The 50,736-nt window shown below is 64.6% G+C and carries 46 protein-coding genes, 3 tRNA genes and 1 other RNA gene; 29 read left to right on the forward strand and 21 right to left on the reverse strand.

All coding sequences use genetic code 11. The annotated features are described in order from the left end of the window. Positions 1 to 1,115, forward strand: a 1,115-nt coding sequence (locus AB1451_13615) for an IS1380 family transposase (GenBank protein ID MEW6683934.1), incomplete at its 5' end; no start/stop codon positions are given. 366 nt (positions 1,116 to 1,481) lie between these two features. Here AB1451_13615 and ltrA read toward each other — a convergent pair. Further along, positions 1,482 to 2,792 carry a group II intron reverse transcriptase/maturase gene (ltrA, locus tag AB1451_13620; GenBank protein ID MEW6683935.1) on the reverse strand — a complete coding sequence of 437 codons (1,311 nt, stop codon included), beginning with the start codon at positions 2,790 to 2,792 and terminating at the stop codon, positions 1,482 to 1,484. A gap of 744 nt (positions 2,793 to 3,536) precedes the next feature. Between ltrA and trmFO the strand changes: the two genes are divergently transcribed. From trmFO to AB1451_13650, 6 genes are all read left to right on the forward strand, one after another. After that, on the forward strand, positions 3,537 to 4,862 hold the full coding sequence (gene trmFO, locus AB1451_13625) for a methylenetetrahydrofolate--tRNA-(uracil(54)-C(5))-methyltransferase (FADH(2)-oxidizing) TrmFO (protein MEW6683936.1): 1,326 nt from the start codon (positions 3,537 to 3,539) through the stop codon (positions 4,860 to 4,862). Further along, the gene (locus tag AB1451_13630; GenBank protein ID MEW6683937.1) at positions 4,835 to 5,767 is read left to right on the forward strand and encodes a tyrosine-type recombinase/integrase; all 933 of its coding nucleotides are present in this window, start codon (positions 4,835 to 4,837) and stop codon (positions 5,765 to 5,767) included. The genes trmFO and AB1451_13630 overlap by 28 nt, the downstream gene beginning before the upstream one ends. After that, positions 5,764 to 6,306 carry an ATP-dependent protease subunit HslV gene (gene hslV / locus AB1451_13635; GenBank protein MEW6683938.1) on the forward strand — a complete coding sequence of 181 codons (543 nt, stop codon included), beginning with the start codon at positions 5,764 to 5,766 and terminating at the stop codon, positions 6,304 to 6,306. The genes AB1451_13630 and hslV overlap by 4 nt, the downstream gene beginning before the upstream one ends. A 63-nt stretch (positions 6,307 to 6,369) precedes the next feature. After that, complete coding sequence (gene hslU / locus AB1451_13640; protein MEW6683939.1) at positions 6,370 to 7,731, forward strand: ATP-dependent protease ATPase subunit HslU; 1,362 nt, start codon at positions 6,370 to 6,372, stop codon at positions 7,729 to 7,731. A 119-nt stretch (positions 7,732 to 7,850) separates the two neighbouring features. Next, on the forward strand, positions 7,851 to 8,711 hold the full coding sequence (gene argB, locus AB1451_13645; GenBank protein ID MEW6683940.1) for an acetylglutamate kinase: 861 nt from the start codon (positions 7,851 to 7,853) through the stop codon (positions 8,709 to 8,711). Between the two features lie 234 nt (positions 8,712 to 8,945). Beyond that, positions 8,946 to 9,031, forward strand: a tRNA-Leu gene (locus tag AB1451_13650). Between the two features lie 214 nt (positions 9,032 to 9,245). Here the strand turns inward: AB1451_13650 and AB1451_13655 are convergent. Both AB1451_13655 and AB1451_13660 read right to left on the reverse strand, forming a co-directional pair. Then, positions 9,246 to 9,749: a helix-turn-helix domain-containing protein gene (locus AB1451_13655; protein ID MEW6683941.1), complete on the reverse strand. Its 504-nt coding sequence runs from the start codon at positions 9,747 to 9,749 to the stop codon at positions 9,246 to 9,248. Between the two features lie 18 nt (positions 9,750 to 9,767). Further along, positions 9,768 to 10,088, reverse strand: coding sequence for a DUF4258 domain-containing protein (locus AB1451_13660; protein ID MEW6683942.1), 321 nt, complete (start codon positions 10,086 to 10,088; stop codon positions 9,768 to 9,770). Positions 10,089 to 10,476: 388 nt separating this feature from the next. Between AB1451_13660 and AB1451_13665 the strand changes: the two genes are divergently transcribed. Then, positions 10,477 to 11,166 (forward strand): SH3 domain-containing protein, encoded by a 690-nt coding sequence (locus tag AB1451_13665; protein ID MEW6683943.1) that lies wholly within the window; start codon positions 10,477 to 10,479, stop codon positions 11,164 to 11,166. Positions 11,167 to 11,176: 10 nt separating this feature from the next. Here AB1451_13665 and AB1451_13670 read toward each other — a convergent pair whose 3' ends face one another. Beyond that, complete coding sequence (locus AB1451_13670) at positions 11,177 to 12,544, reverse strand: diguanylate cyclase (GenBank protein MEW6683944.1); 1,368 nt, start codon at positions 12,542 to 12,544, stop codon at positions 11,177 to 11,179. A 4-nt stretch (positions 12,545 to 12,548) separates the two neighbouring features. After that, positions 12,549 to 12,905 carry a hypothetical protein gene (locus tag AB1451_13675; GenBank protein MEW6683945.1) on the reverse strand — a complete coding sequence of 119 codons (357 nt, stop codon included), beginning with the start codon at positions 12,903 to 12,905 and terminating at the stop codon, positions 12,549 to 12,551. Between the two features lie 184 nt (positions 12,906 to 13,089). Here AB1451_13675 and AB1451_13680 point away from each other — a divergent pair, with 184 nt between their 5' ends. After that, positions 13,090 to 13,437: a PilZ domain-containing protein gene (locus AB1451_13680; GenBank protein MEW6683946.1), complete on the forward strand. Its 348-nt coding sequence runs from the start codon at positions 13,090 to 13,092 to the stop codon at positions 13,435 to 13,437. A gap of 69 nt (positions 13,438 to 13,506) precedes the next feature. After that, a complete protein-coding gene (locus tag AB1451_13685) occupies positions 13,507 to 14,064 on the forward strand; it encodes a thioredoxin family protein (protein ID MEW6683947.1) in 558 nt (185 codons plus the stop codon). Between the two features lie 166 nt (positions 14,065 to 14,230). Here the strand turns inward: AB1451_13685 and AB1451_13690 are convergent, their stop codons facing one another. Genes AB1451_13690 through AB1451_13705 form a run of 4 tightly spaced genes read right to left on the reverse strand, consistent with a single transcriptional unit; the run spans position 14,231 to position 16,928 of the window. Then, the gene (locus AB1451_13690; protein ID MEW6683948.1) at positions 14,231 to 15,862 is read right to left on the reverse strand and encodes an acetolactate synthase large subunit; all 1,632 of its coding nucleotides are present in this window, start codon (positions 15,860 to 15,862) and stop codon (positions 14,231 to 14,233) included. Further along, on the reverse strand, positions 15,859 to 16,281 hold the full coding sequence (locus tag AB1451_13695; GenBank protein MEW6683949.1) for a nuclear transport factor 2 family protein: 423 nt from the start codon (positions 16,279 to 16,281) through the stop codon (positions 15,859 to 15,861). The genes AB1451_13690 and AB1451_13695 overlap by 4 nt, the downstream gene beginning before the upstream one ends. Further along, positions 16,278 to 16,514, reverse strand: coding sequence for a hypothetical protein (locus AB1451_13700; GenBank protein ID MEW6683950.1), 237 nt, complete (start codon positions 16,512 to 16,514; stop codon positions 16,278 to 16,280). The genes AB1451_13695 and AB1451_13700 overlap by 4 nt, the downstream gene beginning before the upstream one ends. Next, positions 16,515 to 16,928: a secondary thiamine-phosphate synthase enzyme YjbQ gene (locus AB1451_13705; protein ID MEW6683951.1), complete on the reverse strand. Its 414-nt coding sequence runs from the start codon at positions 16,926 to 16,928 to the stop codon at positions 16,515 to 16,517. A gap of 65 nt (positions 16,929 to 16,993) precedes the next feature. Between AB1451_13705 and aroC the strand changes: the two genes are divergently transcribed. The 4 genes from aroC to AB1451_13725 all read left to right on the forward strand — a co-directional run bounded on the left by aroC (position 16,994) and on the right by AB1451_13725 (position 19,048). After that, positions 16,994 to 18,058 carry a chorismate synthase gene (aroC, locus tag AB1451_13710; protein ID MEW6683952.1) on the forward strand — a complete coding sequence of 355 codons (1,065 nt, stop codon included), beginning with the start codon at positions 16,994 to 16,996 and terminating at the stop codon, positions 18,056 to 18,058. After that, positions 18,055 to 18,249, forward strand: a complete 195-nt coding sequence (locus tag AB1451_13715; GenBank protein ID MEW6683953.1) for a hypothetical protein — start codon at positions 18,055 to 18,057, stop codon at positions 18,247 to 18,249. The genes aroC and AB1451_13715 overlap by 4 nt, the downstream gene beginning before the upstream one ends. Before the next feature lie 77 nt (positions 18,250 to 18,326). Further along, the gene (locus tag AB1451_13720) at positions 18,327 to 18,827 is read left to right on the forward strand and encodes a nucleotidyl transferase AbiEii/AbiGii toxin family protein (protein MEW6683954.1); all 501 of its coding nucleotides are present in this window, start codon (positions 18,327 to 18,329) and stop codon (positions 18,825 to 18,827) included. A gap of 14 nt (positions 18,828 to 18,841) precedes the next feature. After that, positions 18,842 to 19,048 (forward strand): DUF2892 domain-containing protein, encoded by a 207-nt coding sequence (locus tag AB1451_13725; GenBank protein MEW6683955.1) that lies wholly within the window; start codon positions 18,842 to 18,844, stop codon positions 19,046 to 19,048. A 221-nt stretch (positions 19,049 to 19,269) separates the two neighbouring features. Here AB1451_13725 and AB1451_13730 read toward each other — a convergent pair whose 3' ends face one another. The 7 genes from AB1451_13730 to AB1451_13760 all read right to left on the reverse strand — a co-directional run bounded on the left by AB1451_13730 (position 19,270) and on the right by AB1451_13760 (position 26,525). Next, complete coding sequence (locus tag AB1451_13730; GenBank protein ID MEW6683956.1) at positions 19,270 to 21,039, reverse strand: TIGR03545 family protein; 1,770 nt, start codon at positions 21,037 to 21,039, stop codon at positions 19,270 to 19,272. Then, positions 21,036 to 21,557, reverse strand: coding sequence for a TIGR03546 family protein (locus tag AB1451_13735; protein MEW6683957.1), 522 nt, complete (start codon positions 21,555 to 21,557; stop codon positions 21,036 to 21,038). The genes AB1451_13730 and AB1451_13735 overlap by 4 nt, the downstream gene beginning before the upstream one ends. Positions 21,558 to 21,595: 38 nt before the next feature. Further along, positions 21,596 to 21,682, reverse strand: a tRNA-Leu gene (locus AB1451_13740). Positions 21,683 to 21,713: 31 nt separating this feature from the next. Further along, the gene (locus AB1451_13745) at positions 21,714 to 22,331 is read right to left on the reverse strand and encodes a tetratricopeptide repeat protein (GenBank protein MEW6683958.1); all 618 of its coding nucleotides are present in this window, start codon (positions 22,329 to 22,331) and stop codon (positions 21,714 to 21,716) included. A gap of 80 nt (positions 22,332 to 22,411) precedes the next feature. Beyond that, on the reverse strand, positions 22,412 to 24,214 hold the full coding sequence (locus AB1451_13750) for a diguanylate cyclase (protein ID MEW6683959.1): 1,803 nt from the start codon (positions 24,212 to 24,214) through the stop codon (positions 22,412 to 22,414). A gap of 90 nt (positions 24,215 to 24,304) precedes the next feature. Next, positions 24,305 to 24,991 carry a tetratricopeptide repeat protein gene (locus tag AB1451_13755; GenBank protein MEW6683960.1) on the reverse strand — a complete coding sequence of 229 codons (687 nt, stop codon included), beginning with the start codon at positions 24,989 to 24,991 and terminating at the stop codon, positions 24,305 to 24,307. Positions 24,992 to 25,094: 103 nt separating this feature from the next. Beyond that, positions 25,095 to 26,525, reverse strand: coding sequence for a class II fumarate hydratase (locus tag AB1451_13760; protein MEW6683961.1), 1,431 nt, complete (start codon positions 26,523 to 26,525; stop codon positions 25,095 to 25,097). Between the two features lie 182 nt (positions 26,526 to 26,707). On the opposite strand from AB1451_13760, the gene AB1451_13765 reads away from it, so the two are divergent. From AB1451_13765 to hemF, 8 genes are all read left to right on the forward strand, one after another. Then, on the forward strand, positions 26,708 to 27,841 hold the full coding sequence (locus AB1451_13765; GenBank protein MEW6683962.1) for an HRDC domain-containing protein: 1,134 nt from the start codon (positions 26,708 to 26,710) through the stop codon (positions 27,839 to 27,841). A 183-nt stretch (positions 27,842 to 28,024) separates the two neighbouring features. Further along, positions 28,025 to 29,089: a mechanosensitive ion channel family protein gene (locus tag AB1451_13770; GenBank protein ID MEW6683963.1), complete on the forward strand. Its 1,065-nt coding sequence runs from the start codon at positions 28,025 to 28,027 to the stop codon at positions 29,087 to 29,089. Continuing rightward, a complete protein-coding gene (locus tag AB1451_13775; GenBank protein ID MEW6683964.1) occupies positions 29,086 to 31,323 on the forward strand; it encodes a trehalose-6-phosphate synthase in 2,238 nt (745 codons plus the stop codon). The genes AB1451_13770 and AB1451_13775 overlap by 4 nt, the downstream gene beginning before the upstream one ends. 139 nt (positions 31,324 to 31,462) lie before the next feature. Beyond that, positions 31,463 to 31,909 carry an NUDIX hydrolase gene (locus tag AB1451_13780; protein MEW6683965.1) on the forward strand — a complete coding sequence of 149 codons (447 nt, stop codon included), beginning with the start codon at positions 31,463 to 31,465 and terminating at the stop codon, positions 31,907 to 31,909. After that, positions 31,906 to 32,664 carry a SprT family zinc-dependent metalloprotease gene (locus tag AB1451_13785; GenBank protein MEW6683966.1) on the forward strand — a complete coding sequence of 253 codons (759 nt, stop codon included), beginning with the start codon at positions 31,906 to 31,908 and terminating at the stop codon, positions 32,662 to 32,664. Before AB1451_13780 ends, AB1451_13785 begins: the two co-directional genes overlap by 4 nt. Positions 32,665 to 32,822: 158 nt before the next feature. Continuing rightward, a complete protein-coding gene (locus tag AB1451_13790) occupies positions 32,823 to 35,195 on the forward strand; it encodes a Smr/MutS family protein (GenBank protein ID MEW6683967.1) in 2,373 nt (790 codons plus the stop codon). A gap of 116 nt (positions 35,196 to 35,311) precedes the next feature. After that, positions 35,312 to 38,161, forward strand: a complete 2,850-nt coding sequence (uvrA, locus tag AB1451_13795; protein MEW6683968.1) for an excinuclease ABC subunit UvrA — start codon at positions 35,312 to 35,314, stop codon at positions 38,159 to 38,161. Between the two features lie 169 nt (positions 38,162 to 38,330). Continuing rightward, positions 38,331 to 39,131, forward strand: a complete 801-nt coding sequence (hemF, locus tag AB1451_13800; protein ID MEW6683969.1) for an oxygen-dependent coproporphyrinogen oxidase — start codon at positions 38,331 to 38,333, stop codon at positions 39,129 to 39,131. Positions 39,132 to 39,355: 224 nt separating this feature from the next. On the opposite strand, the gene AB1451_13805 is transcribed toward hemF, so the two are convergent. From AB1451_13805 to rnpB, 3 genes are all read right to left on the reverse strand, one after another. Then, the gene (locus tag AB1451_13805) at positions 39,356 to 40,102 is read right to left on the reverse strand and encodes a pseudouridine synthase (protein MEW6683970.1); all 747 of its coding nucleotides are present in this window, start codon (positions 40,100 to 40,102) and stop codon (positions 39,356 to 39,358) included. A 175-nt stretch (positions 40,103 to 40,277) separates the two neighbouring features. Beyond that, the gene (locus AB1451_13810) at positions 40,278 to 41,708 is read right to left on the reverse strand and encodes an HD domain-containing protein (protein MEW6683971.1); all 1,431 of its coding nucleotides are present in this window, start codon (positions 41,706 to 41,708) and stop codon (positions 40,278 to 40,280) included. A 178-nt stretch (positions 41,709 to 41,886) separates the two neighbouring features. Further along, an RNA gene (gene rnpB / locus AB1451_13815) (RNase P RNA component class A) lies at positions 41,887 to 42,270 on the reverse strand. Between the two features lie 419 nt (positions 42,271 to 42,689). Here rnpB and AB1451_13820 point away from each other — a divergent pair. The 6 genes from AB1451_13820 to rplT all read left to right on the forward strand — a co-directional run bounded on the left by AB1451_13820 (position 42,690) and on the right by rplT (position 46,560). After that, positions 42,690 to 42,962, forward strand: coding sequence for an HU family DNA-binding protein (locus tag AB1451_13820; protein MEW6683972.1), 273 nt, complete (start codon positions 42,690 to 42,692; stop codon positions 42,960 to 42,962). 140 nt (positions 42,963 to 43,102) lie between these two features. Next, a tRNA-Val gene (locus AB1451_13825) sits at positions 43,103 to 43,177 on the forward strand. Positions 43,178 to 43,389: 212 nt separating this feature from the next. Continuing rightward, positions 43,390 to 45,363, forward strand: a complete 1,974-nt coding sequence (gene thrS, locus AB1451_13830; GenBank protein MEW6683973.1) for a threonine--tRNA ligase — start codon at positions 43,390 to 43,392, stop codon at positions 45,361 to 45,363. Positions 45,364 to 45,425: 62 nt separating this feature from the next. After that, positions 45,426 to 45,929, forward strand: coding sequence for a translation initiation factor IF-3 (infC, locus tag AB1451_13835; protein MEW6683974.1), 504 nt, complete (start codon positions 45,426 to 45,428; stop codon positions 45,927 to 45,929). Between the two features lie 11 nt (positions 45,930 to 45,940). Next, complete coding sequence (rpmI, locus tag AB1451_13840) at positions 45,941 to 46,159, forward strand: 50S ribosomal protein L35 (protein MEW6683975.1); 219 nt, start codon at positions 45,941 to 45,943, stop codon at positions 46,157 to 46,159. Positions 46,160 to 46,194: 35 nt separating this feature from the next. Next, positions 46,195 to 46,560, forward strand: a complete 366-nt coding sequence (gene rplT, locus AB1451_13845; GenBank protein MEW6683976.1) for a 50S ribosomal protein L20 — start codon at positions 46,195 to 46,197, stop codon at positions 46,558 to 46,560. A gap of 52 nt (positions 46,561 to 46,612) precedes the next feature. On the opposite strand, the gene pheT is transcribed toward rplT, so the two are convergent. Both pheT and AB1451_13855 read right to left on the reverse strand, forming a co-directional pair. Further along, on the reverse strand, positions 46,613 to 48,301 hold the full coding sequence (gene pheT / locus AB1451_13850; GenBank protein ID MEW6683977.1) for a phenylalanine--tRNA ligase subunit beta: 1,689 nt from the start codon (positions 48,299 to 48,301) through the stop codon (positions 46,613 to 46,615). A gap of 6 nt (positions 48,302 to 48,307) precedes the next feature. Then, entirely contained in the window at positions 48,308 to 49,879 is a 1,572-nt protein-coding gene (locus tag AB1451_13855; GenBank protein ID MEW6683978.1) for a phenylalanine--tRNA ligase subunit alpha, read from the reverse strand. An 82-nt stretch (positions 49,880 to 49,961) separates the two neighbouring features. Here AB1451_13855 and AB1451_13860 point away from each other — a divergent pair, with 82 nt between their 5' ends. After that, the gene (locus AB1451_13860; protein ID MEW6683979.1) at positions 49,962 to 50,144 is read left to right on the forward strand and encodes a hypothetical protein; all 183 of its coding nucleotides are present in this window, start codon (positions 49,962 to 49,964) and stop codon (positions 50,142 to 50,144) included. The last annotated feature ends 592 nt before the right edge of the window (positions 50,145 to 50,736 follow it).

Consider the following 50,736-nt stretch of genomic DNA (forward strand, 5'->3'; position numbering starts at 1 on the left):
ACGATGCGGCCCGCCTGGCCGATGATCCGGTGCACAAACTCCTGCTCGATCGCGATCCGGTCGCCGGGGACGCGTTGGCCTCGCAGCCCACGCTCTCGCGCTTTGAGAACGCGGTCGGGCCGAAAGACCTGCTGCGGCTGGGGAGGGACCTGGCCGAGACGGTGATCGCGCATCACGCGGCGCGGCGGAAGGGCCGGGCCTGGCAGATCACCATCGATCTGGACCCCACCGACGATCCCACGCACGGCGCCCAGCAACTCGCGCTGTTCAACGGGCACTATGGGACGTGGTGTTACCTGACGCTGCTGGGGTTTCTGCGCTTTGACGACGAACCCGAGCAGCACCTGTTCGCGGCCCTGCTGCGGCCCGGCACGGCCTCCCGCCAGGGCGTCAGCGGCCTGCTGGTGCGCGTGATCGCGCGGCTGCGGAGCGCGTTCCCGAAGGCGCGGCTGCTGGTGCGGCTCGATGGCGGCCTGGGGATCCCGGAGTTGCTGGATCGGCTGGAAGCCGTCGGGGTGGACTATGTCATCGGGCTGCCGACGAACGCCGTGCTGCGGCGGCGGGCGGAGAAGGCCCTGCGCAAAGCCCGTCGGCGGGCCCGCGAGACCGGCCAAACCGCCACCGCCTATACCGAGTGCGGGTACGCGGCCAAGACCTGGTCCCGGCGGCGCCGGGTGGTGATCAAGGCGGAGGTCGTCGCCCATCCCGGCCGGGCGCTCAAGGATAACCCCCGTTTCGTCGTCACTAATCGTCCCGAGCGGGCCCAGGCGGTCTACGAGCAGCTCTATTGCTATCGGGGCGAGATCGAGAACCGGATCAAGGAACTGCTGCACGGGCTGGAGGTGGATCGCACCAGTTGCTCGCGCTTCTGGGCCAACCAGTTCCGGGTGCTGCTGACCGCCGCGGCCTACGTGCTGCTGCAAGAGTTGCGGCGGCACGCGGCGCACACGGTCTGCGCCCGCGCGCAGGTCACGACGCTGCGCGAGCGGCTGCTCAAGCTGGGGGCGCGGGTGGTGGTCTCGGTGCGCCGCATCGTGCTGCACCTGCCCGCGTCGGCGCCCTTTCGCGAGGCGTGGCGGCAGGTGGCCTTGGCCGTCGGAGCGCGAGCGGGGTAGGCTGCACAGCTGCCGACCAGGGGGGGAACCGACACCGGGGGCGTGGTGCGTCTTTGGCAGGCCGGAACCCGGCGCCCGCGAGGCGGCAGCCGCTGTCTGAGGCCGTGGGAGACCCGAAAGGCCTGAGGCGCGTGCCTCGGCGGCGTCATCACGATGGGGAATATCCCGATATGAGCTTTATCCATGCGCTTCGGTAGAGTCGAGAATGGGCGCGGTAGCCGCAGGTCCGGGGAGTTGCTGTTTCCGCCCGCTTTCGCGTGTTGGCGGTGCCTCAATCCGTCCATGACCCCGTTTCCCATCCCCGCTCATCGAACCGGACGTGCGGATTTCCCGCATCCGGCTCTCCGACTGGTTTCACGAAAAGGCTCACGGACGAGCCCCCACATGCACCGTGCGAAGCCGCAGGACCCCCAAAGCACCGAAGATCATGTCGTCGTCGAAACGGCGGGTGCCTCGCGTGGGCACCTTGTGGCGACGCCGAAGGAAGTGCCGGACGCGTTCGTAGACGTGATTGTCCACCGCCCGATACGCGAAGAGACGTGTCCCATAGCTGAAGTAGTTGGACCAGCCTCTGAGCAGCCGGTTGAGCTCCTTGCCCACCGTGGGCCAGGGGCTCTGGTTGCTGGGTCGCAGGATGGTCCGGACCTTCCCCTTCAGTTGCTGGACCGACTTCTTCGACGGTTTCGCGGCCAGATACCAGTGACCATCCTTGCGGTACCGCTCCGGCCCGAAGGTGTACCCGAGAAAGTCGAAGTGTTCCTCGCGCGCGTTTCGGATGCACGTCTTGGTGTCGTTGAGGGTCAGACCGATCGCCGCCAGCACGCATCGCGTCCACGCCAGAGCGGGTTCCGCCTTCCCCCGACTGAGGATGACGAAGTCGTCCGCGTAGGCCACGAGCCGGGCGGCGAACTCCCGGTCCTTGCCTCGCTCCTGAAAGACCCGGAGGAATCGGTTCAGATAGATGTTCGCGAGCAGCGGGCTGATGACGCCGCCTTGCGGCGTTCCCCTCCGGCTGCCCTTCCCACCTGTCATGCGCCGATGGCCTCGTTCGTCCGTTTCCTCCACGGGCGTCTGGAGCCACGCCTTGATCAACCGCAGCATCTTCCCGTCCGACACGCGTCGGGCGATGGACGGCATCAGTTGATCATGGGGAATGGTGTCGAGGTACTGGCTCAGGTCTGCGTCCACCACCTCCGTGTATCCGTCGCACAACGCTCGGTGCACTCGCTCCACGGCGCCCCCCGCGCTGCGGCCCTCTCGGTAGCCAAACGCGCTGTCGCTCAAGTCCGCCTCGAAGATCGGTTCCAACACCAGCTTGGCGGCGGTCTGCGCCACGCGATCCCGAATCGTCGGGATCCCGAGCGGCCGCTGCCCGCCTCCCGGCTTCGGGATCAGCACCCGTCGCACCGGACTGGGCTGGTACGTCTCCGTTCGCAGTGCCTCCCTCAGACTCGCGAGCCACTCCTCGAGCCCCGCCGCCTCGATGTCGCCGAACGTCATCCCGTCCACGCCCGGCGCGCCCCCGTTGCTGCGGGCCAGCCGATAGGCGTGGTCCAAGATGTCCTCCCGGTACACCTTGTCGTAGAGCAGGTAGAAGCGGAACGCTGGTGCTGCCTTCGCCTTCTCATACAGTCCCTTCCGCAGGTTCCGGATCTTTTCCGGGGTTTTCAGACTCACGTCAATCCCCTCATCCTCTGCCCGCCTCCGGGCCACCCAGAAGTGAGGCCCCCGTCCCTCCACCCTCGTTACGGGCTTCATCGGTACCATGGGCCTCTCCGACTCCCGCCCGGGCCGCCAGCTCTCCCGGCGTCGGCCGTCGCGACCGGCCATCCCAAACGGGTCTCCCACGTTGCCCAGTCGACCTTCACCGCGTGCGGTCCCCATTACCCCGGCGAGCCGGAGCGCAGCGTGTCTCGGTTGCTCTGCACTCCGCAGCGGCCTTCTCCGTTATTCAGGCGGATCGGCACTCGCATCGTCACTTTCGAGGCCTGCTCAGGGTTCACTCGCGTTACGGCCCGCGGCTTCGCTCACCCACCCGCGGTGGGCTTCACCCAGGGCTTCACGTGCGACGTGCCTGGGTCGCTTCCGGGGTGCACCGAGAACTCCCCAGATGAGACTTTCACTCATGCGTCGACTGGACCTTCTTCGTGGCGCACTGAATAATGCGGGCTAACAGGTTGCTCAAAAAGTTCCAGCCGCAAGGCCGCAGCGAGGAGGGAACCGGAAAGCGCTTCGCGCCGCTTTGTGGCGCTGTCAATGCCACGTTCCGCTCGCTTGGCGAAGCAGCGTACTGGGTCGTACGTGAGGATTCCCGACGAGCGAGAACGCAGCGGATGGACTTTTTCAGCAACCTGCGGTTCGTTTGCTTGACAGGCTTTCCGCACCGCCCGTAAAATCGGTCCTCTTACGCGACAGGTAGACATGGCTCAGACTGCACCGGAATTGACCGTCCTCGGGGGCGGGTTGGCGGGCTGCGAGGCCGCGTGGCAGGCGGCCGAGCGCGGCGTGACCGTCGCGCTCTACGAGATGCGGCCGATGCGGCCGACCGCCGCGCACAAGACCGACCAGCTCGCGGAACTGGTCTGTTCCAACTCGCTGGGGTCGGCGGAGATTACCAACGCAGCGGGCATCTTGAAGGAAGAGATGCGGCGGATGGGCTCGCTGGTGGTCCGCGTGGCGGACACCTGCCGCGTGCCGGCCGGCGCGGCCCTGGCCGTGGATCGCACCGAATTCGCGGCGCGGATCACCAAAGAGATCAGCACGCACCCCAACATCACGGTGCTCCGCGAAGAGATATCGGAGATCCCCGCGAGCGGCCCGGTGATCGTGGCCACCGGTCCGCTGACCTCCGACGCGCTGGCCGAGTCGCTCAAGAAGCTGACGCGTGCGGAACGCCTGTATTTCTTCGACGCGATCTCGCCGATCGTGGACGGCGAGACGGTCGATCGCTCGATCGCGTTTCCGGCATCGCGGTACAACAAGGGCGGGGACGATTACCTCAATTGCCCCATGACCGAAGACGAATACAGCGCCTTCTACGCCGCGCTGCTCGCCGCGGAGAAGGTCCCCACTCGCGAGTTCGAAAAGACGCCGTACTTCGAGGGCTGCATGCCCATCGAGGTGCAGGCGGAGCGCGGACGCCAAACCCTCCTGTTCGGTCCCATGAAACCGGTCGGGTTGGTCGATCCGCGCACGGGCCAACGCCCGTTCGCCGTGGTCCAGTTGCGGCCGGAAGACATGCACGGCCAAGCCTACAACCTGGTCGGGTTCCAGACCAAACTCAAGTGGCCGGAGCAAAAACGGGTGTTCCGTATGATTCCGGGGCTCGCGCAAGCGGAGTTCTTGCGCTTCGGCAGCCTGCACCGCAATACCTTCATCAATGCGCCGTTGTTGCTCCGCGAAACGTTGCAGCTTCGGTACGACCCGCGGATCTTCTTCGCGGGCCAGATCGTTGGAGTGGAGGGTTACACCGAATCCGCGGGCATGGGCCTGCTGGCGGGGATCAACGCGGCGCACGTGATTCAACACAAACCCCTGTTGATCCCGCCACCGACCACGACGTTGGGCACGCTGATCACCTACCTCACCACCAGCGACCCGCGGCACTTTCAGCCCATGAACGTCAACTTGGGGCTGTTTCCCCCGCTGCCCACCCGCATCGTGCAGCGGGACGTGCGCAGGCAGAAAATCGTTGACCGCGCGTTGACCGACCTCGACCGGTGGAAGACCCAATCACTCGCGTCTTAACGATCCTCGAAACCGAGCGCGCGGCCTCGGCCGAGACCCTTCGGGCCTACCGGTCCGATCTGCGGCAGTACTCGGCCTTTCTCCGCGACCCGGATCAGGCAATGGACCTGTCGAGCCCGTTGGGCCAAGGCCCCCTCGCAGATCCCGTACGTTTGCTGGCGGCCACTCGCGTGGACATTCGCGCGTATCTCGCGTGTCTCAAGCGGCGCGGGGTGAAGAAATCGTCCGTCATGCGCAAGCTCGCCGCGATCCGCACGCTGTACCGCTATTTGTGGCGCGACGGCACCATTCCCGCCAGTCCCGCCGCCGGAGTAGCCACCCCCAAGCAAGAGAAGCCGCTGCCGCGGGCGCTCTCGGTTGATGCGGCCAAGGCGGTGGTTGAAGCCCCTCGCGGCACCGCGACGCGGGCGTTGCGCGATCGAGCGGTCCTCGAGACCTTCTACTCCACCGGCGCGCGATTGTCCGAATTGGCGGGCCTGAACGCGGGCGACCTCGACCCGGAAGCCGGCGTGGTTCGGCTGTTTGGAAAGGGGAGGAAAGAACGGATCGTCCCGATCGGCTCCAAGGCGTTGGCCGCGATTCAAGCCTTCCGGGAAGCGATCGGGGTCCGGCACACCGGCGCTCTGTTCGTAGGAGAATCCGGGCGGCGGTTGTCGAGTCGCACCATCGCGCGGATCGTCACCGCAGCGGGTCGAAGGGCCGGCGAACCGGACACGAGCCCCCACTCGCTGCGGCACAGCTTTGCCACGCACCTGCTGGAGGGCGGGGCCGATCTGCGCGCCATCCAGGAAATGCTCGGCCACGCCTCGCTCGCCACCACGCAACGGTATACGCACCTGACGGTCGATCACCTGATGAAGGTGTACGACGACGCCCACCCCCGCGCGCGGCGCAAAGCGTCATGACTCTGCCTATTCGATCAACCACCGTGCTGTGCGTACGCCTCGAACGCGAGGTGGCCATGGCAAGCGACGGTCAGGTCACGATGGGAACCACGGTGATGAAGTCCAACGCGCGGAAGATCCGGCGAATGGCCAACGACCGCGTGCTCGCGGGTTTTGCCGGCTCGACCGCCGACGCGTTGGCATTGTTCGACAAGTTCGAAGCCAAGCTCTCCGAGTACCACGGCAACCTGAGTCGCGCGGCCGTGGAGCTGGCCAAAGACTGGCGCACCGATCGCGTGCTGCGGCGGCTCGAAGCGTTGCTCGCGGTGGCGGACCTGACCAGCTCGCTGCTGATCTCCGGCACCGGAGACGTGGTGGAACCGGAGGACGGCATCCTGGCGATCGGGTCCGGGGGACCGTACGCGCTGGCCGCGGCACGCGCGCTCATGGGCCAGCCCGGCCTGACCGCGGAGGCGATCGTGACCCGCGCCATGACGATCGCCGCGGGCATCGACATTTACACGAACGAGTCGATCGTCGTCGAAACGCTGAAGGGGTAGCGCCTGTCCATGAATGGTCCTACGAACCCCGAAGGCACCGAATCAATCCCAGTCTTGGACGACATGACGCCTCGGCAGATCGTCGAGGCCCTGGATCGCTACGTGGTGGGCCAGAAATCCGCCAAACGTATGGTGGCGATCGCGCTGCGCAACCGGTGGCGCCGGCGCCGCCTCGCGCCCGATCTGCGCGACGAGGTGCTGCCGAAGAACATCATCATGATGGGGCCGACCGGCGTGGGAAAGACCGAAATCTCCCGTCGATTGGCGAAACTCGCGCGCGCGCCGTTCCTGAAAGTGGAGGCCTCTAAGTTTACCGAAGTGGGATACGTGGGGCGGGACGTGGAGTCCATGGTGCGCGACCTGCTGGAGCTCGCCATCACCATGGTCAAAAGCGAGTCCACCGAACGCGTCAAAGACAAAGCCGCCAAACAGGCGGATGAACGCCTACTCGACCTGCTGCTCCCTCCGCCCGCGCTGCGCACCCCGAGCGGGGTGTATGACCCGACGCGCGAGACCGCGCCGCCTGGTTACTCGGATTCGTACGATCAGACCCGCGAGAAACTTCGGCAACAACTGCGCGACGGGAAGCTGGAAGAACGCACCGTGGAAGTGGAGGTCAAAGAGAAGGGGCCCGCCCTGCCCGTGGGCGTGATCTCCAACGTCGGGATGGAGGAGATGGAGAGCAGCCTGCGCGACATGTTGGGCAACCTCTTCCCCGGGAAGAAAAAGCCGCGGAAGATGACCGTGGCCGAGGCGCGCCAAGTCTTGGAGCAGGAAGAAGCCGCCAAGCTGATCGACATGGACGAGGTGGCGCGCGAGGCGATTCGCCGCGCGGAACAGGACGGCATCATCTTTCTCGACGAAATCGACAAGGTCGCGCGACGCGAGCACGGGATAGGCCCGGATGTCTCGAGGGAAGGCGTGCAGCGCGACCTGCTGCCCATCGTGGAGGGGTCCACGGTCACCACCAAACACGGGCCGGTCAAGACCGACCACATCCTGTTCATCGCAGCCGGGGCGTTCCACATCAGCAAACCGTCGGACTTGATTCCCGAGTTGCAGGGGCGGTTTCCCTTGCGAGTCGAACTCGACCCGCTCACCCAAGAAGACTTTGTCCGCATACTAACCGAGCCGCGGAACGCGCTGATCAGGCAATACGTGGCTTTACTCGCCACCGAAAACGTGGACCTCTCGTTCACGCCCGACGCCATCGAGGAAATCGCCTCGATCGCGGTGCTGGCCAACGACCGGATGGAGAACATCGGCGCGCGGCGGCTCTTCACGGTGATGGAGCGGCTCCTGGACACGGTGTCGTTCGACGCGCCCGAACTGACCGACAAGAAGCTCGTGATCGACGCCGCATACGTCAAGAAATCGTTGGCCGACGTCGTGAAAGACGTGGATTTGAGCCGGTATATTCTGTGAAGTGAAAGGCGGTGCGCCGGTTCGCCGGTCGGCCGGTGTGCCGGTTCAAGACCAGGGGAAGAACAAGGCAAGGGAAAACCGGCGCACCGGCTAACCGGTCAACCGGCTAACCAAACCCCATGAAGCGACTGATTGAAAAAGCCAATACGCTGGTCGAAGCGCTGCCCTACTTGCGGGCATTCGCGGGCAAGACCGTGGTGATCAAGTACGGCGGCAACGCGCAGGTGGACGAGGCGCTCAAAGACGGGTTTGCCGAAGACGTGGTGCTGATGAAGTACATCGGCGTCGATCCGATCGTCGTGCACGGCGGCGGGCCGCAGATTTCCGACATGATGAAACGCCTGGGCAAAGAGCCCAAGTTTGTGGACGGCGTGCGCGTGACCGACCGCGAAACCATGGACATCGTGGAGATGGTCCTGGGCGGCGTGATCAACAAAGAGATCGTCGAATTGATCTCCCGCCACGGCGGCCGGGCCGTGGGTCTATCCGGCAAGGACGGCCGGTTGATCACCGCCAAACCCCTCAAACCCGCGGGCGCCAAGCGCGTGGATCTGGGCCAGGTGGGCGACGTCGACTCCATCGATCCGCAACTCCTCAGCGACCTGACGTCGAACCGCTACATCCCGGTCATCGCGCCCATCGGCGTGGACCGCGACGGACGGACGTACAACATCAACGCGGACCTGGTGGCCGGCGCCGTCGCGCGCGCCCTCAAGGCCGAGAAGCTCTTGGTTCTGACTGACGTCACCGGCATAAAAGACGCCAAAGGAGGGCTCATCCCCACCCTCTCGCGTAAAGAGATCCAACGCTTGATCAAGGCCGGCACCATCACCTCGGGCATGCTGCCCAAGGTCCAAGCCTGCCTCACCGCGGTGGAAGGCGGCGTGGCCAAAGCCCACATCATTGACGGCCGCGTTCCCCATGCCTTATTGTTGGAAATCTTCACCAAGGAGGGCATCGGCACAGAAATTATTGCTTGATGCTTTGGTTTCTTCGTTGTCTCAAACCTCGATGGCCGCCTGGCCGTCGAGGAAGGGTCAGATGCAAGGCGGAGCAAGCCGTCGCGCCCGGAGCGTACCGGGTTGTACGTGAGGCGAGTGGCGCCACGAAGAAGTGGCGCCAAGCTACGAGCGCCGCCGAGACGGTGAGGCGGCCGTGGCACCTTGAGAAGCGGCAACGCCGCAGATGGCCCTGCATCGACGGATCAGGCAGGAGCCGAAGTGGTGGAATGGCAGACACGGCGGACTCAAAATCCGCTGCGGGCAACCGCGTGGGGGTTCAACTCCCCCCTTCGGCACCACCTGTTTTTCCGGTAGTAGTACTCTGACCCCAATTCTTGACCCGGTAATAGTACTCTGACCCCAATTCTTGACCTTTCGCCGCATCCGTCACCGAGATCCCCAGCGGCACGATCACCATCTCATTTCATTCAGGACCTCACCGGGGTGTGGCGGGTTGTGCATTGGACCGACACGCTCAATCAATGGCTTCGACATTGTGATTTCGGGAGTCGGCTACTCGACCGACAACCACCGGTTGCGCTCCAATCGGAACACCGGCGGCGGAACCTTCTTCGTTTTGGTCTTGAGCTTGCGGGCGATCTCCAACAGCGTCTCGCGCGCCTTGTCTCCGTCACCCACCATTGCCAGCGCTCGGACCAGACGATCGGTGGGTGCACCCAAGGCCTTGATCGCGCCGGTCTCCACCCTCGACAAATACTCGGGCGTCACCCCCAGGAGCGCGGCAAATTCTTTGGCGGGGAAACCCACGTGCTTGCGTAGAAAGCGCACCTCCGGGCCGCTCAGGAGCGTCGGCTGCCGGATCAACGTGTCGGCAATGAGCCGATGCAGCTCCGCAATTCGGGGAATGACCGGCGACTCGCCCTTGCACTTAGGGCACCACCGCACCACGATCCCCACCAAGTAGACGTTCTCCAACCCGCTCAACACGTAGTGGTAGGGAGCGTCGTCCGTTGTCTTCCGCTCGACCATCTCCACGTCACACGTGTAGCATTTCATGATCCACTCCTCCCCGCGTTATCGTCTCCGCACGCTCAGCGAGAACACCGTAACCACGATCAGGTTCCCGTTGATCTCCACCACGCAGGCCGCCCGTCCGCCGTCCACGATCGTGCCATCGATACGGTATCGCCAGCCGCCCCGCTGTGCCTGACTGTGTTCGGTCACCCGCCCGGAGCGCAGGACGTGCCGGACATCATGGATGTCCAGCCCCCACTTCCGCAGTCGCTCTTGCGCGTGGGGCGTGACCTCGACAGTCCCTTTCTCCCACAGCTCGCGAATCCGCCGAAGGACCCATTTCGGGTTGTGAGGGTCCTGAAGCGGCACCACCTCGCCCATCGTCCCTGGACTCGTCTGTGATAAACGGATGAAACCGATTATTAGGATGGCTTGACAATATGTCAAGTTAGAGAGGTAAGTCAAGGGGTGGAGCAATCTGCTCGGGCAACCGCGTGGGGCCCTCCACTCCGGCTGAGCGCCTCTTCCAATTCCCCGAAGTCGGCGCCTTGCAGGACACCGATGCTGCCGCCATCCTACAGGACAGGAGCAGGTTGCGATGCACCGTGGTGTTTCCAGTGCCCCCCGATCCCATCGTTCAGATCACTGGCTGAAATTCTTTCGGGTGCTATGATTTCGCCTGGAGTTGCAGGACGTGGTTACCCAGTTACAAAAATGTCGAGGACCTTGGCCCTATCCCTTGGGTCTGTTGATTGTTGCGGGTGGTCTGATGGCAGGCTGCGCTTCTCTGACCAGCCAGCAGGCTGAGCAGAAGGTTGCTGGTCAAAAGCTCCAAGAGGCGTTGACCAAACAGACGACCGCCAATCAAGAACTGGAAGGCAAGCTCGCGAGACTCCAATTGCTGTTGCTCGAAAAGGAGGCCAAGAACAAAGACCTCGACCAGCGACTCGACGAAGCGATTCTGGAGGTCGTGCGAGCCAAAGCCAAATTGCGAAGCCTGGAAAGCAAGGCGGAAGCCGTCTCGACCCTGGCCGAGGGAGAGATCGCGTTGAAAGCCCTGAAAGCCAATGTTCCCGGAGCGGAGAAAGACGCGGACTTCCTCCAGGCCGAACAACTCCTGAAGGCGAGCGGGCTGGAGCTCAAGAAAGAAAACTACGGGGGGGCCCTCTACCTCGCCGCCCAGGCCAAAGGCATCATCTACGAACGCCAGGAGCGATCGACCGGTCGAGAGAACACGCCGATGATGGCTGGCGAGGTGCCGTTCGCCAGCCCGCTCCCGCTTCGGTTGGTCAGTTCGAGCAAGATCAGGGAAGGTCCCGGCCTGGATTCGAAGGTCCTGTTTACGCTGCCGGAAAAGAGCACGCTGGTCGGTTACTCATACAAGGGCCTTTGGGTTCGCGTGCGAACCCAGGACACCCGTAGCGGCTGGGTTTACTACAACCTGATTGCCGGGCGGTAAGTCGAAGGAATCAGCTCGCGAGGCCAAGGTCGGGCTGTCGATCGGCACCCGCGATCACCACCCGGTTGCGCCCGTTCCGTTTCGCGTGGTACAAGGCGCCGTCGGCTCCGGCAATAATCGCCTCCGGGGTCTTCCCGTGCTCCGGAAAGGTCGCCACGCCGATGCTGACCGTGACGGCCGCCAAGTCCGTCTCCCCACCGAGCCTCGCCGTGCTCGCTCTTTTCCGAATACGCTCTGCGACCTCGACTGCCTCGTCGCTGCTCGCTTCGGGTAACAGCACGATGAACTCGTCGCCGCCGTAGCGCGACGCATAGTCCATACTCCGCAACGATTCCCTCAAGATTGCCCCGATGCCCTTCAACAGGGCATCTCCCGCCTGGTGACCCAACGTGTCGTTGTACTCTTTGAAATGATCGGCATCGATCATCGCGACGGAGAATTGGTGACGGCATCGCGTGGCCCGGGCCACCTCGCTCGCCAGCACGTCCATAAAATGTTTGCGATTGTACAGCCCGGTCAAACTATCGGTAATGGAGACCGTCTGAAGTTCTTGGTTCCTGTCGCTCAGCATCCGGTTGATGGTTGCCAGTTGGTCCTGACTCTGGCGCAAGCGCTCCACCATCTCGTTGAACGCTTCAGTCAAATACCCGACCTCGCCGCGACCGATCACCGGGAGTTTCACCCCCAGATCCCCTTCCGCGACCTTGGCTGCGCCGTCGGCCAGACGGTTGAGGGGGCGGACGATCGTCAGGCCCAACACGTACGCGGCGAGGCCGATGGCCAAGAGAAGGCCCAAGCCGATCGCTGCGGTCAGACTCCGGATTTGAACGGTCTGAGCGTAGACTTCCTCTTTCCCGATCTGAGCCACGACTCCCCAATCCAACTGTGCGAGCGTCCTTAACACCCCGATCACCGGTTTCCCCTGCCCATCAGGGTACTCGAGCAACGCCGAATCCGTTTCAGGCCGGCGGGCGGTGTCGAAGAGTCGGCTGAGGTGTTTGAGGGTAATGCCTTCCGACGAGGTACGGTTCGACTTCGCGATCACAGCCCCGTCGGGTGCGATCAGGTAGGACGCGCCGGTGGCAGCGAGTGTGGACCGGTCGAGGATCTTCTCCACCGTGTGAAAGTTGAGTTTGACGGCCAGGAGGCCCAAGAACCGGCCGTCCTGGGCCCTGATCGGCACCGCGATCAGCATCACCATCTTGCGAAGGGTCGGATCCTGGTAGGCCTGACCCATGATCGGCGTATCGGCTTTGGCGCGCGTCTGCCAGTCGGGCGGAAAGCTCAGGGCGCTGACCTGGCTGGCGCTGGTGGCGATCGTCTGGGTCTTGGTGTTGACCACCACCAACTCTTCGTAATCGCCGAACTTGCTGCGCACCGACTTAAGGTAGTCGTTGAGACGGTGGAGGGCAAGCGTTTTGACGCCCGGAGGAGGCCCCGCACGCGGTAATCGTGTCCAGATTCTCCGAGACTTCATAGGAGCTGGAAAAGACCCGGACTTCGTACAAACGCTCCTTGAGCCATAGATCGAGTTCTCGGACGTTCTGTCCGGTGATGTCCCTCAGTTGATCGGCCACCTTGTCCGTGAGAAACCGATTCGCGTACACGTAGAAGAGCCACCCGATCGTCACCGACGGGATCAAGGTGGCCAGGAGGGAGAAGACCAGGATCTTTCGCCTGACGCTGTCGAGGCGAACGCGATGAAGAGCTTTGGCCAGAATGTGTTCCCAGGAAAGCACGTAGTCCCCGCTGATTTCGGACGGCGCCTGCAATCGGAGCGACCAGGCCTAGTGTAGTGCCCGACAAGGCGGTGTCAACCGGCCCGGTGCTCCGTCCCGCAGCGCCGAGCGCGGGGGCGTCGCGTAACAAAATCCCTGGCCGAATTTCTCGCGGGTGCTATCATAACGCCTGGAGTTTCGAGACATGGTCAACGGATCGCACAACGGTCGCGACACGCGCTGGGGAGAGCGCGTCACGGTACGCACCCCGGTGACAATTCGGTGGGAGGATCGCGATCGGTCCGGGGTGATCCATCATCTGAGCGTCTCGGGGTGTTTTATCGAAACCGCGTTCCCCTATCCCTCCGGGACCACGCTCCGACTGTCCTTCGTGCTCGAGCCCGACGTCTCCAGGATCGAAGTCGACGCCAGGGTGGTGATGCGAAATCTCGGCGGGATCGGCCTTCGGTTCTTGTTCCAGGAAGAAGACACGCCGCTACGACTCAAGCGCTGGGTCGACGCCCACATCCCGTACCGCGGCGTCCTCCGCTGATCCGCACCACCCCTTGACACGGGAAGGCGTCGTCCGTACGCTCGTCCCGTCGTGTTGACCGCATCGACCATGCTGGCCCTCGGAACCGCGGCTCCCGACTTTCGCCTCCGCGACACGACCGGGCGGGTGGTCAATCGGGACGACTTCAAGCACGCCCCGGCCCTACTGGTCGCGTTCATCTGCAACCACTGCCCGTACGTGAAACATATCCGAAGCGGGTGGGCGGCGTTTGCGCGGGAGTATCAGAGCAAAGGGCTCGCCATCGTGGGCATCAACAGCAACGACGCGGCCGAGTACCCTGAGGACGGTCCGAAGAAAATGATCGACGAGGTGACGGCCGCCGGCTACGTCTTCCCGTACCTCTATGACGAAACGCAGGCCGTCGCGCAGGCGTACCACGCGGCCTGCACGCCGGATTTTTTCCTGTTCGATTCAGGCCGGCGGTTGGTGTACCGCGGCCAGTTCGACGACAGCCGACCCGGCAACAACGTGCCGGTCACGGGCAAAGATCTGCGCGACGCCTGCGACGCCGCGCTCGCCGGCCAACCCGTTCCCGCCACGCAGAAACCCAGCATCGGTTGCAATATCAAGTGGAAGCGGGGTAACGAACCCGCATACCTTCGGTAAGCCTGTTCAGGAGGGGCCATCTGCGGCGTTGCCGCTGCGCTTCCGGTGCTCACGTACGCACACAGTACGCTCCGCTCCGGTTCTCGCGGCGCCTTGCATCTGGCCCCTCCTGAACAGGCTTAGGGGGTAAGTCCTCAGCAACCTGGTTCGCGTTTTTAGGGAACGTCTACGTGGGGCAGATAATTTTGCCCTGATCCGGATTGACAATCCCGTCGCGGTAGTCGATCGGCACGTCGATCACGGTCGGCACGCGCTGATCCAGGGCCTCTTTGAGCAGCGGGCCGAAGTCGTCAGCTCGCTCCACCCGGTAGCCTTTGGCCCCGAACGCCTCGGCAAGGAGGACCAGGTCGGGGTTGCCGAAGTCGATGCCGAACGCGGCGCCAAACTGGCGCTCCTGTTTCCAGCGAATCAGGCCGTATCCCTCGTCGCGGAATACGACCACCACGAACGCGACGCCGAGCCGCACCGCGGTTTCGAGTTCCTGCACGTTCATGAGGAACCCGCCGTCGCCGCAGACCGCGACCACCCGCCGATCAGGCTCGATGAGCGCGGCCGAGACCGCCCCGGGCAACGCGATGCCCATCGACGCAAACCCGTTGGAGATCAGCACCGTGTTCGGCTCGTAGGCCGCGAACAACCTGGCCACCAGGAGCTTGTGGGCGCCCACGTCGCTGATCACCACGTCGTTCCGGCCCAGCGCGCGGCGCAGCTCGCGCAGCACCCTGGCGGGTTTCATCGGCATGACCGGCGATTCCGCGTCGCGATCGAGATCGCTGAGGATCGCTTCCCGCAGACGACGGGGGTATCCGCGGTCGTGCGCCTGCGTCACCTCTCCCCGCAGCAGCTCGAGCGCCTCCCGCACGTCGCTGACCACCTCCACCTCCGGTTGGTACATCGCGTCGGTCTCCGCGGGCGTGAAATCGATGTGCACGATCGGCTTGTCGCCGTTGGGGTTCCAATGGTACGGGGCGTATTCGACCTGGTCATACCCCACCGTGACGATGAGGTCCGCCGCGTCGAACCCACAGGACACGAAGTCTCTCGCCTGCAGGCCGATCGAGAGCAACGATAACGGGTGGTCGGCAGGCACCGCGCCTTTGGCCATGAAGGTGTTGGCCACCGGGATCGCGGTCTTCTCGGCAAACGCGACCAGCTCCCCCGAGGCCCCGCCCCGAATCACGCCGTTGCCCGCGAGGATAATGGGGTGGTGGGCCTTGTCGATTAGGTCCGCGGCGGCGCGCAGCGAGGGGCGATCCGGGGACGGCCTCCGGGTGCGACGGCTCGCCAGCGGCGCCCCTTCGGCGCGCTCGCCCGCCAAGTCTTCAGGCAGTTCGATGTGGCAAGCCCCGGGTTTTTCCGCCTGCGCGGTCTTGAAGGCGTGGTGCACCACCTCGGGGATGACCGAGGCCCGTTCCACGCGGGTGTTCCACTTGGTCAACGGCGCGAAGGCTTCGACGATGTTCACGTACTGGTGCGATTCCTTGTGCACTCGCTCCAAACCGGCCTGCCCGGTAATCGCCACCAGCGGCGCGTGGTCCAGGTTGGCGTCGCCGATCCCGGTCGCCAGGTTGGTCGCGCCGGGGCCCAGGGTGGCCAGGCAGACCCCGGCTCGGCCGGTCAGCCGTCCGTACACGTCGGCCATGAACGCCGCCCCCTGCTCGTGCCTGGTGGGGATGAATCTGATCGTGGATCGCGAGAGGGCGTCCAACAGGTCCATGTTCTCTTCGCCGGGAAGCCCGAAGATGTATTCCACGCCCTCGGCCTCCAGACATCGGACAAAGAGCTCCGCCGCGGTCATGACGATGATTCGTCTTCGGTCGTGCGAAAGATGGGGGAGCCGTGGTGGTGCACCAGCAGCCATTGGCCGTTGCGCCGCTCGAACACGTTGGTTGCGAGGATCTGGCTGGTGTGTTCCTCGTCGGCCTGGCGACTGGTGATTTCTTCGATGCAGATCAGCCACCCGATATCACCCTGGACCGTGAGGTGGAGGATGTGCGGGGTGAAGGTCATGGCCGACGTGTTGTTGAAGATGCGCACCCACGCGTCGCGCACGTCGGACCACCCCGACAACGGGCCCCACCCGGGATGGACGCACTGCACGGGCGCGGTGACGAGCCAAACCGCTTCCATTTGTTTGATGTCCAGGCTTTCGAACGCGCGGTAGAAGCGCTCGTTGGCCGCCAACACCGCCTCTTCCACCGCCAGCCAATCGGTCATCGACCTGCCCTCGGCTTACCCGCGCGCGGTTTGGCGATGAGCTTCAAGGTTCCCTGCGTGGCCGTGGCGAACGGCGTGCCCTGATCAGTCAGGGCCTGGCGCGTCTCGTCGTAGTCCCGGTCGTTGCCGTAGGCGAGCAACAGCATTTTGCAGGTGTCACACGTGGCCACGTCCCGGTGCCGCTTAAGATAGCGCTTGGCCGAAGTCTGGCAACAGGGGGAAAGCCCCTTCATTCATTCCCCGATGATCTTCACGAGCACGCGTTTCCGGCGTCGCCCGTCGAACTCGGCGTAGAAGATCTGTTCCCACGTGCCGAAGTCCAGCTTGCCGTCGGTGATCGCCACCACGACCTCTCGGCCCAGCACCTGCCGCTTGATGTGTGCGTCGCCGTTATCTTCGCCGGTCAGGTTGTGGCGGTAGTCGCCTTCCTGCGGGACCAGGCGCTCCAAGAACGCCTCGTAATCCGCCAAGAGCCCGGACTCGTCGTCGTTGATATAGACGCTCGCCGTGATGTGCATCGGGTTGACGAGACACAGACCCTCTCTGATCCCGCTTTTCTTGACCGCGGCCTCGACCTGCGGCGTGATATTGATGAACTGCCGCCGAGTGGGCGTATGAAACCAGAGTTCTTCGCGGTAGCTCTTCATGGGCGTGAGGGTTGGTCTTCTTCGACGCTGCGCGTGTATAATGCCACCTACCCAAGGGGAACGCAATGGCGGGCAACAGCTTTGGACAAGCGTTTCGTCTGACCACCTTCGGCGAAAGCCACGGCGCCGCGTTGGGGGTGATCGTGGACGGCTGCCCGGCGGGCCTGCCGCTGGCCGCGGAGGAGATCCAGCGCGACCTCGACCGCCGCAAGCCCGGCCAGAACCTGCTGACGACGCAACGACAAGAGAGCGACCGGGTCGAAATTCTCAGCGGCGTGTTCGAGGGCCACACCACCGGCACCCCGATCGCCATGATCGTGCGCAACGAAGACGCGCGCCCGCAGGATTACAGCCGGATCAAAGACCTGTTCCGCCCCGGCCACGCCGACTTCACGTATTGGAAAAAGTACGGCCGCAGGGATTACCGCGGCGGGGGCCGCGCGTCCGCGCGCGAGACCATCGGCCGCGTGGCGGCAGGGGCGATCGCGCGCAAGCTGCTGGCCGGCCACGGCGTGTCCATCGTCGGCTACGTCACGCAGGTCGGACCCGTCAAAATCACCAAGAAAGACTTCTCGGCCATTGACCAGAACGCCGTGTTCTGCCCGGACCCCGAAGCCGCCGAGAAAATAACCCAGGTCATCAAGGACGCACAGGCGGCGAAGGATTCGGTCGGCGCAATGGTCGAGATCGTGGCGCGCGGGGTGCCCGCGGGCTTGGGCGAACCCGTGTTCGACAAACTGGACGCCGAGCTGGCCAAGGCCATGATGTCGATCAACGCGGTCAAGGGCGTGGAGATCGGCGACGGCTTCCGAGTGGTTGAACTGCGCGGCAGTCAGAACTGCGATCCCATCACGCCCAGGGGCTTCGCGAGCAACCACGCCGGCGGCATCCTGGGCGGCATCTCCAACGGGGATGAGATCGTCATCCGCATGGCGCTCAAGCCCACGTCTTCGATCGCGATCGAGCAGGACACCGTCGACGTGCGCGGCAACCCCGCCAAGATCGCCACCAAGGGCCGCCACGACCCCTGCGTGGGCATTCGTGCCGTGCCCATCGGAGAAGCCATGATGGCCCTGGTCCTCGCCGATCATTTTCTGCGGGACCGGACGAGTCGGCTGGATAAGCTGTGAGCGACGTACGGCACATCCCGCCTCCTGACGCCGAACGTCGAATCTGGCAGTGGGCGGAGTTGACTAGTCTTTCGCTGGAGCTGATGGAGGCCGCCATACGGCGCGAACACCCCGCTCTGTCCGATGAGGAAATCCGCACTAAGATGGTGGAGCGCTTGCGGGCGTACCGAGCGCTGCGCAAGCCGGCTTAATGACACCGTCGCCAAGAATCCTCCGCGAACGTCTCGTCACAGTCTGCGAATTTTTCGAGCGACAACGAATCAAATATATGCTCGTCGGCGGACTCGCCGTCGGAATCTGGGTCGCGCCGAGGGCTACGTCCGACTTGGATTTCGTGGTCGGCATTGACGAATCCCGGCTCCCGGCCTTGGCCGAAGCCGCAGAACAAGCCGGCTTCGTGATTTTTGATCCTAAACCGGTTCGATTTCAGCGCATGATGCTGTTCCGCATGTTCCTCAAAGAGGAGCGAGATCTACTCTTGATTGACTGTCTACTGGCGGGAGACGACTACACGAAGCAGGCGCTCTCTCGCACCGTCCAGATCGCTATTGCAGGGCACTCGGTGGAGGTTTGTGCTCCCGAAGACCTCCTCCTGCTCAAACTCGTCGCGGCTCGTGGACTGGATTTGGCTGATGCTGAAAACGTGGCCCGTTTTCAGCATCAGCGGATGGATCGGTCTTATTTGGCCACGTGGGCCGAGCGCCTTGCCGTTTCGGAAGCTCTCACCCAACTCATGACGAACGCCGCATCGCCGGACAAGCCAACCTAACAAGGAGACCGCCGATGCAAAAGAACGTCGGAAGCCTGGATCGCTTCTACCGGTTCGGCATCGGCTTTCTCTCCGTCGCCTTGGTCGTGGTCTCGGAATCGATCCTGCTCAAAATCGTCTTCGCGCTCGTGGCCATCTTCGGTATCGTCACCGCGTTCACTGGCTATTGCCCCCTCAACGCAAAGTTCGGAGTCGATACCACGAAACGAAAATCACGCTGAGGCCATCCGCCCGCCTGTAACAGTCCAGTCAGACCATTAGCTTCACACCGCTAAGGCCATGCCGTTTTCTCGCGCGTCTGGCTGATCAAACCTTTTAAAACCACCGGGGTTGTGTGGAAGTGGCGGGCCACTCTTCGAATGGGACCCGGTTCAAACAAACACAGCGGACGGCAATGAATGATTGATGAATAATTGATATTCGTGACAATTCGTGACAGGAACTAAAACGGCAGCTTCAGGCCTTTGATCTTGGGTGCAAGTTGCTCGCTGAGCAGCTTGTTGAGCGCGTCGCTGCGCGAGGCCAGGGCTTGGCCCAGTTCCCCGTAGCCCGCGAGTTGCTTCTTCAGATCCTCCAGCGGCCCGTTTACTTTTTCCGCAATGGCGGCTTTCAGGTCGGCCTCGAGTCGAGCCGCTTGCTCCGAGACCATCTTCCCCACGGCGTTTTTGAGCACGGCGTCCAAATCCGATGTCACCTTGACGTCAGGGTTCCGGGTCGTGCCGGTGACCGTGGCGCCGAGATGGAAGGCTTGGACGTCCGCCAGGGCCGAAGCGATCGCCTCTGCCACGCGCCCCTCGGGTTTGTGCTCGCCGGTTGAGAAGTGCACACCGGAGAGTCGGGAATCGATGGTCGCGTCGAGGGCGCCGCTCGCGATCACGGCTTTCAGATCCAGATCGGCTTTCGCGCCGTCGAGCACCACCGGCCACTTGGGGTTGTCCGAGAGCACGGCGCGCTGGATGCCGTACCCGTCGGCGTTGAGGGTCACGGTATCGCGCGGCTGGTCCGGTCGCACGCGGTTGATTTCGCCGCGCAGGGCCACGGTGCGCAATTGTTGGAGCTTGTCGCCGGCGAACTCAAACGTGGTGGGCGCGCCCAGGATGTCCTGGTCCGGCGTGATCCGAAGGACTTCACCTTTCAGCGTGCCCGCGGGGATTTCAGCTGTGACCCGCGCGGTGCGGATCAAAAAGTCCGGCAGGGGTTGGCGCTCACGAAATTTCACGTCGATGCCTTTGCCGCGCAGCGGTTTGACCTGTTCAGGCCCCCCGGTCTTGCCGGCGCTCGCCAACGCGGGCTGGAGCCGTTCGTACCACGCCGCGCTGGTCTTGGCCCAGTATCCGATGTTCCCGCCGAACAGCGCGGCAGCCACGTTCCCCATTCCGCCGGCGGTCAGGCTGTACTTTTCCCTGAGCCGCTTGAGGTCCGCCTGCGGCGCGGCCGCGACTTCGTCGATGCGGCGCTTGAACGCGGCCAGGTCTTTGGACAAGTCTTCGCGCGCGCCTTTGACCTGATCCAGGTCCGCCATCACGTCCTTGCGCAGCTGGGCGGCTTCCGCCACGTTGCCCAGCAACGCCTCGGCTCCGCCTTTGGCCGATTTTCTGATCTCATCGGCCCGGCGTCGGTACTCATCCAGCTTCGCCTTGTCGGACACCTGCGCCACGCGTTGCTTCCAGCGCTCGCGCCCCGCGTCGATCTCGCCCCGCACGGTTTCCACGAGCTTGAGCGATTCCAAATCCTCCTTGGCCAGGATGTCCTTGGCGCTGGGCAAATCGAGCGAGGGCATGGCAAAAAACGAGTCTTCCCCTTCTTTGGATTCTTCCTTCTTCTCTTCCCGGCGGACGATCGCGCCCGATGTCTGGCGCTGGGTGTTGAACTGCATCCCGTCGATCGCCATCTCGTCGATGATCACCTTGCGCCGCAGGAGTTGGAGCGCCTCCATCCCGAACGCCATACGGGTGATCTCGACCGCGTTCCGCATGGGCTGGTCGGGGTTGGTGACTTGTAACCGCTTCAGTTCGATCCCCAGAGGGATGAGCGAGACATCGGCGTGGTCCAACTCCACCTTTGCGCCGACCAATTTGCTCCCGGCCGCCTCGATGGCGCGCTCCACCAGTCCATCGATCACCAAGAACCAGATCGCCAACCCGAGGCCGACCACCGCCACGAACGCGATCAGACCCGGCCAGCGAATCCGCACCGCTCCAATCCACTTCACGAGCCGGTCCCCCAATTGGAATACGACCGGTACATCTGGAAGAACCGCGTCGCGGTCAACGCCTGCACCACCCGTAATTTCTTGACCTTCGCCAGGACGCGGTCCCGGTACTTTCTAATGGCCCAGTTGAAGCCCAAGACGGTGGGCACGAACAAGACGAGCGACGCGAGCAGGCTCCCCATGACGATGGAGTTGTTGAACCGCTCGATCCGCCAGAGCGTGGAGTTGTAAAGCGAGGTCCAGAGCCCTTCAAGGGACGGGGCCATCAGCACCGCGAGCCCGAGTCGATGAAACGACGGATCGAGGAGGTAGGCCACGCCGGAGAAGAACGCGGTGCCGAGCAGGAACGCGGACAGGTTCACGCGCAGGAGCAGTACGATTAACAAGACGAGCAGATTGTGCAGGCTCCAGAACGGCGTGAGCCCCGCGATGAGGGAGAACGCCAGCGCGAGACTGATCTGACCGGGTTCGGTCTCGGAGTTGAGGACCGTGAGCAGTTTAGCGGTTGCGCGCAGCATCCCTGAGCGTCACGTCCTTGTCAACGGATCAACCGTTCTGGTGCCGGCGCCCGGGGTCGAACCGGGATGGGGTTGCCCCCGAGGGATTTTAAGTCCCTTGCGTCTGCCGATTCCGCCACGCCGGCGTGCGGACACAGACTGCGGCTGGGCGCCGCGTCAGCCGCCGGGCGCAGGCGGCGCGGTCTGCGGATGTTTGAGCGAGTCGACCACCTGCCGGAGCTCCGTCGCGTGCGGATAGTCCGGGTGGGCTTTCATCAGGGCTTCCCATTTGGCGATCGCCTTCTGCTGATCGTGTTTATCCTCCAGCAGGATCACACCCAGGTTGTAGAGCGCCGCCGCGTTTTGGGGGTCTTTGGCCAGCACGCGGTTGAGTTCCGCGATCGCGTCATCGGTCTTACCCAGAAAGCGCAGCGCGATGGCCAGATCCATCCGGATTTCGGTGCGAGCGGGATCGACCTTGAGCGCGCGCTCGTACCAGTCCTTGGCGTGGTCGAAGCGTTTCAACGCCAGGTTGGCGTTGCCGAGCGCGGCCATCGCCTCCACGTCTTTCGGGTCCTTTTCCACGCGCATTCGGTACTGCACGATGTCATCCATCGCCTTGGCGAGTGCCGGGTCCTGGGGGACCGGCGGACCGCCGGGGACGTCGGATGACGCGGCCGGCGGCGGGGCTTCGGCTGGCGGCGACTCCTTCTTGTCACACGCAGTGACCACCGCGAGGACAATCGCCAGCGCGCACCATGCGAGTGGGACGCGATGAATATTGTTCAGTGGCATGCGGCGAATTGTAGCGGAGCCGTCGAGAACGTGTCAAACGAGTGGCGAAGCACCTCGCAGCGCGCCAAGCGCGCGACCCGTTACGCGGCCTTGGCGATGTTGGCGGTGTCCCCGTCGGCCGGCTTGACCGCATGGACGCACCCGCCGCCCGTGGCCTTGGCTTGGTACAAGGCGAAATCCGCGGCCCGCAGCAGCGACTCTTTGTCGCGGCCGTGCTCGGGATACGCCGCCACCCCCAAGCTGGCCGAGAGCGCGATCCGATCCTGCGCCACGGTCAGAGGCAGGCTCGTGATCCGGCGCAGGATCCGGTTGGCCGCGGCCATCGCGTCTTTGAGCGTGGTCTCGGGGAACAAGACGAGCATTTCGTCGCCACCGTACCGCCCGGCCACGTCGGTGGTACGCGTCACCGAGCGAATCGCGTCGCAGAACCGGCGGATGGCGGCGTCACCCGCCTGATGGCCGCCCTTCTCGTTGATCGCCTTGAGATTGTCCACGTCGATGAAGACCAGCGCAAACGGCCGACCGTGCCGCGCCGCAAGGAGGAATTCGTCCGTCAACCGGTCCTCGAAGGCCCGGCGGTTGACGAAGCCCGTGAGGCCGTCGACCGTGGCGAGGCGCTCGGCCTCCTCGCGGAGCACGATGAGCCGAAGCGCCTGCGCAGCGTCGTGGGTAATCCTGACGACCAGATCCTCATCCGCATCCGAGAACGTTCCATGCCCGGGATCGAACAGGTAGAGCTGCGAGCGCGCGCCGGCTTCGACCGCGACCGGCACCGTCATCAAGGCACGGACGGCGCCTGCCCACGGAAGACCCTGCAAGCGGGCGTCGTGCTCCGCCGCCTGGATGCGCAACGGGCGATCCCCGGAGGGCAACGCCGAGATCAAGGCCTGCCGCTCGTCGAGCGTTGCGGCAGGTCCCGGCGCGATTCCGGATTCGATCAGGTGCACGACCTCCCCGTGGTCGTTGAGCACCGCCAACACCCCGTACTGGGCGTCGGTCGCGGAGCACGCGAAGGTTGCCAGCGTGCGCGACACGTCGTCCCTCGAACCTCCTCGGCGGAACGCGCGGCCGGCCGCGTAGAGCACCTCCAGGCGCCGGGACCGGCGCTGCGCCTCTTCCTGCGAGACCGTCAACCGATCCACCAACTCGTTGAACGCGCCGGAGACCCTCCCGATCTCGTCGTGGCCGCGGACCGTCAACCTCGCATCGCCGCCCGAGGTCAGGGCCGAGATGCCCTGGGTGAGCGACGCCAGAGGACGCATCAGCCAGCGGGGGATCAACGCGAACGCAATCACCAATCCCACGGGCAGCCCGATCGCCAACGCGATGAGCAGTCGTGTCGCCGTGGTGGCGTAAGCGGCCGCGCGCTGCCTCCAGTCGGTGAGGTCGGCGTCGACCAGCGCGTGAAACCGAGCGGCCTTGGCGTTGACCTCGTCCGAGAGGCGATTGACCGTGTTCATCACCCGGATGGCTTGAGGGTCGCCCGCCGGGTGTTCGACAAACAGCACCTCGACCGCGAGCGTGCTCAGGTGCGCGACGTCGTCGTGAATATCGCGCGCGACCGTCTGCCACTCGGCATCCCCATGGTCGCGTTGCAACGCGGAGAGCAGCCCGGAGATTTCGAGCACCGATCGGTCGAAAGCGTCGCGGCGAGACACGTCTTCGGTCAAGAGATAGTCGTTCACCGGAGCCAGCAAACCGGCCAGGTCCAGTTGCAGGCGATCCGTCAACGCCATGCGCGAGGCGAGGCGCTCCGCGTCGCGTGTGGCGCGGGCCAGGTCGTTGATCACGTAACCCAGCCCCGCGGTGACGCCCGCGACCAACAAGGCCGCCCCGGCCGCGACAAGCGTCAACCGCGCGCGCATGGAATAGGTCATGGCCATCAAGAGCCGCACCGGACGCCACGAAAGAATAGCAAAGTTACCGGCGGGCGCTACCCGGCAGGGGACGCCGGCGTCCGGTGCGAGGAGGGCTTACGAGCCCGAGGAAGGACGCGCGGGGCTTCGCGTCAAATCCGCTTCGATCTGGGCGATCTGTTGTCTGACCTCGGCCGCGGCCGGGGCCTCGGGGTACAGGCGCAACCAGGTGTTCCACGTCTCGACAGCCTTGCGCTTGTCCTGTTTGTCATAAAGGTAAAGAAAGCCCAAATTGTAGAGCGTGTTCTCGTGTCGCGGATCCGCGGCCAGGTTCTTTTGCAGCTCGGCAAACGCCTGCTCGGGCTTGCCCCCGTATTTGTACGCGATCGCCAGATTGGTCCGGACCTCGAGGTTCTGCGGGTCGACGGCCAGCGCGCGTCGATACAGATCCTGCGCCGCGTCGAAGCGGGAGATCATCATGTTCGCGTTCGCCAAGGAGACCAACGCCTCGAGATCCTTGGGGTCCTTCTCCAGCCGCGTCTTGAACGCCATGATGTCTTCCATGGGGTTGCGGGTGCCTGGGGGCAGCGACCGGTTGGCGGCCAGCGCCGATGGATCAGCCGGAGCCGAGGGGGTGGTCAGCGGAGGGTGATTGGGCGGGAGCGCGGTGTTGGGCTGGATCGGAGGGGGAAGGCCGGCTTCGCCGACGGGCTCCGGGAGCCCCTCGCCTTGAGGCTTCTGGCAGCCTTGCACCAACAGGCCCGCGAAGACGCACAGTGCGGCAACCCCAACGATCGCTCTCATACTCGTCACTCTGCCTCCGGTTTGGTCCCTGCCCCGTTGTGAAAAACGCGAACAGCGTCGCAGGTCGCTCAAAAAGCTCCAGCCGCAAGGCCGCAGCAACCTGCTACTCGCCTTTCCCGGCAAACCCGCGTTCCGTCATCCGCGTCGGGTCCAAGAGCACCTTGAGCCGTTCGGGAGACAGCACCTTTTGCTCGAGCGCCACTTCGCGCACGGTCTTGCCGGTGCGATACGACTCCTTGGCGATCTTGGCCGCCGCGTCGTACCCGATCTCGGGCGCGAGCGCGGTACACATCGCCAGGCTTTGCTCGATCATGGCTTCGCAGCGCCCTTCGTTGGCGGTCAGGCCCGCCACGCACTTGCTCGTGAAGTTTTTCACGGCCGACGCCTGGAGCTGAATCGACTCCAAGAGGTTGTACGCCATCACGGGCAGCATAACGTTGAGCTCAAAGTTCCCCGACTGGCCCCCGAGCATGATGGCGGTGTCGTTCCCGATCACCTGCACGCAGACCTGCAGCAGGGATTCGGCGATCACCGGGTTCACCTTCCCCGGCATGATGGACGAGCCGGGTTGGGTCTCCGGCAGATTGATCTCACCGATCCCGCAACGGGGACCCGATCCGAGCCAGCGGATGTCGTTGGCGACCTTGATCAGGCTGACCGCCAAGGTCTTGAGCGCCCCGCTGGCTTCGACCAGCGAGTCCTGCGCACCCTGCGCCTCGAAGTGATCGGCCGCCTCCACGAAGAACTGACAGTCGGTCTCTCGCGCGAGCAGCGTAATCACCTTGGCGGCGAAATCGGGGTGGGTGTTGATGCCCGTGCCCACCGCGGTGCCGCCCAACGCCAGCTCACCCAAGGACGCCCGCATGTTCTCGACCCGGCGGATGCCCAACTCGATTTGACGCGCGTACCCTCCGAATTCCTGGCCGAGGCGGACCGGCGTGGCGTCTTGCAGGTGCGTCCGGCCGATCTTCACCACCCGCGCAAACTCCAGCGACTTGTGGACCAACGTGGTGTGCAGCACCGTGAGCGCCGGAAGCAGCTCGCGGTCGATGGTTTCCAGCGCCGCAACGTGGATCGCGGTGGGGATCACGTCGTTGCTCGACTGCCCGAGGTTCACGTGGTCGTTGGGATGCACCAGCTTGGATCCCAGGACCCCGCCCAGGAGCTGGGTGGCCCGGTTCGCGATCACCTCGTTGGCGTTCATGTTGGTCGAGGTCCCCGACCCGGTCTGGAAGAGATCCACCACGAACTGATCGTCCCACTGGCCGTCGACCACCTCGCGCGCCGCGCGCACGATCGCGTCGGCCTTGTCGGCGGCAAGCAGGCCCAGATCGCGGTTCACCTGGGCTGCGGCCCACTTCACCAAACCCAGGGCCCGGATGAAGCTGCGGGGCCAGCGCAGGGTGCTGACGGGAAAATTCTCGACCGCGCGTTGGGTCTGGGCGCCGTAGAGCGCCGACGCCGGGACCCGCATCTCCCCCATCGAATCCCGCTCGATCCGAAACTCGCGCCCTGCCGTTTTCGACTCAGCCATGATGTCTCTCCGTCGTTCAGCAGGCGCGGATTGTATCACAATCCACCGGATCAACGGATGTTTCGACCTCTGGCGGCACGCTCGCACGCCCCTCCACATATCCGGTATAATTTCAGCGTGCGACGAGATCGTCGATTTTCACACCGTTTCAGGGGTAGGACACAGACGTTGACCGGCCGTTGATGACTTCGCCTTCAGACTACGTATACATCACCTCTGCCGATGACTTGGCTCAGGCCGCCTCGATCTTGCGCCAAGCCACGGTGTTGGGAGTGGACACGGAATCGGACTCGCTGCACTCGTATCAGGAGCGTGTGTCCGTCATCCAGGTGAGCGACGGCAAGTTGAACGCGGTGGTCGATCCCTTGCTGCTCCCCGACGTCCAGCCCTTGGCGCCGCTGTTGGCCGACCCGGGCATCGTCAAGGTGTTTCACGGCGCGGACTACGACGTGGTGGGACTCAAGCGCGACTTCGGATTCGGGATCGTGTCGATCTTTGACACGTGCCTCGCGGCTCAGGCCGCGGGTGAACCCAAGTACTCGCTGGGCGACCTGCTCGTACGCTACTTCGACGTGACCCTCGAGAAGAAATACCAAAAGGCGCACTGGTCCAAGCGCCCGCTGTCTGCGGACATGCTGGCCTACGCGGCCAAGGACACCCAGTATCTCCCGTCCCTCTACGAGATCCTGCGCAAAGAAGCGCAGGCCAGGGGCCGTTTGCCCCAGATCGAAGAAGAGGGAGAATGGGTCAGCCGTCGGGAGTGGACCGGACGCGCGTTCGTTCCGGACGACTACCTGCGCATCAAAGGCGCGCAGGCGCTGCCGCCACCCGCGCAACGCGTGCTGCGCGCGCTGGCCGTGGTGCGCGACGCGTTGGCCAAGCGGGCCAACCGTCCGCCGTTCAAGGTGATCTCCGGCGACGACCTGCTCGCGATGGCCGTGAAACAACCCGCCACGCCCGCCGATCTGGAGGCCTTGTTTCCCTCGACGTCGGCCTCCGCTCGCCGCGAGCCCCGCCGGTGGCTGGAGGCGATCCGCGAGGGCCTGGCCGACAAGTCGCCGTTGCCCCAGCGCAGCGGGTTGCGCTTCGAACCGTTTTCCGCCGCGCAGGAACGGGCCTTTGCCCGCTTACGCGTGTGGCGCACCAATCAGGCCAAAGACGAAGGCGTGGAACCCGCCATGGTGTTTTCCACCGACCAGATCAAGTCGATCGTGCGCGCATGGCCCAAATCCGCGGAGGCGTTCGCCGCGATCCCCGGCATCCGCCGCTGGCAGGTCGCCCGCTACGGTGAAACCGTGCTGGCGCTGCTGGAATAACCGTCCGCGACCAAAGGTTCCACGGTCCGCCACGCCGTCCTCGTCATAAGTCCTGCGCTTGACAGAAGGAGTTTCCGCTCTCCGATCACATCCGGCCGTAGCCCGCACACGAAACTCGCGTTCCCTTGACTTCATCGCGCGGGATGCGCTAGAGAGCCTAGCATCCCCCTACGGAGAATCGGAATGGATCCCACCACGCTTCGCCAAATTGCGATCTCGGCCGCCGTGTTTGCGGCGGTGACCGGAGGCGCGTTGTTCGCGCGGCGCCTGCTGCTCTCGCTCTTCCGGCGGTGGGCGGCCAAGACCGAGACGGCGCTGGACGACGTGCTGCTCAGCGTGATTCGTGGGCCGTCGATCTTCTGGGCCATTGCGTTGGGCCTGTACGTGGGCATCGGCACGTCCGTGCTCCCGCCGCGGATGGTCCAGCTCTCGTTTTGGGGGCTCCACGCGCTGGTGATCCTGTCCTTCACCTTCGTCGCCGCCAACGTGGCGTCGCACGCGCTGCGGTTCGCCGCCCAACGCGCCGACCTGCCCCTCACCGGCTTGGCGCAAGGGGTGGTCAAAGGCGTCGTCATTGCGCTGGGCGTTGTGGTCCTCCTCGGCACCCTGGGGGTCTCGATCACGCCGATTTTGACGGCCCTGGGTGTGGGCGGCTTGGCCGTCGCCCTCGCCCTTCAGGACACGCTGTCCAATTTGTTTGCAGGGATTCACATCCTGATAGAGAAGTCGATCCGCGTGGGGGACTTCATCCGGTTGGAGAGCGGGGAGGAGGGGTACGTCACCGACATCGGATGGCGGACCACCCGGATTCGTTTATTGCCGAACAACGTGGTGATCATTCCCAACAACAAGCTCGCGCAGGCCCGCATCGTCAACTTCAACCTCCCGGAAAAGAAGCTGGCGCTCCTCATCCCGATCAGCGTGTCGTATGAAGCGGACGTGGATCTGGTCCAACGGATTCTCGTGGAGGAAGCCACACGCGGCATCGGCCAGATTTCCGGCCTCCTGGCCGAACCCGCGCCGTTTGTACGATTCATTCCGGGGTTCGGCCAGTCGTCATTGGATTTCACGCTGATTTGCCACGTCGGTGAGTTCGTGGACCAGTTCCTGGTCCAACACGAGCTGCGGCTGCGGGTTCTCAAACGCTTTCGGGACGAGGGCGTGGCGATCCCGTTCCCGTCGAGGACCGTCTACGTGCACGGGGAGTCCGCGCTCTCCGCGTCGACTCCGGGAAAGGACGGCGCATGAAGATCTCCCTGCGTCTGATCGTCTCGCTGGTGGTGGTCCTGACGGCCGCGATTGCGTTGTTCACGTTGAGCCAGACGCGGCAGGAATACGCCCGTTCGACCAACGAACTTCTGCGGCGCGCCCAGCTCTTGGGCGAGGGCCTTCAAGAAGCCGCGGCGCCCGCGCTCGCGGCCCAGAACGCCCGCGCGCTGCAACGCATCGTGGACAAGTTCGCCAACCGAGAGCGCCTCGCCGGCATCGCGGTGTTCGATCCGGCCGGCGCGACGCTCGCCGTCACGACGAGCCTGCAGGACGTGGCCTCGTTCGTGCGTCCCCAGACCGTGTTGGAGTCCGATCGCGACCAGGCGCGCCTGATCGAACGCGACGGTCGGACGTTTCACGTGTACGCGCTCCCGTTGACCGACGACGATCGGGTGCTCGGCGTCTTGGCCGTGGTGCACGACGCAGACCACATCCGCGCAAGGGTCACACAGATCTGGACCGAAAATTTTCTGCGCCTGCTCACCTACGCGTTCGTGATCGCGGTGACCACGCTGATCGTCGTCCGCTGGAGCATCGAAGGGCCCATTGCCCGGATGGCCGACTGGATGAAACAGCTCCGCCTCGGAAACGGCACGGCGGCCAAGCCGCCGATTTCGGGACCGCTCTTCAAGCCCTTGGCGTCCGAGGCCGCTCGCATGGTGAACACCCTCGCCCAAGCCCGGGCTTCGGCCGAACACGAAGCGCGGCTCCGGCTGACGTCGGAATCGTTGTGGACCGCGGAACGGCTCAAAGAGTTCGTTCGCACCAAACTCCAGGGACGGGCGTTCGTGCTGGTGTCCAACCGAGAGCCCTACGTTCATACCCGTCGCGGGAAAGCGATCGAGTGGGTGGTCCCGGCCAGCGGCCTGGTGACGGCCCTCGAACCCGTGATGCGCGCCTCCGAGGGGCTCTGGGTGGCGCACGGCAGCGGCGACGCCGACGCGCTCACGGTCGACGAGCACGACCGCGTGCGGGTGCCACCCGACGAACCCGTGTATACCCTTAAACGCGTGTGGCTGACCAAGGAGGAAGAAGAAGGCTATTATTACGGCTTCGCCAACGAGGGGCTCTGGCCGCTCTGCCACATCGCCCACACGCGTCCGATTTTCCGGGGCGACGACTGGGCCGCGTACCAAGCCGTGAACGCGAAGTTCGCGGCCGCCGTGCTCAGCGAGATCAAGGAGAGCCCGGAGCCCGTGGTGCTGATCCAGGACTATCACTTCGCCTTGCTGCCTCGACTGATCAAGACCGCTCGTCCCGACGCGCGGGTCGGGTTGTTTTGGCACATCCCCTGGCCCAACCCCGAAGCCATGGCGATCTGTCCCTGGCAGCGGGACATCCTCCACGGGATGTTGGGCGCCGACCTCATCGGGTTTCACATCCAATTCCACTGCAACAACTTCCTCGACACGGTGGACCGCGCGCTGGAGTGTCGGATCGACCGGGAGCGTTTCTCCGTCACCCGTGAGCAACAGACCACCCTCGTCCGTCCGTACCCCATCAGCGTGGCGCCGTGGTTCGAACCCGATCCCGGACCGCAGGCCCGCGAGGCGCTGCTCAAGGAACACGGGGTGTCGCCCACGGTGCGGATCGGCGTGGGCGTGGACCGGCTGGATTACACCAAGGGGATCGTCGAACGATTCCGCGGCATCGAGCGGTTTTTCGACAAGTACCCCGACTTCAGGGAGCAGTTCACGTTCGTGGAGTTGGGTGCGCCGAGTCGTACACATATCCCCCGTTACCACGACTTGGTCAGCGAGATCGACGCCGAAGCCGAGCGGATCTCGTGGCGGTTCCGCACGAAAACCTGGACCCCGCTCATCTTCCTGAAACAACACCATACCCATCACGACATTCTCAGATGGTATCGCGCCGCGGATCTGTGCCTGGTGACGTCGCTGCACGACGGGATGAACCTGGTGGCCAAGGAGTACGTCGGTGCCCGCAGCGATGGGACGGGCGCGCTCATCCTCAGCCCCTTTACCGGCGCGGCGCGCGAGCTGACGGACGCGCTCATCGTCAACCCGTACGACACCGAACAGATGGCCGACGCCATCCGTTACGCGCTGGGGATGCCGTCGGAAGAAGAGCGTCGTCGGATGGCGAACATGCGCGAGCAGATCCGTTCAGCCAACATCTATCGGTGGGCCGCAGCCCTGGTGGCCGACGTCGCCGAGGTCCGCGTGGCGTCTCCGGAACCGTTCGGCGCGTGACCGCCTCACCGGCACGGCCGACGTGCACGCCCTGCTGGCGCGCTGGCTGCAACTGATCGAGGATCGGACGACCAGCTCACATTCCCTTTGACACCGGTCGATCACCGCGCGTAGACTGGCGTGGCCGGTCGACGGCAGCGTGGACACTAGACACCAGACATCCGCAGGGGGGATCGTGTTCCGGCGCAACGACGGCCGCGTCGAGGTGGCCTTGATCGCCCGGACGAGTCCCGCAAAGCGACGGATCTGGGCGCTTCCCAAAGGGTGGGTCGAACCGGGCGAGACCATCGAAGACGCCGCGCTGCGCGAAATTCGCGAGGAAACCGGCCTGACCGGCCGCCTGCTGGATCCCCTCGGGCAGATCGAATATTCGTTTTACTCCCCCAGAGACCACACCAGGATTCACAAAACCGTCCACTTCTTCCTCGTCGAATACCTCGGCGGAGATACCGCGGACCACGACCACGAGGTGGAAGAGGCTCGCTGGTGGCCGCTGGACGAAGCCCTGGCGCAGATGACCTACGAAAGCGAGCGCCGGGTGATGGCACAGGCCAGGGATCGACTGCTGACGTCCCACGCGACGTGAGCACCCGCAACGTCACCGAATTGCCGCTCACGTATTCCGCCATGCTCCGCGGCCGGCCGGTCACGTATCGAGTGGTGGTCAGTCACCGGGCCCGCTCCTGGCGTCTGTCGATCCATCCCCACACCGGCTTGTCGATCATCCTGCCGGCACGATCCCGCCTTACGGTCCACGAGCTGCTCGATGCCCACGCCGATTGGATCCACCGCGGCCTCGACCGAGCGGCTCGCCGCCCGCTTCCCCGACGAACGCCGCTGGCCGATCGCAGTCCGCTTCCGTACCTGGGCACGGTCCTCCGCCTGGAGATCGATCGGCATCTCAACGGCCCGCCACGGCTGGAGTCGGAGCGCGGTATCCTGCGGGTCGGCACCCACGGCCCTCGTCGACTGGTGCAGGAGGTGGAGGCGTGGTACCGACAACGGGCCGACGCCCTCTTTCCGGAGCGACTGTGCGTCCTCAACGCGACGTTGGGGTTTCGCTTCGCCCGGGTGACGATCCGCGATCAACGCACGCGCTGGGGCAGTTGCTCCACGGCCGGCAACCTCGCGTTCAATTGGCGTCTGCTCCTGGCGCCGCTCGCCATCGTGGATTCGGTGGTCGCTCACGAGCTCACCCATCTGGTGGATCCGAGCCACGCCCCGAGTTTTTGGCGCCGGCTCGCGGTGATCGACCCCGCCTACCGGGAGCACCGCACGTGGTTGCGACAGTACGGCTCCTGGTTATCGCTCGGATGTGAACCCCCTCCCGCGCTCCCCTGAAGGGGCACGGCAAGCCCGTTCCTTGCGCCTTGCTGCCGGGCGCTTCAAAACCGTCGGGGCGTTTCCCCTGTGCAGGAAAACACTGGGCCTCGCAAGGGCTTCTTTCAGCCCTAGAGCCGCTTGCCGGGGTCATTGGAGTGTTGTTAAGCTCGACCGACATGAAGCCAACCCTTCCGCCCGGCCTTGAGCTCGAACGACGGACCCAGATCCTGATCGAGTGGCCGGTTCTCTTGACCCGGCTCGCCGAATATGCCGTCACCCCGATGGGCAAAGAGTCCTGCGCCACGCTGCGCGGGACCAGCGACGCGTCGGCTGCAGCCGACGCGTATGAGGACGTGCGCGAATGGTCGAGGCTTCACGATCGCGGCGGCGATCTCCCGATGGCCGCGGATTGTGATCCCCGTGCCGCGCTGCGCGCCGCGATCCCGGGGGGACTGCTCAACGCCGAGCTGTGCCGCGACATCGCCGTGGTCCTGGATGAGGCCCGCGACGTCCGGCGAGCCGTCGCGCGGCACCCGGACCTGCCGCGGCTGACCGCCCGCGCCGAAGCGCTCGACGAGGTGCCCGCGGTTCGGCGTGAGTTGGCGGAGGCGATCGATCCGCAGGGCCGGCTGCGGGAGTCGGCCACGCCGGAACTCCTGCGCCTCCGGCGGGAGGTGGACCGCCAGCGTCAGGCCATGATCGAGCGCGTCGGCGAGTTGGCGCGGGCGCCCCAATACGAGCCGTGGCTGCAGGACACCTTTGTCACGCAGCGCGAGGACCGGTACGTGCTCCCGGTCAAAATCGAGCACCGCACAAAAGTCTCCGGAATCGTCCACGACCTGTCGGCGACCGGCGCCACGGTCTTCATTGAACCCGAGGAACTGGTCGCGGCGAACAACGACCTCAAGTGGGCGGAGATGGCGGTTGCCCAGGAGATCGAGCGCATCTTCCGGCGCCTGACCGACCTCATCGCCGCCCACCGCGCGAGGATCGAGGCCAACGTGGAGATCCTCACCCAGTGCGACGTCATCCAGGCCAAAGGTCGGCTCGGTGCGGCGTATCGCGGATCCATCCCGGTCGTGTCTCGAAGCGGGGCGATCGCGTGGCGCGGGCTGCGCCATCCGTTGCTCGCCCTCCGCGGTTCAGCGGTGGTGGCCAACGACGTGCTGTTGGACCCCACGGTCCGCGCCCTGGTGATCTCCGGTCCCAACACCGGCGGGAAAACCGTGCTCCTCAAAGCCATGGGACTGGCGGCGCTCATGACGCGCGCCGGTATTCCGTTGCCCTGCGACCCCGAGTCCGCCTCGCCGGTGTTCCCCGCGGTGCTGATGGATGCGGGCGACGAACAAGACCTGGCCCGGGATCTGTCCACGTTTGCCGCACACATCCGGGTGATCTCCGCCCTCCTGGCCGCTGCGCCGGGCGGAGCGCTGATCCTGCTGGATGAGGTCGCCACCGCCACGGACCCTGAAGAAGGCGCCGCCCTCGCCCAGGCCCTGGTCGAGGCGCTCACGGCGCGGGGAGCGCTGACCGTGGTCACGACCCACTACGCCGCGCTCAAAGCGTGGGCCGCCGACGAGCGCAGCTCGGGGGCCCGCGTCAGCGCGGGCATGGGATACGACGTGGACGCCATGGCGCCGACGTACCGGCTCTCGCTCGGCCGGCCCGGAGCCAGCCTGGGTTTGGAGGTGGCCGCCCGTTTGGGTCTCCCGGCGTCGATTTTGGACCGCGCGAAAGCATTGGTAGCTCCGCAGGCCGCAGCCCTGGCCGGAGCGATCGCGTCGCTCGATCGCGAACGCCGAGCCGTCGAAGAGCTCAGGATGCGCCTGAACGCGCTGGAGGTCTCCACGCGCGACGCGGCCCTGCGCCAGGACGCGGCAGCAGCGGCGCTGGAACGCGAGCGCGACGAGTTCGCCCGGAGCAAGCGCACCAGGCTCGCTGCCGAAGTTCGCCGCGCCAAAGCCGACCTCGATGCCGTCCTGGACGAGGCCCGTCGGGAGTCCGACCCGCGAACGATTCGCGCGCTCAAGGCCCGGATCGACGCCGTGACCGCGTCGATCGAACCCGCCGCTGCGGCGCCCGAGACCGCGAGGCCTCCCGAACTCGAGGCCGGAGCAATGGTCCGGGTGGCGTCGCTCGGCACCGACGGCGTCCTGCTCGACGCCACCCGCGGGCGCCGGCGCGTGCGCGTGCGCGTGGGAGACCGCGAGGTCTCGGTTTCGACCAGCCAGCTCCGACCAGGGCCCGCCGTGGTGAAGGAGTCGGAGACCCGTTCGGGAAACGGTGAACGAACCGTGGCCGCGCCGGGCCCGGAAACGCTCAACGTGATCGGCGCGCGCGTGGACGAGGCGTTGGAGCGCATCGATCGCGCGCTGGATCAAGCCGCGGCTGCGGGCGCTACGCGGCTGCGCGTCCTTCACGGCCACGGCACCGGACGACTCAAGAGCGCGATCCGCACCCACCTCGCCACGTCCCCGTACGTGGAGTCGCACCGGCCCGGCGAGGACGTCGAGGGCGGCGACGCCGCGACGATCGTGGTCTTGAAGTAACGCATCGCCGTCCACACCCGCTGTAGTCCGCGGGGCCGCCGCTGTGTTACGATCTGGAGCGTGAATTCGTCTCGTTGGGGCGTTCACCTGAGCGCCCCAAACGTGTTTCTGGGAGCATGCTGAAGAACTCCATCATCATCAAAGGCGCCCGCGAGCACAATCTCAAAAACCTCGACCTGACGATCCCGCGCGACCGATTGGTGGTGATCACCGGGTTGTCGGGCTCCGGCAAATCCTCGCTCGCGTTCGACACCATTTTCGCTGAGGGGCAACGCCGCTACGTGGAGTCGCTCTCCGCCTATGCGCGCCAGTTCCTCCAGCAGATGGACAAACCCGACGTGGACTCCATCGAGGGGTTGTCGCCCGCCATTTCCATCGAGCAAAAGACCACGAGCAAGAACCCCCGCTCCACCGTAGGCACCGTGACCGAGATTTACGACTATTTCCGGCTGCTGTTCGCACGCGTGGGCACGCCCACGTGTCATCGCTGCGGGCGGCCCATCGCCGCCCAAACCGTGTCGCAGATGGTGGACGCGGTGATGGCGCTCCGCGCGGGCGCCAAGATCCAGGTGCTGGCCCCGATCGTCCGCGGGCGGAAAGGTGAATACCGCAAAGAGCTCTCGCGCCTGACGCAGAAGGGCTTCGTGCGCGCCCGGGTCGACGGCGCGTGGGTCCAGCTCGAAGACGTAGTCGAGCTGGACAAGAAAAAGGCCCACACGATCGACATCGTGGTGGACCGTCTTGCGGTGAAGCCCGGCATCGAGCGGCGCCTGGCCGATTCGCTGGAAGCGGCGTTGCCGTTGGGCGACGGCGTGGCGATCGTCAACGAGGACGGGAACACGGACCACGTCTTCAGCGAACGCTTGGCGTGCAGCACGTGCGGAGTCAGCTACCCCGAAATCGAGCCCCGCATCTTCTCGTTCAACAGCCCGCACGGCGCCTGTCCGGCGTGCGACGGGCTGGGCGTCAAGGCGGTCTTCGACCCCGGCCGTGTGGTGCCCAACCCGTTACTGTCGCTGCGAGACGGCGCGATCCGACCGTGGCTGCGTCGCACCTCCGGCTACTATGACGATCTGCTGGAAGCCGTGGCGCGACACTACGGGTTCTCGGTCCGCGCCCCGTTCGCCGACCTCTCGCCCGCGCAGCGACAGGTGATCCTGTACGGGTCGGGCGCCGACGCGGTGGAGGGCTGGATCGAAAAAGACGGCCGACGCCATCCGGTTCGTCGCCCGTTCGAGGGTGTTATTCCCAATCTGGATCGACGGTATCGTGAGACCGAGTCCACGCTGCTGCGGAGCGAGTTGGAGGAGTTCATGACCGAGCAGCCCTGCCCGGCGTGTCAGGGCGCCCGGCTCAAACCCGCGAGCCTGGCGGTGAAGGTCGGCGGGTTGTCGATCGCGGAGGTCACCCGGCTGTCGATTCGAGCGGCCGACCGCTTCTTTCGCGACCTGCGGTTGAACGAGCAGGGCGCCGTCATCGCGCAGCGAGTGCTCAAAGAGATCCGCGAGCGCCTGGGATTTCTGGTCAACGTCGGGGTCGATTATCTGACGCTGGACCGGGCGGCCGCCACGTTGTCGGGCGGGGAGGGACAGCGCATCCGGCTGGCCACCCAGATCGGATCGTCGCTCGTGGGAGTGCTCTACATCTTGGACGAGCCGTCGATCGGATTGCACCAGCGCGACAACCAGCGGCTGCTGGCGGCCTTGCTTCGGCTGCGGGACCTCGGCAATTCGGTCATCGTGGTCGAGCACGACGAGGAGACCATCTTGGCCGCGGATCACGTGATCGACATGGGTCCCGGCGCCGGGATTCACGGCGGCGCGGTGGTGGCCGAGGGCCCGCCCAAGGCCATCATGGCTCACCCGGGCTCGCTGACCGGGCGATACCTCACCCGCGAGCGGGTGATCGCGCTGCCGCCGCGGCTCCGCCCAACGGACCGGTCCCTGACGATCGAAGGAGCCTCCGAACACAACCTCAAAGACCTCACCGTGTCGATCCCCTTGGGATTGCTGACGTGCGTGACCGGCGTGTCGGGATCGGGGAAGAGCACCCTGGTGATCGACATCTTGTACAAGACGCTCGCGCGTCGGCTGTACCGGGCGGCGGAGCGGCCCGGCGCGTGTCGCGCGATTACGGGTGCCGAGGCCCTGGACAAGGTCGTCAACGTGGACCAGTCCCCGATCGGACGCACGCCGCGTTCCAACCCCGCCACGTACACCGGAGTGTTCGGGTTCATCCGGGATCTCTTCGCCCAGCTGCCGGAGTCCAAGGCGCGCGGATACAAGCCCGGCCGGTATTCGTTCAACGTCAAGGGCGGCCGGTGCGAAGCGTGTCAGGGCGACGGCGTCATCAAGATCGAGATGCACTTCTTGCCGGACGTGTATGTGACGTGCGGGGCCTGCCACGGCCAGCGGTACAACCGCGAGACCCTCGACGTGCGATACAAGGAGCGGTCGATCGCCGACGTCCTGAACATGACGGTGGAACAGGCGCTGGAGTTCTTCGCCGCGATCCCGGCCATCAAACACAAACTCGACACGCTGCGCGACGTGGGCCTCGACTACATCCGGTTGGGCCAGGCGGCCACCACCCTGTCGGGGGGCGAAGCGCAGCGGATCAAACTGTCGAAAGAACTCTCGCGTCGCGCCACCGGCAACACCCTCTACATTCTGGACGAACCGACCACGGGGCTGCATTTCGCCGACATCCAGCGGTTACTGGACGTGTTGAATCGCCTGGTGGAGGCCGGCAACACCGTGGTGGTCATCGAACACAACCTCGATGTGATCCGTAACGCCGACCACGTGATCGACCTTGGTCCGGAGGGGGGAGACGGAGGCGGCGACGTCGTGGCGGCCGGCACGCCCCACGACGTCTCGCGGGTCGCCCGATCATTTACCGGCCGATTCCTCCGCCGCAGCGCCGCCGAGGCATCGCCCGGACGCGTCGCGCGGCAAATTCCCTGACACGCCGCCCACCCGCATCGCCCGGTCGAGTGAGGCCCACGCCGGCAGGATTGCTTCGTCGCCCCGCTACCCCTTCCGGTTGGCTTGCCTCCTGCGAAGCGATCACCCTATAATGCGGGCCGTTGTCCGTATCTCGTCTGGACAAGGGTGAGTGAAGGGTCGGTGCGTGATGGACATGCGACAACAGATGGAACGCTACACCCTGGATCTGCGCGATCGGATCTGTCGCGCGTTCGAATCCCTCGACACCGCCAAGTTCGAACAACGGGCCTGGCGGCGCGAAGGCGGCGGGGGCGGCGGGGTGATGTCGAGCATGCGCGGCCGGGTCTTCGAGAAGGTCGGCGTCAACTGCTCGACGGTGTGGGGCGAGATGGACGCGGAGATGGCGGCCAAGCTCCACAGCAAAACCACGAACTTCTTCGCCACCGGTATCTCGCTCGTGGCCCACATGGCGAACCCGCTCGTTCCCGCGGTCCACATGAACGTCCGCTACCTGGAAATGGACCGGTGGTGGTTCGGGGGCGGCACCGACCTCACCCCCTACTACCCGTTTGAGGAAGACGTGCGGGACTTCCACGACGCGCTGCGTCGCGCCTGCGATCGGCACGATACGGGCTATTACCCCCGCTTCAAACAGTGGTGCGACGAATATTTCTTTTTACCCCATCGCAACGAGCCCCGCGGGGTGGGCGGGATCTTTTTTGACTACCTGAACGACCGCGAGCCGGAAGCGCTTTTTGCGTTCGTGCGCGAAGTCGGCGACACGTTCGTCACGATTTACCCCGAGATCGTGCGCCGCCGCAAAGATCTGCCTTTTACACCCGCGCAGCGCGAACACCAGCTCCAGCGCCGAGGCCGCTACGTGGAGTTCAATCTGATCTACGACCGGGGCACGCTGTTCGGACTGAAGACCAAGGGCGATGTGGAGGCGATTTTGATGTCCATGCCTCCCGTGGTGACTTGGCCGTAGGAGCCCGTCCATGACCGGCCATCTGCGGCGTTGCCGGTCTTCAGGTTCCACGGCCGCCTCACCGTCTCGGCGGCGCTCGTGGCTCGGCGCCACTTCTTCGTGGCGCCACTCGCCTCACGTACGCACTTAGTACGCTGCGCTCCGGTGCTCGCGGCGCCTTGCATCTGACCACTCCTGAACGGGCTCCGCGTGTTTGCGATACTTCGAACACGCGTTAAGAACGCCTACGTGATTCGGCGCCGCAGGGCGGCCACTTCTTGCGCCGTTAACTGTCGCGCTTCGCCGGGCTTAAGGTCGCCCAGCGCTACGGGGCCGATGCGGATGCGCACCAGGGTTTCGACGCGATAGCCGAGCCGGGCGCACATCCGCCGGATCTCGCGGTTTTTGCCTTCGATCAGGGTGATCTCCAGCCAGGTGCCGCGCGGCGACTCGCGGACCACCGAGACGGAGACCGGCGGCCCAAAGTCATCGACTAGAGAAACGGGAGACGCCAAGCGCGTCACGTGCTCGCGCGTCATGCGCGGCCGCACGCGCACGTGGTACGTTTTGGGGATCAGGGATTGCGGATCAGCCACCCCGGCTCCCCAACGGCTATCGTTGGTCAGCAGCAGAAGGCCCGAGCTGTCTCGATCCAACCGCCCCACCGGCGCGAGCCACACTGACGCGCCGCCAAGGTCGGACGACGCGAGCACACCGTAGATCGTCCGACGCCCGTGTTCGTCCGCGCGCGTGGTGACGACGCCTTTGGGCTTGTGCAGCGCGAGATAGAACCGCGGTCCCGTCGCAACGGGAACACCATCCACCGCGAAACGATTGCGTTCCAGATCCACCCGCCGATCCGGATCGCGCACCACACGCCCGTCCACCGCCACCCGCCCCGCCTCGATCCAGTCTGAGGCCAGGCTCCGAGACGTGACTCCAAGCTTCGACAGCGCCCGAGCAAGGCTGACGGCGCCCCTGCTAACTACCACGACGCATCCTGCTCTTAGGGAGGGTTGCCATGTTTTCCCGATCGCGTTGCGATCGGAGCCTGTTCAGGAGCGCGCCAGATGCAAGGCGGCGCGAGCACCGGACCGGAGCGTGCTGTTCTGCACGTGAGGACCGGCTGCGCAGCGCCAACGCCGCAGATGGCCGCTCATGGACGGGCTAGACGTTGGTTTTGATGTGGGCCCCTTCTTGGCCGAGGACCTTTTCCGCGATGGCCGCCAATTCCAAGTCGTTGGCGTGGTCCTTGGCGAAGATTCGACACTGCACCAGTCGAGCGGGGATAAAGTCGAGGAACTCCTGCAGAGGCTCTTTGGAGACCGCGCGCGAGGACGGGTTGTAAACATAGATCTGCTTGCCGCCCATGCGCAGGGGATTGACAGGCCGCGGGTCCTGGTAGGCGAGGTCGACCCGGAAGTCGAGTGATTTGAGCTTGGGCGGCAGCGCCGCCTTGATACCCGCTTCGAGCGCCTGCTCGGTGATGAACGTCCGACCGCGGCCGGGCTCGCGCAAGGAGAGCGTGGCGTCGTACGCCATTTTCCACATCACGTCGCGCTGCAGAATTTTCCGCCATCCTTCGCCCAGCGCGCGTTTGGCCCGGCTGGTGGCCCGGGGCCAGGCGCGAACCGCTTCCATCAGCGACCAGTCCGTGAGCTCCAGGTACTGATCCATCTTGTCCAACGGGTTGTGCGGGAAGACGAACCGCATGGTCTCGGAAAAGAGATCGCGCAGGTGGAGGTCGATCGCCCGCGTGGTGCGGTGATAGTACACGTTGGTGTAGAGATACAGGCGCGCGTTGAGGAACATGGTGAGCGCGGAGCACCCGGCGCGGTGCAACGTCCACCCTTGATCCGTGATGAAGGTGTAGTGGATCAGCCGGTCAAGATCCACCGGGCCGATCGCCACCCCGCACATGTACGCGTCGCGCAGGACGTAATCGAGGTTGTCCGCGGTGTAGATCCCCGCGATCAGCGGCTGAAGAAATCGCAGCCAGGTCGGGTACTGCGACGGATCGTGGTCGCTGTGTTTGCAGATCAGGAATCCAATGTGCTCGGGATCCAGCACCTCGCGGGGCGCGAACGGTCCGTGCGGGCTGCGCCGGATACGACGGATCACGCCGCCCAGTTCGTCGATCACGATCCGCCGACCGATGACCTCGTGGGTGATCCCGAACCGATCGAGGAAGTTGTCGTCGAAAAAGTGGCAGAACGGCCCGTGTCCCACGTCGTGCAGGAGCGCGGTCACGCGCATGAGTTCCTCCACGTACGGGGCGGACGGACAATCGGGAACCGCGGCTTTGAGCGACGGATAGAGGTGCGTGGCGAAGCGACCGGCCACGTGCATGGCCCCGACCGAATGCACGAACCGGGTGTGCTCCGCCGAGGGAAACACCCAGCGCGCGCTCTGGAGTTGATAGACGTACCGCAGCCGCTGCACCCACGGCGTGTCGATCAGATCCTTCTCGGTCGCTTCGCGGCTCCCGTCCCCCTCCCGCGGAACCGTAAACGTGATGTACCCGTGGATGGGATCAGCGATCAGCGCCGCGCCCTGATACTGCGCCGGCCGCCGCGAACTTGAAGTGTTGTTTCGCATTGGGTTTATCTCTTGCTTCTGCGGCGCCGTACACGCGCCGGCCGACCGCCGAGACGGAGGCGAATGCAAGGCGGAGGCGAGGTTTCGCCCCGGAGCGTACTGTATGCGTACGTGAGGAGCGAAACCGACCCGACAACGCCGCAGTCGCCCCGTATCGGCGGTCGGTTCAAAAGCGGCACGCCAGAGCAAGACCTAAGCCGAATTCTGTCCCCGCCGGAGTCCGACGGGGGATGATCATTTCTCTGGGACCGCGGTTTCCCGCGGCCTCGTGCGACCTGACCCGAGGACTCGGGCGGGCCACCCTTCTCTCCCCGAGGGGAGAACGTCCTCCTATTTGGTCTTGCTCCGGGTGGGGTTTGCCGTGCCCCCTTGGTCGCCCGCGGGGCGGTGGGCTCTTACCCCACCGTTTCACCCTTACCCCGACATGGGATCATGCCGGGGCGGTTTGTTTTCTGTGGCACTTTCCGTCCCCTTGCGGAGCCTCCGCGTTACGGAGCACCCTGCCCTTCGGAGTTCGGACTTTCCTCTCCGGACGAACCGGAGCGATCATCCGTCCTGCTCTGGCGTGCGCGAGGATTATACGCGGCCGCGCCTCACGATGTAAACGTGCAGCGGGCCACCTCTCACGTGGCGCAGCAACGTGCAGCGCGCCACAAGCTGGCACGCAATATCCATGCGCCGCCGGATCATCCGTGGAAACGACGGCCCTTCAAACAGCCCAACCTCTCAGGGCCGAACCCTTAACCGGACATTTCTACTTGGGGGAGAAGCGGACATTTCTATTTGGGCTTTACAAGCAACGAATGACACGCGCGACAAATGGCGTCTTGACAGCATGCGCGGGGCCTTGCTATGCTACGCGCATTTCATTTTCGGTATGCGGGTCGCGCGGCTCGGCACCACGCTTGGCCGCGTGGCTACGAGGATGTGGGAGGGCGGGACGTCGGGCACCATCACATTCACTCGGACCAGGAGGGGCGCATGACCAAAGCAGAGTTGATCGACAAGATTGCCGGTTCAGCGGGGATCTCCAAAACGTCGGCCGGGAAGGCGCTCAGCGCCTTTGTCACCGGCGTCACGGGCGCGCTCAAAAAGGGCCAGCGAGTGTCGCTCGTGGGCTTCGGTACCTTCGCGGTGTCCAAGCGTAAGGCGCGTATGGGCCGTAACCCGCGCACCGGGGAGGCGATCAAAATCGCCGCCACCAAGGTTCCCCGTTTTTCCGCTGGCAAGACGTTCAAATCCGCTATTCGTTAAGACCGGCTCTCGCGCCCCGTCGCGCGGGTCTTAGACATTCGAGCGGCTGTGGCGGAACGTCGTCACAGCCGCTCGCGCGTCGAGCGAATCGCTTGACAACGCGGAAAGCCATTAAGTAGGATGGGCACTCCGCGGAGGCCAGGCACGTAGCTCAGGGGGAGAGCGCTACCTTGACACGGTAGAGGTCGGCGGTTCAAGACCGCCCGTGCCTACCATCCGAGCGTACTGAGCGCCTCGCGGGCCCCGTTTTCCCGGGCCGAGAAGCGAAATCCTCAACGGGTGTGTACTGGAAAGGTGTATTCTGGACCGTCATGAATTGTGTGGACTTTTTGAAGCCATTCCGGTGTGTTGTGCAACGCGCCATGCCGCTGCCACCTGTTCGCCACGCCTCTTGATTCCCTCCCGATGATCGTCGAACACCCGCTGTATGTCGGCTGACATGCGCCAGATCACGCTGACGTTCCCCGACGGCACGACCAAGGCATACCCGGCCGGGGTCACCCCTTTGACCGTGATCGAGGGACTGAATCCTGCGGTCAGGGCCCGCGCGGTGTCGCTCAGGGTGAACGGTAAACCGTCCGACTTGCACACGCCGCTGACCCACGACGCGCAGGTCGAGCCGCTGGCCTTCGATACCCCCGACGGGCGCGAGGTGTTTCGTCACAGCTCGGCGCACTTGATGGCGCAGGCCGTCAAGCGCCTGTTCCCCGGCGTCAAGCTGGCGATCGGTCCCGCGATCGAAGACGGCTTTTATTACGACTTCGACTACGACCGCCCCCTGACTCCCGAGGACCTCGACAAGATCGAGACCACGATGCAAGAGTTGGCCCGGACCGGGTGGTCGATCGAGCGCCAGGAGATGCCCAAGGCGGACGCGATCCGGTTCTTTCGCGAGCGCGGTGAGCCGTATAAGGTCGAAATCATCGAAGGGATCCCCGACCCCACCGTCAGCCTGTACAAACAAGGCGAGTTTATTGACCTGTGCGAAGGACCGCACCTGGCCACCACCGCCGGGGTCGCGCATTTCAAGCTCATGACCGTCGCAGGCGCGTACTGGCGCGGCGATGAAAAGAACCGGATGTTGCAACGGATTTACGGCACGTCGTTCCCCACCCGCGAAGAGCTCGACGCGCACCTCGCCCGGTTGGAAGAAGCCAAACGCCGCGACCACCGCAAACTGGGCCGCGATCTGGATCTGTTTTCCATGACCGACGAGGTGGGCCCGGGCCTGGTGTTGTGGCACCCCAAGGGCGCCCGCATCCGCCGGACCATCGAAGACTTCTGGCGAGGGGAACACGACCGCGCGGGGTACGACATGGTCTACAGCCCTCACGTGGCCAAGCTCGAGCTGTGGAGGCGCAGCGGCCACGTGGACTTTTATCGCGACAACATGTTCGCGCCCATGGACGTTGAAGGGATCGAATACGAACTCAAGCCCATGAACTGCCCCTTCCACATCATGGTCTACAGGTCGCATCCCCGGAGCTACCGAGACCTGCCGGTGCGATTCGCCGAACTCGGCACGGTCTATCGCTTCGAACGCTCGGGCGTCCTGCACGGCTTGTTGCGGGTGCGCGGGTTTACGCAGGACGACGCGCATCTGTTTTGCCGCCCCGACCAGCTCCAGCACGAAATCACCACCGTGCTGGAGTTCGTGACCGCCATGCTGACCACCTTCGGCTTCCCGGATTTCGACATCTACCTCTCCACGCGCCCCGAGAAATACGTGGGCGCGTTGGATCGCTGGGACCTTGCCACGTCGGCGTTGGAGGGCGCGCTCCGCGCCAAGGGTCTGGCCTATCAGGTCGACCCCGGTGAAGGCGTGTTCTACGGTCCCAAGATCGACATCAAGATCAAAGACATCCTCAAGCGGTCCTGGCAGTGCGCGACGATCCAGGTGGACTTCAATTTCCCCGAGCGGTTCGGGCTGGTCTACACCGGCGAAGACGGAAAGGAGCACCAGCCGATCATGATCCATCGAGCCCTGCTCGGCTCGCTCGAACGGTTCCTCGGCGTGTTGATCGAGCACTACGGCGGCGCGTTCCCGACCTGGCTCGCGCCCACGCAAGCGATCGTGTTGCCTATCGCGGATCGTGTACACCCCTTTGCGCGCGAGGTCGCGGGCACGTTGGCCGGCCGAGGCATCCGGGCCGAGGTGGACGCCCGCAACGAGAAGATCGGGCTGAAGATCCGCGAGGCCCAGTTGGCCAAGATCCCGTACATGCTGGTGGTCGGCGACCGCGAGGCCGCAGCAGGCACCGTGTCGGTTCGCCGGCGCGACGGCCAGGAACTGCCCGGCCAGCCGGTTTCGGCAGTGGCTGAGCACATCGAATCGGAAATTCGTTCGCGTGGAGCCGGCCCCTCCACGGGAACAGGACCCGTGCCCAAGGGCCGGGCGTGATGCGCCGGGGCTCGGCGGAACAGAACCGAGCGGACGGACTGAGTCGGTAAAGGAGGTCATCTATCGCAGGGAAACTTCGGGTTAACCAGGAAATTCGAATCCGCGAAGTGCGGGTCATCGGCCCCAACTCCGAGCAGCTCGGGATCCTTGCGATCGGCGACGCGCTCAAACGCGCCGAAGAAGCGGGGTTGGACCTCGTGGAAGTCGCGCCGACCGCCAGCCCTCCCGTGTGCCGGATCATCGACTACGGGAAATACCGGTACGAGCAGGCGAAGAAACAACACGGGGCCAAGCAGAAATCCGCGCAGCTCAAGGAGGTCAAGCTCCGCCCCTTCACCGACACGCACGACCTTGAGTTCAAGACGCGCCACGCGCGCGACTTCCTGGCCGAGGGACACAAGGTGAAGATCACCGTGATGTTCCGGGGCCGCGAGATGGCGCACCAGGAAGCGGGGCGGAACGTGCTGGCCAAGGTGATCGAGCAGTTGGGATCCGCAGCGCAGGTCGAACAGCAGCCGCGGATGGAGGGTCGGAACATGAGTATCTTGCTGGCGCCCAAACACTGAAAGGAACCACGATGCCACGAACGGGAAAAAAGATGAAAACACACCGGGGCGCGCACAAGCGGTTTCGGACCACGGGGTCGGGGAAGATCGTCCGCAAGCGCTCGGGCAAGCGCCACCTCTTGAGCCACAAGAGCGCGCGTCGAAAACGCGGCTACAGCCTGCCCGCGGTGCTCAGCCCCGCGCAGCAGGACATGATCAAGCGTCTACTTCCCTACGGGGGAAAGACCTAACACGCACGACCGTATCAGATTGAAAGGAGTAATCGATGCCTCGCACCAAAGGCGGACCCAAAACTAAAGAACGACGACGCAAACGCCTCAAGCTGGCCAAAGGCGCCTTCGGCGGCAAGAGCCGCCTCTTCCGCACCGCGACCGAGCTGGTGGACAAAGGACGCCAGTACGCGTTCCGCGACCGCCGCGCGCGCAAGCGAGACTTCCGCCGGCTTTGGATCGCCAGGATTTCCGCGGCCACGCGGATGGAAGGCCTGTCCTACAGCCAGTTCATGGCCGCGCTGAAAAATCTGGGCGTCACGCTGAATCGCAAAGTCCTTGCAGAGCTGGCGATCGCGGATCCCGCGGGATTCTCCAAGATCGTGAGCCAAGCCAAGACCAAAACTGCAACGGCAGCGTAACCGGACGGATTGGGAAACTTGAGAGGGGCGCGCAAGCGCCCCTCTTCGTTTTTCAGGATTGAGAAATGAGCGGGTCCAGGGCCAGATCAAATGCTGCGCACGGCATGCCGATGCCCCAGACTTCCAGGACCGACGGCGACACTTCGCCGATCACGCCGATCGGCTGATCGTCTATGAGAATGGTTCCCGCGCGGCCGTCGATGAAAGTCGGGTGCTGGACCGGGTCGAGACGATAGTTCACATTCAGGGCGTAACAGAGATTTTCCAACGCAGCGTGGACTTCGGAAAACGCAGCCTCCGCATGAGCGATCAGCACGGCGGCTCGCATGTCCGTTCGACAACCCACTTCTGCGGCGGGGTCGACGGTCACGGCCTCGCCCACCTCGAACACCCGATGGGGATACACCGCCTTGGAGCTGGCCGCCTCCACGCGAAGCAGCGACGCCAGCAAATGGGGACGGAGCACCGCGAAGGTTTCGACCATGGGATTGTCCACCTCGACCAACCCACTTTCGACCGTCCGATCACCCATTCGCTCCACCACCTCGTGCCGCGAGGTAAGGATGTTGTCCATGGTTTCCTGGAAGCCCAACCCGGTCAGGAGCTCGCGTACGCGGTCCGCATAGCGCTCGATCGCCGACAGTGCGCCCACCGTGAACTGGCCCGGCATTTCGGGCGCGAACGAGTCGTAGCCGCGCGCGATGGCGATGTCTTCGACGATGTCGATGGGGTGCAGGATGTCGTCGCGGTGAGACGGAGGCGTGACCTTCAGGGTCGGACCCGATCCTGACACGCGATGGCCATATCCGGTGAGGAGGCGACCCGCCTCCGGCGGCCGGATCGACTCACCCAGCACCTGCTCGATCAAGTTCAACGGAACGGAGATGGCTTGGGTGATCTCCCGCGGCGTGATTATCTTGCGTCCCATGGGCGTGGCCCAGGGGTAGTCGATGGTCACGGGTTCGACCGTTGCGCCGCGATCAGCCAGGTTGGCGGCCCAGATATTCACGGCTAGGACCACCATGCGCAGATCCGTGCCCGTGACTTCGACCAAGAGATCGTCATCACCCACCGCGACCGCGCCCAGGGCTTGGCTGTTGATGATCGGCGGGAACGAGAGGACCTCCCCGCGCGCATCGACCAACAACGGGTACCGCGGGCTGTCGGCGATGATCTTGCCGTATGCCATGCCCTTGGGATGTTCGGCCAGAATTTCGCGCAGGGTCATGGTCCGGTCAACGCCCAGCGGCACGAAACTGGCCTCATCAGGCGCTGAGGTCGTGTACGACACCGGAAAAACGATTTTCTGCAGCGGGTACAGGCCGATGGACACGGTCTGACGCTTGCGGCCGTACAACTCGGCGAGCTTCTCCTGCGTCTGGATGAACTGTGTGAGCAGCGTGTCCGTCACTCCGACATTGCGCGCCACGCAGGCCCCGATGTAGGGCCGCACCTGACGGACGTCGGCCGTCACCTTGATGCGGTGCGCGCTCGACGGCCGAGCTGCCCTTCGCGGCGGCTTCGACGGCTTGATCGGCCGCAAGTGCCGCGCGATCCCTTCCACGCACCACAGATCCGGTCGGTTCGTATCGTTCAGCTCGATGCGCAACTCGCCAGTGGCTTCGACATACTCCTTCAATTCGCCTTTGACCAGAGAAAGCGAGGATTCGAGTTGCGCAGGGGTGAACTGTTTGTTGGCAAGGGCTTCGAGATCGGACTTCAGAACTGTAATAGTAGGCATGTCGTACTACAAGGTTGCTGTAGCGCGGTGGGCGCGAAGCTGTTCAAGGTCTGGCGTGAAGAGATCCCGGATGTCCGATAACCCCAGCGCGGTCATCGCCATCCGATCCAACCCCAACCCCCAGGCAATGACAGGGACTTTCACCCCCAACGGTCGCGTGACCTCCGGTCGGAACAGGCCTGCACCGCCCAGTTCCATCCAGCCCAGCTTGGGGTGCCTGGCGTGCATCTCCACCGAGGGCTCGGTATATGGGAAATACGCGGGGAGGAACTTGACTTCGGGGGCGCGCGCGACTTCTACGGCAAACAGGCGCAACAGGCCCAACAACGTCCGGAACGTGATGTCCTCACCCAGCACAATGCCTTCCACCTGAAAAAAGTCCGGCGCGTGCGTGGCGTCGACCTGATCGTAGCGAAAGCAGCGCGCGATCGAAAAGTACTTGCCCGGAATCTTGGGCCCGCTCGCCATGGTGCGCGCAGAAACGGATGTACCCTGGCTGCGCAGCACCAGGCGCCTGGCACGTGTGGGGTCGAACGGATAACGCCAACCCACCGAACCCGTGCCCTTGCCGTTCTCATGCGCGCGGGCCACGTTGGTGGCGAACGGCTCTGAAATCGGCTGTGATTCGCGCGGTTCGCGCACGAAGTACACGTCGTGGATCTCGCGCGCGGGGTGAAACTGCGGCATGAAGAGCGCGTCCATGTTCCAGAACTCGTTTTCAACCAGCGGACCGCGCATCTCCTCGAAGCCCATGGACACGAGTCGCGTCTTCACTTCATCCAGAAACGCCCGATACGGGTGTTTGCGCCCGCCGAACACCCGCGCGGGGCGCAATCCGATGTTGTATTTGCGAAACGTCTTGCCGCGCCATGCTCCGTCTTTGAGCAAGTCGGGCGTGAGCTGTGAGATTTCTTCGGACAACCCGAGGCCGCGCTCGCGAACGGCTCGGGCAAGCGCAGCACCGACGTCGGTCAGCGCGAACGTGCGTTCTTTATCTTCATCGATTCGGAAGATCCCCTTAGCCTTACCGCGCTTGGTGAAATGTTGTTCGACCAGACGATCCGACGCAGTCGCGGGTTCGTTCATCACCCGCGATCCTGCCCGACCCAGTGTTTCAATTTCGTGTTGCAGCGCCTGCAATTCGCCAAGGTCAGCGCCCGGCACGGCCTCCAGCACGCCGCCTTCACCAATACGAATCGCACCCAGTCCCTTCAGCGTTCCAACCGCGCCGCTGACTTCGTCCGGCTCCAGCCCACGACCCGATCGTAAATCCCCGACGGTCAACCGCTGGCCTTCGGAGAGCCACTTGAGTATGCGAAGCTCGGGGATCAAATCGGTGGCATAGCGCTTTCCGGCCTCGGCCAGCGCTGCCCGCCGCGTCACGCGCTCGCTCTCTACGCGGACCGCGCCTTTGGTGAGCAGCCACCCCAGCGCCATGGAGAGCTGCGACGCAGCCAGCCCGCTCCCCTCTCGCAGCGCCACTTCGGATGCCGCGGATTGATCGCCAAACGCGCGAAACACGCGAGCCTCCAGCGGATGGAGACCATCCAGAAGCGCCTGAATTTCTGGGGAAAGCATGGGACGGGATGCTAGCAAAGGGCCTGGGGGAAGTCAACGAATGCAGATTGAATGCCGGGCTGGCATGTAATAGAATCCCGCTATGTCCGACGACATTCCCAGATCCCCGCTCACCGGCCGCCGCGCCAGCAAGTTGGGCGACGAGATGGCGCTTGCCAAAATCGAACACGCGCGGAGCATGACCATGGAGCAGCGCCTCCTCGTATCCCTGGAACTCTCCGATATGTGCCTTCTGCTGAGGCGCGAGTGTTCCGACAAGCACTAAAGGACATTGTTCGCCGCCTCGAACAGGCAAAGGCTGATGGCCTGCTCCGCGGGTATGCGTTAATCGGCGGACTGGCCACGGGAGCCTGGGGCGCACCGCGCGCGACCCAGGATATCGATTTTGCCGTCGCAACAGCCGGCGACCACCCTAAGCTCGCTCAGGCGCTCGGGGCCCGATTCCGTTCGGGAGGGCCCGACGATCCTTTACCGGGGGTGTTTACGCTCTCAGTCCAAACCGGAGGCGACTCCATTCCCATTCAACTGGTCGTACTCCCGCCTCGGTGGATCGAGATCGTGATGAATCATGTCCAACCGGCAACGATTCTGGACTCATCCGTACCTGTCGTCTCGTGGCAGGCTCTCGTTCTTCTGAAACTCTACGCCGGTGGACCGCAGGACCTGTCGGACGCGAGAGCGATCCTCGCAGTCAGGCAACCGAAACCTGAGGAGATCAGGGAGATGTCGAGCCTAGGAGCCTGTCCGAGTAATCGGCTTGTGTCGGCTATCCATTTCGTGTATAGTTCGCGGGACCCTTGCGACGAACGGAGGCCCCATGAGCAAGACGTATCGGCCCTACGAACCGGACCAGGTGT

It is taken from the genome of Nitrospirota bacterium, assembly GCA_040757335.1.
Lineage (GTDB): Bacteria > Nitrospirota > Nitrospiria > 2-01-FULL-66-17 > 2-01-FULL-66-17 > JBFLXB01.

Coding starts and splice junctions, on each gene's coding strand:
- AB1451_13745 (MEW6683958.1), bottom strand. CDS start 22,331: ATGCCACTGAACAATATTCATCGCGTCCCACTCGCATGGTGCGCGCTG.
- AB1451_13680 (MEW6683946.1), top strand. CDS start 13,090: ATGGTCAACGGATCGCACAACGGTCGCGACACGCGCTGGGGAGAGCGC.
- AB1451_13810 (MEW6683971.1), bottom strand. CDS start 41,708: ATGCGAAACAACACTTCAAGTTCGCGGCGGCCGGCGCAGTATCAGGGC.
- uvrA (MEW6683968.1), top strand. CDS start 35,312: ATGCTGAAGAACTCCATCATCATCAAAGGCGCCCGCGAGCACAATCTC.
- AB1451_13695 (MEW6683949.1), bottom strand. CDS start 16,281: ATGACCGATTGGCTGGCGGTGGAAGAGGCGGTGTTGGCGGCCAACGAG.
- AB1451_13685 (MEW6683947.1), top strand. CDS start 13,507: ATGCTGGCCCTCGGAACCGCGGCTCCCGACTTTCGCCTCCGCGACACG.
- AB1451_13855 (MEW6683978.1), bottom strand. CDS start 49,879: ATGCTTTCCCCAGAAATTCAGGCGCTTCTGGATGGTCTCCATCCGCTG.
- AB1451_13735 (MEW6683957.1), bottom strand. CDS start 21,557: ATGCTGCGCGCAACCGCTAAACTGCTCACGGTCCTCAACTCCGAGACC.
- AB1451_13720 (MEW6683954.1), top strand. CDS start 18,327: ATGCTCGTCGGCGGACTCGCCGTCGGAATCTGGGTCGCGCCGAGGGCT.
- AB1451_13725 (MEW6683955.1), top strand. CDS start 18,842: ATGCAAAAGAACGTCGGAAGCCTGGATCGCTTCTACCGGTTCGGCATC.
- AB1451_13790 (MEW6683967.1), top strand. CDS start 32,823: ATGAAGCCAACCCTTCCGCCCGGCCTTGAGCTCGAACGACGGACCCAG.
- rpmI (MEW6683975.1), top strand. CDS start 45,941: ATGCCACGAACGGGAAAAAAGATGAAAACACACCGGGGCGCGCACAAG.
- AB1451_13765 (MEW6683962.1), top strand. CDS start 26,708: ATGACTTCGCCTTCAGACTACGTATACATCACCTCTGCCGATGACTTG.
- AB1451_13690 (MEW6683948.1), bottom strand. CDS start 15,862: ATGACCGCGGCGGAGCTCTTTGTCCGATGTCTGGAGGCCGAGGGCGTG.
- AB1451_13775 (MEW6683964.1), top strand. CDS start 29,086: ATGAAGATCTCCCTGCGTCTGATCGTCTCGCTGGTGGTGGTCCTGACG.
- hslV (MEW6683938.1), top strand. CDS start 5,764: ATGACTCTGCCTATTCGATCAACCACCGTGCTGTGCGTACGCCTCGAA.
- argB (MEW6683940.1), top strand. CDS start 7,851: ATGAAGCGACTGATTGAAAAAGCCAATACGCTGGTCGAAGCGCTGCCC.
- AB1451_13755 (MEW6683960.1), bottom strand. CDS start 24,991: ATGAGAGCGATCGTTGGGGTTGCCGCACTGTGCGTCTTCGCGGGCCTG.
- AB1451_13820 (MEW6683972.1), top strand. CDS start 42,690: ATGACCAAAGCAGAGTTGATCGACAAGATTGCCGGTTCAGCGGGGATC.
- rplT (MEW6683976.1), top strand. CDS start 46,195: ATGCCTCGCACCAAAGGCGGACCCAAAACTAAAGAACGACGACGCAAA.
- AB1451_13660 (MEW6683942.1), bottom strand. CDS start 10,088: ATGGGCGAGGTGGTGCCGCTTCAGGACCCTCACAACCCGAAATGGGTC.
- AB1451_13750 (MEW6683959.1), bottom strand. CDS start 24,214: ATGGCCATGACCTATTCCATGCGCGCGCGGTTGACGCTTGTCGCGGCC.
- AB1451_13700 (MEW6683950.1), bottom strand. CDS start 16,514: ATGAAGGGGCTTTCCCCCTGTTGCCAGACTTCGGCCAAGCGCTATCTT.
- trmFO (MEW6683936.1), top strand. CDS start 3,537: ATGGCTCAGACTGCACCGGAATTGACCGTCCTCGGGGGCGGGTTGGCG.
- AB1451_13860 (MEW6683979.1), top strand. CDS start 49,962: ATGTCCGACGACATTCCCAGATCCCCGCTCACCGGCCGCCGCGCCAGC.
- hslU (MEW6683939.1), top strand. CDS start 6,370: ATGACGCCTCGGCAGATCGTCGAGGCCCTGGATCGCTACGTGGTGGGC.
- aroC (MEW6683952.1), top strand. CDS start 16,994: ATGGCGGGCAACAGCTTTGGACAAGCGTTTCGTCTGACCACCTTCGGC.
- AB1451_13665 (MEW6683943.1), top strand. CDS start 10,477: ATGGCAGGCTGCGCTTCTCTGACCAGCCAGCAGGCTGAGCAGAAGGTT.
- hemF (MEW6683969.1), top strand. CDS start 38,331: ATGGACATGCGACAACAGATGGAACGCTACACCCTGGATCTGCGCGAT.
- AB1451_13770 (MEW6683963.1), top strand. CDS start 28,025: ATGGATCCCACCACGCTTCGCCAAATTGCGATCTCGGCCGCCGTGTTT.
- AB1451_13655 (MEW6683941.1), bottom strand. CDS start 9,749: ATGAAATGCTACACGTGTGACGTGGAGATGGTCGAGCGGAAGACAACG.
- pheT (MEW6683977.1), bottom strand. CDS start 48,301: ATGCCTACTATTACAGTTCTGAAGTCCGATCTCGAAGCCCTTGCCAAC.
- thrS (MEW6683973.1), top strand. CDS start 43,390: ATGTCGGCTGACATGCGCCAGATCACGCTGACGTTCCCCGACGGCACG.
- AB1451_13760 (MEW6683961.1), bottom strand. CDS start 26,525: ATGGCTGAGTCGAAAACGGCAGGGCGCGAGTTTCGGATCGAGCGGGAT.
- AB1451_13705 (MEW6683951.1), bottom strand. CDS start 16,928: ATGAAGAGCTACCGCGAAGAACTCTGGTTTCATACGCCCACTCGGCGG.